33 protein-coding genes and 2 tRNA genes are annotated in these 44,498 nt (G+C 49.3%); 5 read left to right on the top strand and 30 right to left on the bottom strand.

Annotation, left to right across the window (positions count from 1 at the left end; genetic code table 11):
* The 17 genes from SGI97_02475 to SGI97_02395 all read right to left on the bottom strand — a co-directional run.
* Nucleotides 1-3,269: hypothetical protein (locus SGI97_02475; protein MDZ4722760.1), on the bottom strand; the 3,269-nt coding region annotated here is incomplete at its 3' end.
* A gap of 774 nt (nt 3,270-4,043) precedes the next feature.
* Complete coding sequence (locus SGI97_02470) at nt 4,044-6,410, bottom strand: choice-of-anchor B family protein (protein MDZ4722759.1); 2,367 nt, start codon at nt 6,408-6,410, stop codon at nt 4,044-4,046.
* Between the two features lie 324 nt (nt 6,411-6,734).
* The gene (locus SGI97_02465; GenBank protein MDZ4722758.1) at nt 6,735-7,178 is read right to left on the bottom strand and encodes an SRPBCC family protein; all 444 of its coding nucleotides are present in this window, start codon (nt 7,176-7,178) and stop codon (nt 6,735-6,737) included.
* A 76-nt stretch (nt 7,179-7,254) separates the two neighbouring features.
* Nucleotides 7,255-7,339: transfer RNA gene (locus SGI97_02460), tRNA-Ser, on the bottom strand.
* Between the two features lie 653 nt (nt 7,340-7,992).
* Nucleotides 7,993-9,771 (bottom strand): hypothetical protein, encoded by a 1,779-nt coding sequence (locus SGI97_02455; GenBank protein MDZ4722757.1) that lies wholly within the window; start codon nt 9,769-9,771, stop codon nt 7,993-7,995.
* A gap of 129 nt (nt 9,772-9,900) precedes the next feature.
* Nucleotides 9,901-10,794 (bottom strand): DUF4846 domain-containing protein, encoded by an 894-nt coding sequence (locus SGI97_02450; GenBank protein ID MDZ4722756.1) that lies wholly within the window; start codon nt 10,792-10,794, stop codon nt 9,901-9,903.
* Nucleotides 10,791-11,132 (bottom strand): carboxymuconolactone decarboxylase family protein, encoded by a 342-nt coding sequence (locus SGI97_02445; protein ID MDZ4722755.1) that lies wholly within the window; start codon nt 11,130-11,132, stop codon nt 10,791-10,793. Before SGI97_02445 ends, SGI97_02450 begins: the two co-directional genes overlap by 4 nt.
* 835 nt (nt 11,133-11,967) lie before the next feature.
* Nucleotides 11,968-12,639, bottom strand: coding sequence for a CYTH domain-containing protein (locus SGI97_02440; GenBank protein MDZ4722754.1), 672 nt, complete (start codon nt 12,637-12,639; stop codon nt 11,968-11,970).
* Nucleotides 12,640-12,751: 112 nt separating this feature from the next.
* Entirely contained in the window at nt 12,752-14,290 is a 1,539-nt protein-coding gene (locus tag SGI97_02435) for an Rne/Rng family ribonuclease (protein ID MDZ4722753.1), read from the bottom strand.
* The gene (fmt, locus tag SGI97_02430) at nt 14,287-15,264 is read right to left on the bottom strand and encodes a methionyl-tRNA formyltransferase (GenBank protein MDZ4722752.1); all 978 of its coding nucleotides are present in this window, start codon (nt 15,262-15,264) and stop codon (nt 14,287-14,289) included. Before fmt ends, SGI97_02435 begins: the two co-directional genes overlap by 4 nt.
* A gap of 76 nt (nt 15,265-15,340) precedes the next feature.
* The gene (gene def, locus SGI97_02425) at nt 15,341-15,847 is read right to left on the bottom strand and encodes a peptide deformylase (GenBank protein MDZ4722751.1); all 507 of its coding nucleotides are present in this window, start codon (nt 15,845-15,847) and stop codon (nt 15,341-15,343) included.
* A 20-nt stretch (nt 15,848-15,867) separates the two neighbouring features.
* Nucleotides 15,868-16,194 (bottom strand): preprotein translocase subunit YajC, encoded by a 327-nt coding sequence (gene yajC / locus SGI97_02420; protein MDZ4722750.1) that lies wholly within the window; start codon nt 16,192-16,194, stop codon nt 15,868-15,870.
* A gap of 535 nt (nt 16,195-16,729) precedes the next feature.
* Nucleotides 16,730-17,380, bottom strand: a complete 651-nt coding sequence (locus tag SGI97_02415) for a flavodoxin family protein (protein ID MDZ4722749.1) — start codon at nt 17,378-17,380, stop codon at nt 16,730-16,732.
* The gene (locus tag SGI97_02410; protein ID MDZ4722748.1) at nt 17,367-19,268 is read right to left on the bottom strand and encodes an ABC-F family ATP-binding cassette domain-containing protein; all 1,902 of its coding nucleotides are present in this window, start codon (nt 19,266-19,268) and stop codon (nt 17,367-17,369) included. The genes SGI97_02415 and SGI97_02410 overlap by 14 nt, the downstream gene beginning before the upstream one ends.
* A gap of 3 nt (nt 19,269-19,271) precedes the next feature.
* Entirely contained in the window at nt 19,272-21,341 is a 2,070-nt protein-coding gene (locus SGI97_02405; GenBank protein MDZ4722747.1) for a BatA domain-containing protein, read from the bottom strand.
* Between the two features lie 2 nt (nt 21,342-21,343).
* Nucleotides 21,344-23,275: a hypothetical protein gene (locus SGI97_02400; protein MDZ4722746.1), complete on the bottom strand. Its 1,932-nt coding sequence runs from the start codon at nt 23,273-23,275 to the stop codon at nt 21,344-21,346.
* 595 nt (nt 23,276-23,870) lie between these two features.
* Complete coding sequence (locus tag SGI97_02395) at nt 23,871-24,710, bottom strand: hypothetical protein (GenBank protein ID MDZ4722745.1); 840 nt, start codon at nt 24,708-24,710, stop codon at nt 23,871-23,873.
* A gap of 146 nt (nt 24,711-24,856) precedes the next feature.
* Here SGI97_02395 and ispE point away from each other — a divergent pair, with 146 nt between their 5' ends.
* From ispE to SGI97_02370, 5 genes are all read left to right on the top strand, one after another.
* Nucleotides 24,857-25,741 (top strand): 4-(cytidine 5'-diphospho)-2-C-methyl-D-erythritol kinase, encoded by an 885-nt coding sequence (ispE, locus tag SGI97_02390; protein MDZ4722744.1) that lies wholly within the window; start codon nt 24,857-24,859, stop codon nt 25,739-25,741.
* A gap of 28 nt (nt 25,742-25,769) precedes the next feature.
* Nucleotides 25,770-26,039 (top strand): SpoVG family protein, encoded by a 270-nt coding sequence (locus SGI97_02385; GenBank protein ID MDZ4722743.1) that lies wholly within the window; start codon nt 25,770-25,772, stop codon nt 26,037-26,039.
* Nucleotides 26,040-26,059: 20 nt separating this feature from the next.
* A tRNA-Gln gene (locus tag SGI97_02380) sits at nt 26,060-26,131 on the top strand.
* Nucleotides 26,132-26,222: 91 nt separating this feature from the next.
* Nucleotides 26,223-27,191, top strand: a complete 969-nt coding sequence (locus tag SGI97_02375) for a ribose-phosphate pyrophosphokinase (protein MDZ4722742.1) — start codon at nt 26,223-26,225, stop codon at nt 27,189-27,191.
* Between the two features lie 41 nt (nt 27,192-27,232).
* On the top strand, nt 27,233-27,967 hold the full coding sequence (locus tag SGI97_02370; GenBank protein ID MDZ4722741.1) for a 50S ribosomal protein L25/general stress protein Ctc: 735 nt from the start codon (nt 27,233-27,235) through the stop codon (nt 27,965-27,967).
* Between the two features lie 342 nt (nt 27,968-28,309).
* On the opposite strand, the gene glmS is transcribed toward SGI97_02370, so the two are convergent.
* From glmS to SGI97_02305, 13 genes are all read right to left on the bottom strand, one after another.
* Complete coding sequence (glmS, locus tag SGI97_02365) at nt 28,310-30,136, bottom strand: glutamine--fructose-6-phosphate transaminase (isomerizing) (protein MDZ4722740.1); 1,827 nt, start codon at nt 30,134-30,136, stop codon at nt 28,310-28,312.
* Between the two features lie 9 nt (nt 30,137-30,145).
* Nucleotides 30,146-31,510 (bottom strand): phosphoglucosamine mutase, encoded by a 1,365-nt coding sequence (glmM, locus tag SGI97_02360; protein ID MDZ4722739.1) that lies wholly within the window; start codon nt 31,508-31,510, stop codon nt 30,146-30,148.
* A gap of 363 nt (nt 31,511-31,873) precedes the next feature.
* Nucleotides 31,874-33,574 carry a serine/threonine-protein kinase gene (locus SGI97_02355; protein ID MDZ4722738.1) on the bottom strand — a complete coding sequence of 567 codons (1,701 nt, stop codon included), beginning with the start codon at nt 33,572-33,574 and terminating at the stop codon, nt 31,874-31,876.
* Nucleotides 33,575-33,652: 78 nt separating this feature from the next.
* Nucleotides 33,653-34,507: a T9SS type A sorting domain-containing protein gene (locus tag SGI97_02350; protein ID MDZ4722737.1), complete on the bottom strand. Its 855-nt coding sequence runs from the start codon at nt 34,505-34,507 to the stop codon at nt 33,653-33,655.
* A gap of 400 nt (nt 34,508-34,907) precedes the next feature.
* Nucleotides 34,908-36,362 (bottom strand): PDZ domain-containing protein, encoded by a 1,455-nt coding sequence (locus tag SGI97_02345; GenBank protein ID MDZ4722736.1) that lies wholly within the window; start codon nt 36,360-36,362, stop codon nt 34,908-34,910.
* The gene (locus SGI97_02340) at nt 36,352-37,740 is read right to left on the bottom strand and encodes a trypsin-like peptidase domain-containing protein (GenBank protein MDZ4722735.1); all 1,389 of its coding nucleotides are present in this window, start codon (nt 37,738-37,740) and stop codon (nt 36,352-36,354) included. The genes SGI97_02345 and SGI97_02340 overlap by 11 nt, the downstream gene beginning before the upstream one ends.
* A gap of 229 nt (nt 37,741-37,969) precedes the next feature.
* The gene (locus SGI97_02335) at nt 37,970-38,836 is read right to left on the bottom strand and encodes a toast rack family protein (protein ID MDZ4722734.1); all 867 of its coding nucleotides are present in this window, start codon (nt 38,834-38,836) and stop codon (nt 37,970-37,972) included.
* A gap of 63 nt (nt 38,837-38,899) precedes the next feature.
* Nucleotides 38,900-40,144: a polymer-forming cytoskeletal protein gene (locus SGI97_02330; GenBank protein MDZ4722733.1), complete on the bottom strand. Its 1,245-nt coding sequence runs from the start codon at nt 40,142-40,144 to the stop codon at nt 38,900-38,902.
* A gap of 29 nt (nt 40,145-40,173) precedes the next feature.
* Complete coding sequence (locus SGI97_02325) at nt 40,174-41,121, bottom strand: DUF4097 family beta strand repeat-containing protein (protein MDZ4722732.1); 948 nt, start codon at nt 41,119-41,121, stop codon at nt 40,174-40,176.
* A 39-nt stretch (nt 41,122-41,160) separates the two neighbouring features.
* The gene (locus SGI97_02320) at nt 41,161-41,730 is read right to left on the bottom strand and encodes a sigma-70 family RNA polymerase sigma factor (GenBank protein MDZ4722731.1); all 570 of its coding nucleotides are present in this window, start codon (nt 41,728-41,730) and stop codon (nt 41,161-41,163) included.
* A 143-nt stretch (nt 41,731-41,873) separates the two neighbouring features.
* Nucleotides 41,874-42,350, bottom strand: a complete 477-nt coding sequence (locus SGI97_02315) for an SRPBCC domain-containing protein (GenBank protein ID MDZ4722730.1) — start codon at nt 42,348-42,350, stop codon at nt 41,874-41,876.
* Between the two features lie 45 nt (nt 42,351-42,395).
* Nucleotides 42,396-42,869 (bottom strand): SRPBCC domain-containing protein, encoded by a 474-nt coding sequence (locus tag SGI97_02310; protein ID MDZ4722729.1) that lies wholly within the window; start codon nt 42,867-42,869, stop codon nt 42,396-42,398.
* 294 nt (nt 42,870-43,163) lie between these two features.
* Nucleotides 43,164-43,700, bottom strand: coding sequence for a hypothetical protein (locus SGI97_02305; GenBank protein MDZ4722728.1), 537 nt, complete (start codon nt 43,698-43,700; stop codon nt 43,164-43,166).
* Nucleotides 43,701-44,498 lie beyond the last annotated feature (798 nt).

Raw genomic sequence — 44,498 nt, 5'->3', positions numbered from 1 at the left:
GTCAAGTCACCAATGTCGACCACGTCGTCGAGTGAGCCGTCGGCATTACCGGTGGATCCGATACAGCACGAGCACACCGTACAACCCGGACGAAGGTTGCTATTGTACCAATTACAAGCAGCAGTGAAGTTAGCCTTCAGATCGTCCTGAACCCCAGCACGGACCGAAGTCACGGCCGTATACACTGTCAGGGTATCATTGCCTGCCAGGGTGTAGTTATGCTTGTAGGTAGTCATGATATTGACATCAGTCGAATCCTGAGCCGGAGCCAGAGCCGCAGTGCCGCTAATGGCACCGGCTTTAGTCCACAAACGGGCCGGATCAGCAACACCATTGTCTGCCGGGAAAACGACCGAGTCATTTCTGTCGGCATACTGACCATGCTTGCTAACGTCGTTTGCGCAGGGATTAGCGTTGAAAGCCACTTCCGTGTGCATGCCAAGGAAGGTGGAGGCGCCATAACGGGCCTTGCTAAAGCAGCTAAGGACAGTACCTGTATCCGAACCACGAGCAAAGACCGTTGAGCCTTCGATACCAGTTTTATTGGTTGCTCCGGGATTTGAAGGTACATCCCAGTCGATCATATCGCCCAAAAGCAGGTTGTTTTGAGTAATTCCATTATAGGAATAGAACTTCGTGCAAATGATGATAAAGTCGGCATTATCACCACCCGATTTCGGAGCAAAGTACGTCCGCTCGACGGCAATGCTGGTATCTTCCGAGACAAAAGTACCCGTGAAATAACCATCATAGGCCACCGTGTTAAGCTTGGCCGGTATCGCCCGGTTATGAACCGGCTTGAAAGCTACTGCGGTACCGAAATTAGCCTGGAAGATAGAGGCTGTCATCGAATAGACCGTCGGGCTGTCGCGGCGGATAACCACCGGTGAGCCGGAATAGAGATAAACCGTAGCACGGGTCGTATCGCATTCCACAGCTATGCCATTGGCGGCATAATCCAGGTTCACTCTGCCTATGCCTGAGCGGCCACTCTCGCCATGGTTCGAAACGATCAAAGCAATGCGTCCGGTAGCCGAAGCGACATTACCATTGCTGGTCGTGACGGTATCCCATTGGATAGCCGCTACGGTATCTGCTACCACGTAATTAATGACGATGGTATCAGCCGGTGAATTGGCGGCGTTTGAAGTCAGGATGACATAGCCATTAAGAGCCTGAAGTGAGTTGGCCGGAAAGCCGGCGCCACTTATGGTGATATTAAAGGTTCCGGTATTGCTCAGTCCGGCTGGAACTGTAAGGGTGGGCTGGGAAACAGTGAGCCAGTTAAAGCCAGGCTGGGTAAGCTTGACCGGAGTAATGGCGGAGATAACTAAGTTAGCATTTCCGTCATTTCGCACGGTAACGGGAACGACATCAGTCTGGCTGGGTCCGGCAGCCGATGTGACATATTCCGGATAGCCCAATGTGGTCGGTGTAGTAAATATTTGAGCGGCAACAATCGGTTGGACACAGGCAAGACGCATCCATTTCAAGGGATTCTCAGTCAGAGGACCAAAAGCGGGAGTGCGCCATGCCGGAGAAGGGAAATGGTCTTCGGTATAGAGAATATGCAGATACCAATCCCCAGCATAGCTTCCGGAAGGATCGACCTTTTCAGGTCCGGGCCAGCACATGCCGGCAGTATTTTGTCCGTAGCGGCTCATGGTAGCGCGGGTGTCATTCATGCATACTCCGCCGCCAGTAGCTGAATCGCAGTTGGGAGTATAGCTACCTGAGAGATTTCTCGCCGCATCCCAGAGCAGACCGGACAAATCGCCGGAAACAACCATAAGTACTTCGCCGTTTGCGGCGTGAACCCGGCTATCGAAACCACCCGAGGCGCAGTCATCAGTCTGCGAGAGCTGACCGTAGTTGCCAAAGAAATTGAGGTACTGGGTAAAGACGACGTACAATTTGTTGTCGCATTCAGAAATCGAGAAGAAGCCGGTGTATGCCGTACCCGGACTACCAAAACCGCAGACTTGCGTGTTCTGGGCGAGACCCCAATCTGAGTTGTGGAACACGCTGATATTGCCCGTAGCGCTATACCAGTGCATAAGCAAGTTGGAGAAGTCACCCCAAAAGAATGTTGAAGTCGGGGCGTAGACATTTGCGATAGTCGGTTGACTCGCCCAAATAACGTGGAGGTTGTCTCCGGTATCATATAAGCAATGAGTTTCAAAACCTGATGAACCCGAAGCAGTAACACGTGAATAGTTGGTGATATTAGTATTGGGACCCCAGGCAGTGCTGCCAAGAGTTGAGACTCCGACGCGAATCCAGGTGTTATTGTCATAGATTTGTGAGTTGGCCACACCGGTCGTCGAAACCTTTGTCCACGAAACCGCAACTTTGTTTGAGACGCGCGAGGCAGTCATACTGCCGCCAAAGACTCGGGCAAAGTCATCAACACATAGTTTGCCTGTCCAGGCTCCGGCATTGACGCGGCGGAAATAGACGAGCTGACTTTTGACAAGACTTCCAAAGGTATTCACAACACTTTCACCACCGAGAATATGGGTGATAACATCAGGGCCGAGCTGTTGCACTTCGACCACTGGGTGGAAAAGCTTGTCCCCGGCGTCGTAAAAGCAAGTACTGTAATCCGCAGAGGGAATGCTTGAACCGCCCCCAAAGAAACCGCTCTGCCAGGCGCTTTCGTCGTAAATATGGTTGTCTAATGGCTGGCCGACATCGTCCACTCCGGCTAAAACCATCCGGCCATTGACAACATCAAGTTTTGGCCAGCTTCCTTTTTCACCGCTTGCCTGAAGAACCGCTCCACTGCCGTAGCCAAAAAGGCAGTTGAAGTTGCCATTGACTGGCGACGGGTTAAAGGCGTTATAAGCAAAACGAGCATCTGCCGACGGGGAAGGAGCGTCGGTATAGGTGAAAATGATATCGGCCTGATTGCGGAAGTCAATTTGATGGCCTTTAGAATCAGGACGCTGTTGATCATCCATCCATGTAGTTGCGATAGTAAAACCAGCCGAAGCTGCCGCGTTTGACGAGCCCTGACGGCTGCCAAGCGAGACTTTCACCGCTTTGCGTTCCGCAGCCGCTGTTGCTATTTGTTCTTCTGTATCCTCAGTCGGGACTGTTCGAGCGATGAGTTCCCGCTGTGCCTGAGGAAAGCTGTACTGCACAACTTTACTGGTCTGCGCTGTTTCCACCCGCTTGTCGTAGCCCGCCTTGGCAAGAAGTGAACTGCTCATGAACAGTGAACAGACCAACGCGACAAGCAAAGCAGATATAATTCTTTTCTGCATAAATTAATTCCTTTCAATACCCATTAGAATTCTGCTGATCAGTTGATCAGCGCAATCGGATTACTAAATCAGCAACAGACAACCTTCGTTACAATCCTATAATCTGCTGCGCCATTACTCTTTACCCTGTCGTTACCTCCTTTATTCTGTTCGCACTCAGACGAACCGAAAACTGTATCATCCTTTTTCGAGTCTGAGTCACAGACTCTCGTCTCAATTATCGCATCCAATAAAATTCTCAACTATACACACAGGCAGACAATTACCCGGCGGCACTAAAGAAAAAGATACGCTGCCTGCTCAAAAAAGAGCAAACGAATTGAATGAATGTGTTTTATGTTCGGGACAGTTTACGAAGCGAAAGTCGGAGAGGTATTGGCGAAACGTAAACTGGCACCAACCTATCTATCACCAATAACGTAAACCTAAACCTTGTTTTTGTCAATGATAATCTTCTTGAGTGTGGGAGGCAGAACTGTTAGAAAAGTCCTATTGTTCGAAAGTTGGCTCTTTTTCGCCATTCTATTCATGGGAGAGTTGGTGCACGAGGCTTTCCCGGCCATGCCAGATGAAGACGAACTGAGATTGCCGTCCGCCGCAGCCTGCCCGCCCGTGGAAGGTCGCGTCTGGGAAGACGCTCCTCGCAACGACTCATTGTAGTGTCATTCCAGTCCGCCACGGCGGAGAATCCATCTTCTCTTTAATCTTGTACCCGTGGGAGAGGGGGGGCATATTCCCCTGTGGCGTCGGCGGACCGACACTATATTCAGGCCTTTACTGACAGGGCGCTGTCGGAGCCAGACTAATGAACAAATGATCGATAAGGGCCGTCAGATCTGAGATGTCGACAACTGCACCCAGATCACCATCAATATTCCCCTCTTCGGGACAGAACAACGGTGCCAAGGAGATGAAAAGATGGTCAATCAAAGCCGTAATATCTGAAATATCAACCACATCGCCGAGGTCGTTATCCGTATTTCCGGAATTGCCGACACAACATGTCGGCGGCGCAAGATCTACGACCTTGAAGTTATCCACACCCGCTTCAACTATGGAGCCAAGGCAGTCATCGGATGCCACAAACCTGACCAGCACTTTATTTGTCAGCGTCACAAAGTCAAGAACTCTGAATGTTTGACTGACCCAGGTTGCGTTTGAGACGGAGGTGTTTTCAAGCGTCACCCAGCTTAAACCGGAGTCGTTTGAAATTTGAACAACCCAAGCGTCCAGGTTGGGATTGCCGCCACGATTATTGGTATACCACCGGTCGTATGATACCTGTGGGTCACCGCTTGTCGACATATCCATTGATGGTGTGGTGAGTGTTGTCTGGCCGTTATCGACGTCGGTTGAACCAATCGATCCCCCAACTAATGCTTGGGCAGTTATAAAACAGAGCGAGTCAGCCCCGCCTCCGGCGTCATTTTCGGGCTGGACCGGGAATGCTCCGGTTATGGTTCCATTGGGGTTTACCCGTTCCCAGCGTCCAGACGCCGCTGAATCACCAGGTGAGGTTGTTGTCCATCCAAGGTTTAGCTCGAAATTGTCTTCATAACCGGACGTAAGAGTTATCGGAAGGGTGGTAAGCGACCCAACTGGAACAGGGACTGTGTCTATCACGTTCTTCCGTCCCCATTGACCGGCATAAATCACATAATTTGTGCTCGGCATATTGGCGAAGGCATACGCGCCGGCATTGTCAGTCGAAATTATCCCAGGATTGTTCGGAAATACCCGTAGCTCGGGAAGTTTTGAAGAATTTGCATTGAGGTTGGAGACTGTGCCCCCCAGACGTCCGCCACTGCTTCTATTGAGCGCGACGGAATGAGTCGTTACCACTATAGAAGCGGGAGTAAAGACCTGGATGTTATTGGCATAACCCGATCTTGCAACCGTAATATTAATGGAGTTTGACGGTACTCCGAGACGGTATGTTCCATCAGCCGCAGTTGTTGCGGTGTTGTTCGCGCCAGAGGCCGGATCCGTCCAGTTGATTGTCGCATTTGGAACCGGATCGCCGGTCGGGGCGTCGGTTATGGTACCTTCAAGATAGCCAGCCCGGGTATCATTGAATGTTAACACCGCCAAACCATTGGTAATATCCGACGTGACAATGGTTCCCGAAGCAAAATAGGGATAGACATCCCAACAGCCGTTGAATGTATTGCCAGAACCTTGGAGGTAAGTATCGTACTGTCCGACGATTACAGGAGTGAGCGGATCCGAAACGTCGAATATTCTCACGCCGTCTGCATAATAAGAAGCGTAGAGCCATGGGTCAGCAAGGAAAACATTGTGGATTATAGCTCCCGGCTTTGGATATTCAGCTACCTGAACCATGTTTGCCGGATCCGAAACATCCCAAACACGGAGATGGCCATCGTTGGTTTCATCGGTAGTGAACAGATATTGACCGTCGGCCGATGTCCGCATGCTATGCGTGAAAGCGCCGTTATAGAGGGCCTTCCCAAGAATTACCGGGGCTGACCGATTTGTAACATCAACAGACATAAAGCCCGAACTCAGATTGGCAACAAAGGCCAAATTCCCAACAACATACGAATCATGGGCGTCGGCAAAGGCGCCACAAGCCGCAGTGGGATGAGGTGTTCCGCTGAGTTCCACAGGAGCAACCGGATTTGCAAGGTCAAGAATTCGATAGTCGCGCAGTCCGGCTCCGTTCATACCGAGATAAACATACGAGCTGTCTATCCAGATTGCATGCTGGCCGGGAACAGTCGGCGATGAGAATGTCGCGACAGTTTTGGCTGAATCTGGAAGCCATCCCAGTTCTACTATTTGCATTGCTCCGGCTTGGTTAACTACATAAGCGTAATGGAGATATGTTTTTACTTCTTTTAAATCATTGCCGACAGTCGGAACCGTCGCCACCACTACCGGCGATCCGGGGACGGTTACATTGACAATCTTAAGCGAATTACCGGCGCACGCCAAGGCGAATTCTCGGCCCAAACTGTCGGTATAGCCCCAGACCGAGCGAAGTCCCCCCGGGACAGTCGCCAGTTGGGTCATATTAAACCCCTGCGCAGAACTTTGGGCTGGTGTAAAAGAGAGCATCAGGCTTATCCCCAGAGTGGTGAGCGCGCGCGATGCAAGGGAACGTGAGCAGAAATCCATGCGACAACCTCCAAGTGTGTGGTAAAGTCCATCACAAGCACGGGCGGCGGGCTATGACTTGTCACTTCATAGCGACAAATTGAGCATAGCAACAGACCAACAGCAGTAACCTGTGACAAGTAACAAATAGCAGTAGTGGGGGCACAAAAGTAAAGCGTACACCCTGATATCAATCCAGCTAAACATAGCAGAAAAGCCCAATTTGTCAAGGTAAAATAGAGGGGGAGGGTAATATCGTGTATCCGAGTAAATCCATGTGAGATTGCTGGTTTCTTCTTAGCCATGGTGAAGTCAATCTTCGGTAAGGGACTCTTTACTCTGCTCTTATTTCGAGCTTTCGTTTTCCGCAAAGTTTTTAAAAGCGGTCAGGTATTTCATTGATTGTTTTTTGAACGCGCCGGGCATGAGAAATCCCATTGCTTTCATCATGCCGCTGAACTGAAATTCCTGCTCTGAAATGTATTTTGTCTGATTGGCCGATACGGGAACGAATTTAATTGTGACCACATTGAAGACGCCCTTGGCTTCGAACGTGCCGGAAAACTCATCGGGGAGATTCCTCACGGTTATCGTTTCGATCATTTCAATTTCACGATTGCCCATTTGGAATTTGAGACGTGATTTTGCGCCCGGTTTGCCGGGTACGCCACTGAGGTGCTCAAAACTGAGCAGGCCTTCCATCCATTTTTTTAAGTTGTCAGGATTGTCGAAAAGTTCGACGACTCTTTCTCTTGGCAGGTTGATGTCGATATTGACCGAGTATTTCATGGTGTCCTTTCTGGTGGGGGTGGGCACATGTATCAAATATTTATCTACAATGTCAAATCGGTGGACCACATAAAAGCGGAGGAGGTAGGATTCGAACCCACGGTGCCTTGCAGCACAACGGTTTTCAAGACCGCCGCATTAGACCGCTCTGCCACTCCTCCGGCACAAGACGACATTTGCTAATGTGCCATTTTACGAGGATAAAGTCAAGACGGGTGGGGAAGGGTGAGGTACAGGATATTGCAGCCGCAATTTCAACATCGTCATTGCCAGCCGCGGCTTCTTAGACGCGGCGTGGCAATCTCATGTTCTCCGATATCCGTAGGTCAGTCCGCCGCCGCGGCCCGACTTCTTCTCTTCGTTCGTGTGGTCACGAACTCTCTATTGTCACCCCCAGCGCAAGCCGGAATCCATCTACTCCGTATTCCTGTACCCCACTCCCGACATTCGTCGGGACGCCGTGATCTGTTATTCCCCTCTCCCTCTGGGAGAGGGGAGGGTGAGGGAGCGGATGTGAGGAATACAGAATCGCTGAACCGCAGTCAGCAGTGGCGGAATCGCTACACGACTAAGACTGTCAGGCGGGGGCGCCTGTCAGCACGGTGTCTAAAGGTGGTGCAGGCCAAATACGGCCTGCATGTTGATTTACCCTGGATTCCCCCCTTAGCTTTCACTGGAATGACAATGGGTGAAAGGATGGAATTGAGAAGGAGGGCGCTTGACAGCACGTTAAAGAAGAGAGCCTCAGGGATGAGGCTCTTTTGTCTATATCGACCTGAAAAAATCAAACAGTCTGCGATCGTGTTCGGTCAGGTTACTTCGCCTCAAATAGGCTCAGCAGACGTCGAACAGAAGAGGATGCCGCAGGCAATCCGTTGCAGCTTTCTTCGAACTCCCAATGAGAGGTCGTGTTGTCAAGAACGATCACGCCCACGCCATCGTTGTAGATTGCTGTTGCTGTCCAGCTGTCTTCCCATGAGAAATTGCCATCGTTGCTTTCACAACCGATCACAGCGGAGCCTTCCAAAGAAAGCGTGCCCGAAGTAGGACAGATATCATCACCGTTGGGAAGCGGAAATACGAGGTCGGTTACATCATGCGAAGTGACCAGCTGAAAGTCGCAGTTAGCCCCATCATCATTTGCATGGAAATTAATGTCACCGTTTCCAGAACCATTCATAGTTAACGCAAAGATACTGGCGGCGTTATTTAACATGCCAGTTGCTGGAGTTCCCAATGTTCCGGCCGGGAAGACGAATGTCCAGTTATGATCGGCTTCGATTATTCCATCGTCACCGTTACTGTTATTGAAATCAGCGGCGAAAGTCATGCTGCTCTGGACTTCAGTCGTCGAAGTTGACGGCCACTGGACAACGAGAGATCCTTCTTTCAAACGAATATAGTCGGTTACAACAAAGTGGATTGCATCTGTACCATGTTCGGTCGTGTCAACTTCGGTGAAATCAAGGTACACCCTCCATGTTTGGGTGACGTCATCGTACACGGCTGAAACTGAATCGGCGGTCGCCGCAGGGAATGAAAATGTTTTGGGCGAGGACTGCGCCGCGATCGCATCCAGAGAGTGGCCAATCGCGTCGAACATTATCTTATTGATTTCTTCGCCTGCATGGGCTGAATTGGCAAAGGCCTCAAACTCGGCATCTTCCTCAGCGTTGCCATGGTCTCGGTCTTCGCCGCACAGGGTGGTGATGGTCCAATGGGCGCGCCGGTTTTGGAAGGTGGCCGTGTTGCCGGTTGCATTAAAGACAATAACTACACTCCATCTGTCCTCCCATGTGCCGTTGCCGGAGGGGGCATTGCAGTTAATGCTCGCTTCGCCACTGTGGTTTATGGTTCCGCCGGTGGGGCAATCCTCGCCGATTTCATCCTGAAATTCCGTCAGATTGATGAGGATCCCTTCGTACGTGGTCGAGAGTGTAAGTTCGTGGGTGCAATAGCCGTTCTCGCTGGCGCCGGTAGCTTCCAAGCCGCCGTCACCATTAATGACGATATCACCGGCCGTTCCAATTTCGCCAGTAATTACCCAATTGTGATTGGCATCGATCTGACCCTCGCCGTCGGAACTTGCGGCAGTTACAGGCGGATGGGGCGCGGCTGTGTGGTATTTGGCGACAACATGCGCTCCGCTTCTGATTTCGGTGACTGCGATAGTCGGCCATTGCACAATGACGTCGGCTTCGAAAAATTGGATTGAGTCGTTATGCGAAACGGTATCTTCGTGGTCTGTGCAGAAAAGTGTGGTGTGCCACCATTTTGTGACATCGTTATACGTGCTGTTGAAGACACAGACTTCATGCGTGGCTGTCTGTGGAATTCGGAGCCGATTGGAAGGGCTTGGGCTAAGAGCGCTGATCCCTTCGATAGAATTGAAGAGTCCCTCAAAAGCCGCATTTTCTGCCGCATCCACTCCGCTAAAACTTTCGCCCATTGCCTGATATTCGTTATCAGAGGGGTTTCCGACCGGAAGTCCGGTGTCGGGGTCAGTGGGTTTGGCGTCATCACTGCAGCCAAAAAACAGTGCAGCCGTCAGACTGAAACAAAGAAGCAGCACCAACATAAGTAATCTGCGCATCAAAAAACCTCCAAAGGTAGTCTAAGAGTTGTTTGTATTTCGTAATGATGGTACCTATTTTCGGCAATAAATCAACAAATTATGAGCGGAAAAGAGACAAGCAGAGGTGTGAATTGCGAACGGAGCGTCCTATTCAATCTTCAAGCGGTAAAATCCTGATTGGGGCCATTCACCAAGGAGAGCTTTGACCTGCGCAAGCGTCAGCCAGGGGTTGCGGCGGTTATCTCCATTGAGCGGGATATGGAGATCGCATCCGAACTCACAGCCGAGTCCGACAAGATAGAGTTTCCCCTTTTTCTTATTGACGATGACATTGAGAAGAATTACGGTCTTTCCTTTGAGCCCGGTTTCGTTATGCCCAATAAGTAAGTCACCGGGAGCGAGTTCCTTTTCGAGGTTTTTTCCTGAAATCGAATCAGAGTTTTTTGCAAGCGCGGCATAGTTGAAATTGTGGGCGCACAGGTCAATATATCGATTGAATTCTTCTTTGGAGTCAAGTCTCGGCGTCGATTCCGTAAAGTGAACATCACCGCGCGGGCCATAGGTATGCATGCTGGTGAGCCATCTACTATACGAAAGCGTATCGCCTGCGGCTGGAGCAAGGATGAGCGCTTGCGGCCGTTTTTGCCAGAGGAGATACTCGGCGGCAATTTGAATTGGTATGACGTAATCTATCAACTGGCTGGTGCGCCACGGTAGCCTGACCACGCGCGAGATTTTATCCGGCGAGAGGACTTCGCCGCGTTTCAAAGACCCAACTCCTTTGCTGTAGGGCCAGAGCGGCATAAATGAAATCCAATGTTGAAATGGCGTGAGCTTTGATGAGTCTATCCGTTTATATCCCTCGGGCCACTCAAACTCCATTTCCTGATTGAAAACTTTCCCCCAATCGCCCGCATAGGGATATCGCTCCTGATACCATGCAAGCGGTTTGTCGTCTGGTTTTTGGCTTTGAGACAAGACCGATGGAGAACATCCGGTCAGTATGTATAACAGGAGAACTATTGTAACCGATCGGTTCATTCGGCCATCTCCGTCCAAAGCCGATAGGCGCGTCGCAGATGAGGGATGGTAATTGAGCCGCCGACCACTAAACCGATCGACATGACTTCGTCAAATTCTGTGTCTGTCACTTTGATTTCTTTTGCTCTGATAGTATGGTAGCTGATGCAGTCATCGCAGCGAAGGACCAGCAAGGCGACAAGTCCCAAAAGCTCTTTGGTTTTGGCATCAAGGGCACCTTTGCGGTAAACGGCTGAATCCAGCCCGAAAAAACGTTTGATATTGAGATCGTCCCTGCCATGCACGATCTCATTAAGCTTGCTTCGCTCGTCATTGAATTGTTGTACACGTTCAGACATGTTTGAGCTCCATTGTTTTGTTAAATATAGTGGTGTTTCGGAGCCTCGGCAACACAAAATGATCGGAGGATTCTGTATTCAATATGCCCTCACCCTACCCTACACCACATATCCTTCTTCGTGCGGTCCTCCGTGGCCGAGAATCTATCTTCTCTTTATTCCGGTACCCCACCGCTTGCGGTGGGACATATTTTTGTGTGAATAAAGAATCGCTGAACCGTTCGCCTGCGGCGAACCACGGCGGAATCGCTACGAAAGATAAGACTGTTAGGTTAACAAACGGAGAACATCGACAGATAACAATTTGGCCGTCAAATTTTCCTATGAAGGAAGCATGCTGAATTCGTGGTTGGCGTACGTCCCACCACGCCTGCCCGCTGTGGTGGGGCGGACTTGAAAGCCTCGTGCGCCAACTTGCCCTCTCTGTCATTGCGAGTCCCGATTCTTAGAGGGACGTGGCAATCTCATGTTCTCCGAGATTCGTAGGTCAGAGATCCATGTGATCCTGACATCTTTTCTTTGGTGCAGGCCAGAGATTTTCGAATCCGCCAATGGAGGACGGCCTACACGAAGATTCAAAGAGGAATTGCGATGTAAAAAGCTTCGTGCGAGACGCCGAGGCAGACCGTCGCATACTCGTGTGACCGTCAAGGTCACACTCACTTCTCGCTATTCGCTCGAAGTGACCAAGACCCGACGGAATATTTAACGTAGCACTAAAGAGGGTAACCACAGGGGATTGCCTTTACATAATATTTAGAATTGTATTCAAATCGGAGAATATCCACAGAGGACAATTCGGATATCAATTTTCCCGATGGGTCGTCAAATTTTCCTATGAAGGAAGCATGCCGGATTTAGCCAAGGCTCGGACGAGTTTACTTTCCACTTGATGCTCAAAGGGGATGCCATGCGACCTGAAGAGTTTTTCGAGTGTCATGATGATAGGTTTGGATTCTTCAGTCGATTCAATCTCAATTTCCAACTCATAGTCGCAGGAGTGGTCATCGTATTCGGTTTTGTCTATTTCAAGCAGATATTCGTGCCCATCGATCATATACTTCTTCTCAAGCCTTGTGTTTGAAAACTCGACAATTTTGATAAGACTATCGAGCTTAAACATTCTGCTGATAGTCCGAACCGGATCAGCCAATAAAGAGAGAATACTTTTTTCGCCGTTGACTATCGATTTTCCCACGGTATAGTCTATTTCTGACTCTATTTCTTGTCTAACAACCGTCATACTGGCATCGGCAGGCAGGCTTTTGAGTGTGACAAATGAAGTCGTTTGGTGAATTTGGCGGTCCGCGATGGATGACTCGATTCTGACGCGCAACGCCCAGCCATTCAGAGCAAGCGTCCGATTGGGGGTATCAAAGAACGCATTCAACTGCTGTCGCTCCCCATCAAGCGGCCCCAAGGCTCCTAACAGTCTCAAATAGTTCGTAAAGGAGCCAAGCTGGAGCTTGATTTCTATCTCATTTTTCCCAAGTGTGTCTGATGTCATACTATATGATACGCACAAAAGGGCAGTGTGGAGAAGAAAAACGCCTTCATACTACTGGTATTTACGGCATTTCTTGAGGCTTTCAAGCGACAAACGTGGAATGTACGAACCGTCACACCTGGTAAGTCTGGCTGATATCGCTGTTGTCGTCTGCATTGTAGACCTTAAACTCCTGCTGTGGGAGGGTTGTGTCCCGAATCAGGTTTATCGTAAACTTATGGGCCTGCATAATTCTGCTCAAGCGGTCAATACCGTTTTCGGCAAGGGTGCTCGCCAAATCAGGCGACACGACCAAATGAAACTGTCTGAATTTTTTTGCCGCTCTTGCCCGCATGAACCATCGTTCGATTTTTGTCGTCAGATTCTCCTTTGACATCACCCGTCCGACCCCGGCACAGTGAGGACATGGCTCAGAGAGGGTTGTCATGTGCGACGGACGTACCCGTTCTCGGGTCATCTCAATAAGACCAAATTCCGTCACCGGATTTATCGCCCTTTTGGCACGATCATAGCGAAAGGCATTTTTGAATTCTTCGTAGAGTTTGCGGCGGTTATCGCGGTTGTACATGTCTATGAAATCGCAGACAATCAACCCGCCGATATCGCGAAGTCGGATCTGGCGAGCAATCTCTTTGGCCGCCTGCAGGTTGGTCTGGAAAATTGTATATTCCTGATCGCGGCTTCCAACAAACCGGCCGGTGTTGACATCGATTGTGACCATGGCTTCAGTCTGGTCTATAATCAGATAGGCCCCTTTTTTAATCCAGACTTTTCGGGATAACATCTTGTCGATCTCCGGCTCAAGCTCGTGTTGATCGAACATGGGGAGGTTCCCCTTGTAGAGCTGGATGCGGTCTTTGAGTTCCGGCGCGACCTGACGGGCGAAACTGATGACTTTTTTATAGACATCGCGGGTATCGACCTCTATCCGCTGGACGTCTTCGGTAAAGATATCGCGGATCATCGAGAGAATCATTTCGCCTTCTTTGTGGATGAGCGAGGGGGCGGGCGAAGTATCTGCTTTGCGTTTGAGCTTTGCCCAGAGTTTGAGCAGTCTTTTGATGTCGGCCACAATATCGGCCTCGGTTGCGCCTTCGGCTTCGGTTCGGACAATAAATCCAAATCCCTCTGGTCTGTGCGGACTGATAAGCTTTTTGAGGCGCTTCTTTTCGGCCCAGTCGGCGATTCGTTTGGAAATGCGGATATGGTCATCATCTGGAATCATAACAAGATAGCGGCCCGGAAGCGAAATCTCTGAGGCAATACGTGGCCCTTTGGTCGAGATTGGCTCTTTGATGACCTGGACTAAAATCTCTTGATTAGCCTTGAGCACAGTTTCTATACCGGCACGGCGTGTTTTCCGAATAATTTCCGCCGGAGCTTCTTCGTCGTCGAAGTCGTCGGAATCGTAGCGCCCTTTGGATACTTTGCCGATATCAGAGCTGTGGAGATATGCGGCCTTCTCCATGCCGATATCCACAAATGCGGCCTGCATACCCGGGAGCACGGTTTTAATTTTCCCTTTATAGATGTCACCAACCATGCGTTCGCTGTCGGGTCTTTCGACCTGCAATTCGACCAAGAGGTCGTCTTCGAGGATAGCGACTCGTGTCTCGTAATCTGTTGAATTGATTAGTATTTCTTTTTTCACTTATTCTCCTTGGACTCTTTCAGAAGAGTCATGCCCACCGTTGGGGTTCCCCCCAAAATTTCTCCTGTTTCAGGACGCAAGCCGTTAATAAATTGGGCTCCGTCCATCTCTTTTTTTGCCTCGGGTACTAACCGCTTAAGCTCCAACATATTAGAGCCACATTGTACCAGAAGTCTCTTCTTTTCCACTATTAACGTTCCGGGCTCAAGCTTTTGGCTGGCACCCTGCTCGACAATCTCACTGCTGTGGATTTTGAGCTTTTTCCCTCGGAACATTGTGTGCGATCCGGGCTTAGTGGACAAGCCTCGGATGAAATTTCGAACATGGCGAGCTGGCTGGCCGAAATCAATGAGCGCATCAGATGCGGTCAATTTCGGCGCGCGGCTTGCCATCCCCTCCGGCTGAGCAACCGGTTTTGAGTCTGACTCTATCAGATCGAGTGTTTTGAGCAAAAATGGGGCGGACATTTCTGCAAGTCTCTGATAGAGCGAGTCAAAGGTGTCATCTGCGGCAATCTCAACTTTCACCTGCGCAATCATGTCACCAGTGTCCACGGTCTCTTTCAGGAAGAAACTCGTCAATCCGGTCTGACTGTCGCCATTAATGATTGCCCAGTGAATGGGCGCAGCTCCTCGGTATTTGGGCAAAAGCGAGCCATGGATATTAATCGATCCCTGTCTCGGCAGCTCAAATACCTCTTTTGGAAGTACCCGGAAGGCGACTACCACAAAGAGGTCAGCGTTGAATGATTTCAGTTCGGTATGAAATGATGAATCTTTGAGCGATAGCGGCATGAGAACCGGAATCCCCCGATTGTCGGCCTCGCGACGGCACGGAGTCGGCACAAGTGCGCCGCCCCGGCTGGATTTTTTGTCCCGGCCGGTAACAACAGCGAGCACCGTGTGCCTGCTTTGGCATAATGGCACAAGCGTCGCACGCGCGAATTCGGGCGTACCCATAAAGACTACATTCATACTGTTACTGAAGTGACTGAGTGTACCGGCTCACCTGTCAAATACAAGCTCGGTTTACTTTGGGAAGACTGATACGTTACGAAGCCGTGGCCAGACGTTTGAGTTTACTTCTCAACATTGTCATGGCAAAGGGTGAGATGCGGTCAATAAAGAGTGTTCCCTCAAGATGATCATACTCATGCAAAATCGCTCTGGCAATCATTCCCTCGGCGCTCATTTCGAAGACTTTCCCTTCGAGGTTGGTCGCACGAACCCGGACATACGCCGGGCGGGTGATCTTCTGGAAGATGTCCGGAAATGAGAGACAGCCTTCTTCGTATTCGATTTCATCTGTTGTCTCAAGGATTTCCGGGTTGATAAACACTCTGAGAGTTTCCTTTATGTCGACAGCGCCCAAATCGACAATAAAAACCCGCATCGGCACCCCGATCTGGACAGCAGCCAGACCAAGGCCTCGCGCCTTGCGTAACGTGTCCGACATGTCGGACACCAAATCTTGTATGCGCCGGTCTATTGTTCCCACCGGCTTGGAGACTTCCCGCAAAACCGGGTCGCCGTATATGACGATCGGTCGTACAGCCACAGTCACTCCTCACTTCGGTACTACTTATCCACTCGGGCGGCGATGGCCGATCTGACGATCTCCAGTTCGGTATCTTTGTGCACTTTGAGCGTAACGCGGTTGCGCTCTTCGTCGATTGCAAAGATTGTCCCGAAAATCCCGCTTGTGGTTAGTACCTTGTCACCTTTCTTCAGTTCACTTACGAGCCGTTCAAGCTCTTTTTGTTTTTTTCTCTGTGGGCGAATCATCAGCAGATACATGATCAAAAAGATCAAGCCAAACCAGATGATCGTAAATACGGCACTTCCGCCCGAAGCCGGCTCGCCAGTGCCGCCTCCACCCATCAGGATAAACCAAAAGTGGTTCAAACTAACTCCTGTTACTAATGTTTATCGGCAATCTGTTCATTCTCTGAACAGAGACAGAAGCTTTTTACGGCTCCAGCCTTACTACTTTAACACTTAAGTTAACAATATATGCCGTAAAATGTTGCTTGCCAAGCGATTGTTTGATGGGGGAAAGTGGTAGAAAGTACGGTTCTTCGACCTCAGGTTCTTACGATGTAATCCCAGTTTCAACACTTCGGGCGATAGCAACATCCCTTGTTTTGCTGTTATATACAGTATGAAAAACTATTTCGAAAAGTACTATACCGTATCGGGTGTAACATTTGTCTACAAGCCAAGAAAAAAAAGCTTTGAATCAGACCAGGCTTCTAAAACGACGCCTGACTAAGACTCATGGACTCACCGAGGCTCTCAGTTTCAACAAGACACGTGGTCCTAAGAAACCCTCGGTGAGAGACCCTCCGGTCATACCCAAAGAACCGCCCATGAGAGATCCGCCTCCAAAACCGGAGGAGGAGATTCAGGACTTTGTTCGGATATATATGATCGAAGCATCTCAGTGCGTCTGAGTTGCAATTATTTTTTTGGCGAGCAATTGGCCGAGAGTGTGAGTTTGTTCTATTGTGTCAGGAGAGAGTTGCGCCATATTTTTAAGGTGATAATCCTCTGAAGCAAAGCTAATCATACCTTCGTTTGTGACTTCAAGCCATTTGAAAACCCCGGCAACTGTCCGCCGCGCTCCCTCAAACCAGGCATGTTTTCCACCTACAAACACCATTGCACCGGGGCGTTTTCTCGGAAGGCGTTTGAGGAAATCATGCTCGGGATCTTTGTTTTCAAAATCAGCAGGCCGGAAGCAATTACAGCGGTCAATAAAGAGTTTTGCCTGAGATGATACGCCGTCGAAATGTATTGGAGAACCAAAGAGCAGGCAATCGCACTCAGCTAACTGTCTATAAACCGATGTGAGATCATCATCATAAAAACAAAAGTCCGGGTCAGGAGCTATTCCGCAGGCCTGGCATGGAATAATATTAAGCTGGTTCAGCCTGACCGACGAAGTCACGATCTCGAGCTCGGCTTTATTATCGCGGAGTCTCACTCTTAGCTCAGTCTCGATTGAGCGTGCAATTTTATCGAGTAGAAAATCAGTGCTGCTTTCAGTGACCGGCGAGCCGGAGATGGCAAGTATCTTAATCGGCGACATTGTCGTCTTTGGTCTCTTCTGTCAACTGCTCAAGTTTGCCGTAGAGTTCCAAAATCAGATTTTCCACTTTGAGCTTACGTTCGCCTGCGGTGATAAGCTTTTCCCATTGACTGGCGGGAATGTTGTGGTGGAGGTCATAGTCAAGCTGAGAGAGTTCAGCTTCGTATTTGGCAATATCCGCTTTGGTCGTGTCGACCTGCTTTTTATACTTTGCCTTGCGTTTTGATTCTTCTTTGAACGAACGGAACTCCTGTCCGCTACTCGTGCTTTTGGATTTGACCGGAGAGGGTTGAGCCAAAGCCGTCTTCTCTTTGAAATATTCGTAGTTGCCATTGAATACTTTCACGCGCCCTTCGTTGACATAGACGATCTTGTCTGTCACACGATTCAAAAAATAGCGGTCATGGCTTACAATCAGACAACTGCCATCGTATTCTCTCAAGGCGTCCTCGAGAGCTTCACGGGCGAAAATATCCAAATGGTTTGTGGGCTCATCGAGAATAACAAAGTTTGCCGGCTTGTATAAAAGTTTCGCAAGTGACAGTTTAGTTTTTTCCCCGCCCGAGAGGGTCAGAACCATTTTGTGAGCGTCTTCGCCGGTAAATCCGAACCGCCCAAGATACGACCTCATCGGGCCAACTTCGGCGCTTGGATCAACTTCCCAGAAATTGTCCAAAACACTCAGTTCCAGATTCAGATCGGCGAGTTCCTGATCGAAATAGGCGACTTCGACATTATTGCCGAGATTGATTGACCCGCGCGATGGCTCAAGTTCTCCAATTAATGCCCGGAGCAGGGTTGACTTTCCCGAACCGTTGCGTCCAATTAGTCCGACCTTGTCTCCGCGGAATATTTCAAACGAAGCATCTTTGACAACGGTGCGGTCTCCGTAACCGAGCGAGAGGTCATCGACTCTGAGCACCTGTGCGTACGAGCGTCCCGATGATTCGAGTTTGAGCATGGGGCCGCGTCCGTCTTTCGGAGGCGGTGGAAGCCGTTTAATTTTATTGAGTGATTTCAATCGGGACTGCGCCTGTTTGGTTTTTTGGCCAGCCATATTCCTTCGAATAAACTCCTCGGCCCGTTTTATCTCCCCTTGTTGCAGACGGTAGCTGTGGGCGGCCTGGACTCTTCGGTCTATACGCTCCCCCATATATTTCTCAAATGAACCGACGTAGACATCGATTTTGCTATAGCTCAACTCCCAGACTAACTGCGCAACAGCCGACATGAAGGCTCGGTCATGGGAAACAATCAGACAGGCCTTGTTCATCTTTTTGAGGTATTCCTCAAGCCAGGTCGTTGATTCGATATCCAGATGGTTTGTCGGTTCATCAAGAAGGAGCAGATTGCCGCGTCCGGCAAGGACTCGCGCAAGCCCGGCGCGGTTTTTTTCGCCACCGGAAAAGTTTTTGAGTCGGTCGGCGTAACGGTCCTCGGCGAATCCAAGCCCTGTTAAAATTATCTTTATTTCATTTTCAAAATCAAAGCCGCCGTCCTTTTCAAAAATATGCTGGCAGCGTCCGAGTTCATCGAGCTTTTCTTTGTCGTGCGGATGTAATTCCAGGTGATGTTCCAGTGAGCGTAGCCGGTCATGGGCCTCGACCAGATCACGGCGGGCATCGGCAACAAAATCAAGAAGCGTGAAATCCAAATACTCGGTCTTTTCCTGCTCAACATAATCAATCCGGCAGGAACGGGCGCGATTGAGGACGCCGCTATCGGTCTCTTGTTTGCCATCGAGAAGCTCAAGCAGGGTTGTTTTACCGATACCGTTTTTGCCGACAAGGGCAATCCGAGCCCCTTCCTCGATGGTGAATGAGACAGAATCAAGAATGACCTGGTCTTTGAATTTTTTTGAGATTTTCTCGGCGGCAAGAAGGGTCATGGGTTACTCATCGGCACGTGAACCGCGGCTAAGAAACATCTCAGCGGCAAGCAAAACAACAGCTATCCAGAGAAATATCGGCCAGAGCTCACGACCAATCCTAAATCCGGCAAGCACAGGTTCGAGATTCCCATTGGCAGGTAGAGTTTTATATTCAGATACTCCAAGTGACAAGGCGTACTGATCAAAATCAACCGATGTTAAATCAGACTCAGCGGGGTCAATATTGACCGCAAATTTATCGATCTCAACGCCCTGCCAACTTAAGCGATATAATCCCGCCTGCTCAACTGGTTTGGCGCGGACAACCAATGCGCCCTGGGATTCCTCGGGCGGGACGGTATACACTGCGGTATCGGGGGCGAGCATTTCGACTCCGCCCGCCATTGGACGTTTAGAAGTTAACGACCGGACGACATTGTCGCCCACAAAAAGCCGTACATCAAACGAAGACAAATCAGAGGCCAGATATTCGGCAATCCGGGAAATGAAAGGAACAAAAAAACCGTGGCTTATCAAATCCGAATACTCAGGTTCAATGGGGCCGGTGAAGGTAAGAATTTTGCCTGAACCATAGCGCGTCTCGACCAATGCCGGCCTGTCACCGGTGAATGTTACCAACGTGCGGACATCAGGGCGGGCGGTGAGGGTTGGAAGGGCAAAGAATTTTATTTCCGGCGGCTTGTTTTCTTCAAATCCAAAAACAGAAAATATGGGATGATCTGCATCGAGCGATTTCAATGAATAGTATCCGGTTCTGTTAAATTGCGATGGCGCGGCATTGGAATATGTGACTCCGGACATCTGCGACCAGGCCGCGTTAAAGTTGGTAATATCTGTCTGCGGGCCATAGACAAGAAAAAGCGATTTTCCACGGTCGACAAAACTTTGAATTCGAGTCACATATGATGCCTGCAAAGTCGGCGCGCCCGAGAGAATGATGACATCGTAATCGGCAAAATCTATTCCGGTCAGTTCTGACAGCGTCGCCTCTTTTATAGACCAGTACTGATTGGTCATGCCGGCCGGAGCTAGCGCAAGCGAGATATAGCGCGCCCCGGCATTATCACCGATGACCAGCAGGTTTGACTGCTCGGGTATTCGAAAGCTGAAATAGTAGCGGTTGTCGTTCGGGTATTTATCATCAGACAGTTCAATATACCCTGTGTGGAATCCGGCCTGTGTGACTGTGCGGGTAAACCTCACTGAACTCTCAGCTCCGGCCTCGGCGGAAAATTCAGTCTGGGCGACACGTTTGTCATCAAGATAGAGCGAGGCAAGCCGCTCGGTCTCTTTTTCAGCGCCGTAGTTTTTTATCGTGGTCGTGACGGTAAAATCATGGCCGACCTGGATTAGCTGTCCCCCGAAATCAAGCGAGATGACGCCGATATTGTCGACGGCCTCAAGCGGCAAATCGACAAAGAAAACTTTCGCTAAACTTTCAGCAAGGACTTCGGCCTCAGGCAATGACCCGCGCTGACGGTCGGTTATTATATAAATCTCGCGATTCAAGTTTTGGGCGCTCTCCACAAGCGTCATGGTGTGCTCCAGCGCAGATTGCATTTCGGCCCGGCTATCGCTCGGCTGGACCCCCGCCAACCGTTTGGTTGCTATGGCGCGGGTGGTAAAACCGATTTTGGATTGCTCGTCTTTGTCTACGGCCAACGGAATAAGACAAACTTGGTCGGCTTGTCCGAAAGTTTCAAGCAATTCCTGAGTTCGTTTTTTGGCCAGATCGAATAGATTGCCATCGGCCACAAAGCGATTCATCGATGCCGAGTTATCGAAAAGAACTACTGCCGAGATTGTGGCATGCGCGCCAATTGCGCCATCTTGCCTGGTTGGGCGGGCAAAGGCCAATACAACCGCGAGAATAATGAGCATGCGGAGGATAAGAAGCAAGAGCTGGCGGATTTTGAGCCGCCTGACCTGCCGCCTTTGCATAGATTTCAAATAACGCACCGAAGAAAACTCGATGACTTTGACTTTTCGACGGGAGAAGAGATGGATGATGAGCGGGATGAGCGCGGCGGCTGCAGCGAAGAGAACCGCGGTATTGAGAAAACTGAACATGATTACTGACTGTACGGCGTTTCGAGATAGCGCCGCGCTTCCTCCTGATGATAGACCGCAGATGGATTGCTTAACACGGCGCCATAATGCTGGCGGGCAATTTGGCGTTCCTCTTTTAGGTCATTGGCTTTACCCATCCAGAGATTTATCATGCCGATATAGAACGTGCTGCTTTCAAGAAAAAGGGATGTCTCAAGATAAGACAGCGCCGATTCGATTTCTCCCAGCCCAAGGTGGGCAATTCCGCGCCAGAGATAGTTTGTAGGCACCGGTGTCGAGCCGCTACTCATAGATCGCTCCAATGCGGAAACGGCTTCGTTGAAATATTTCGTGGCGGCCCCTTTGTCTGCTTTCACCTTTGACTGCAAAAGCAAATGTCCGAGCAGGGCGCGGGATTCAATCGGCGCGGAGTTGGTAGAAGTATCCGCAACCATTTTCCGGAATATGTCTCTCGCTGATTCCTTGTCTCCTCGAATCATACTATTCACGGCGAGATTGAATTGCACAACGCCATTGCCGCTGTCTTTCGCCTTCGCCCATTTGAGATCGATTAACGCCTCGTCATACTGCCCATCCATCATTTTGTATCCGGCCAATGTCACTCGATTGATAGCGCTTGCGGTGTCTTTCTGGGCCAAAAGCGTCTGATATTCGACCGCCTTGGAATAATCACCTGACAGAAAATACGAACGAGAGAGCTCTGTGTACGCGATAAGGGTATCTCTGCTGGTTGTGGCAAGCGGCAGTAGCTTTTGGCTGTACATTAACATCCGGGGGTAATCAATCATAGCTTCGGCTTCACTGGCAAAAAGAAGATATTTGTCGCTTCGGATGGTAACCGTATCGATATATTTCCGCCACTCGTTTTCAAGCGTCGCGATAGGTTTCCCGTATACTTTTTCAATTGTCGCCTGCAAAGTTATATCGTCGGCTTGGCGATAAAGTGTCAGAAACTGATCGATGTTGTATTCGTTAATAATGAAGCGGACAAAGGTCGCTGCTGTGCGGTCGGCAAGTTTCGGATCGGCGCCAACTAAATATGTATAGGTGTCGAGCAAGTCTATTACGTTTACCTTGGTCCCCTTCTTCAAATAGTCTTTCATATCTACAACTGCCGCAGAGAGGTAACCGGCATACCCCTCGCTCAAAAATGCCGGGGCATACCCATAGTTACGGTAAATTGATGCCAGCATCAGCGCAAACGGGTCGGCGCTGTTGTAGGACTTGTTATGAATCGTGTACGATGTATTTCGAGTAGGATCGACAACCAAGCCGAAACGCTTGTCCCATAAAACCGATGGAACCGGACACGGCGTCAGGTAGACATTGTATTTGCCCGATGCCGTAAATTTGTTTAGTGCGTCGAAACGGTCGTAATAATCTTCGAGCAGCCCTTTAATCGCCGCCCAGTGAAATTGGGCGAGCGAATTTGGGATGTAATACAAATCGGTGTGCGCGGTCGGCTTAAACTCAAAGACATCTTTTGCATTGTGCTTGTAGCCGCAATTTGTGGTGTCGGCATTGAGTTGTTTCAGCGGCACAATGACAAAGCTGTATAAAGCTCCATTTTTCCCTTTGAGAGATTCTATTCGCGCAGGAAGGCCATACTCGACCCGCATCTTTTTGGAATAGTTATGTGTGGGTGGCCCGAAGGTGACTATATGTGTTGTGAAGGCACAAGCCGCGCTGTCTATTTCATTAATTTCTACATCGAGCGAGAGCGCAACCATGAATCCTGTGGCCGGAATGCCTTTAATGATGGCAGAGGTATCGGCGTACAGGAGACGGTTCTCTGTGGTTTTGGTCTCTTTTTGGTAGACGCTAAAGGAAAATTCGACCGCAGGAGCGGCCGAGGACGGACTTCCATTGAGCAGTACCAGAGCAAGCAAGGCGAGAGCAAAGGCTTGGCTGTGCAGGGATTTTAGAAAAATCATCCTCCATTATACTTGAAACAGGGCTAAAGGGTTAGAAGAAAGGTTTTTTAAAAAAAACTGAGGATTCGATGATGAAAGTGAGAGGCTCTTTAGAATATTATTCCAGTCCGTTATAGGTAAAGAGAGGTAACGGAAAGCAGAGCAGACATTCCAAGTACGTCGTTGCGAGGAACGGCTTCCCAGACGCGACCCTCCACGGCGGGTCCGCCGCGGCGGACGGCAATCTCAGTTCTCCGATATTCGTAGGTCAGCGATCCTCGCGATCCTGACATCTTTTCTTAGATGCGCGACTGTCGGCCGCGGCGGACCGCACGAAGAACAAAGAAGTGCTGGTTCGGCGGCAGGGGGGAATTTAACAAAGATTCGCTACAGAGCTTGTCTTATGGTTAATTCTTTAACTCTTGATACTAAGTCACCAAACGCAATTGCGCGGTCGAATCCAGTCCTTTCGCAATTGCGCCTCGAAACCAAACCAAGGATGATTCAACGAAATCTCAAAACGAATCGCGCTCTTGAACCGATCGACATTCAGGCTGTCGAGTCCTTTTTGCCGCGCCGACGAAAAGAGGAATTCAAAACTTTGTCATCTCTTAAACTATTCATAGACCTGAGGCCATTTGATAACAGGGAGAGGTGCACGAACATCGACTGCCACAACGCTGCTGGAAATCATTGTGGTGTCGCATTTCAATCCATTAAGCGCATCAAAAAACTGAACCCAAGTCACGCGCTCTTCTTTTGAAAGAGCCGTAGAATCGTATTGAAGATGTTGTCTCAGACAACCAATTTCCCAGTAGGGACTTCCTTTCTTTGTTTTGTAGAGTTGAGAAGTCGCTGAATCGCCGTGTCCGAGATAGGTAAGGCTCATTGCGTCAAACAAACGCATGGATGCATTATTCGGTCTAATGCGCAATAGAATTGTGAAGAGTTCATGCGCGCGTACAAATTGGTGCTCTGCTCGTTTCTGGATATTTGTTGATAGTTCTGCTATGCCCAAATAATAGTAACTATAGGGAAATTCGGGTAGTATTTTGATTACTCTGTTGAGCTGAGTGATGGCTTTGGGTTCTTCGCCATTTTGGAGTGCACTAATTGCCGAATCGATTAGTCCAGTAATTTCACTCGAGATTGATCCCATCGAACTAGTTCCAAAGAGTAGCCTATAGTCTCCTTCCGGTGACATTTGAGCAATGTCGAACTTAGCGAAAAAGTCCTCAACGTTCATGGCATCAGCTGTCCGGTTCTTATAAAAATCTCTTTCAGTCTCCAGTTGCGCTATATGGCGTCCGTCTTCTGCGATTAGACCGGAGTCGATCTTCCACTGTAACCCCATTCCTGTCACGAAGCAAACGCCAATAGTTGCAAGGGCACTTGTATTTTGCTTTATACTTTTAAGAAAAGACGGTTTCGAGGGATTCTTATTGTCTTCAGTCATCAGTCATCATACCTGATAATATACTGAAAACTGTCAGCCACTTCAAGCTTTGTTTACATTTTGTTCGATCCTACTGTCATTACTCATGCACCCTCCCAACATTCCACCCTTGACTTCCTCTTAGTTCTCATTCACTTTCTCTCACCATGCTTATCGACAAACATTCCGATTCCAAACTCACTATCACCTCTCCGGCCAAGGTGAATCTATTTTTGGAAGTCCTCGGCAAACGAAACGACGGCTATCATGACATTCATTCCCTCTTTCAGGCGGTCTCGCTTTACGACATACTCGAATTTGAAATCACCAGCACGCCGTCGGTTGAAATCTCAATAAAGGGTGCCGACAATATTCCAACGGATACAAGCAATCTCATCAGCAAAGCATATCGAGTCATGCAATCCCGATTCGGATTTTCGGCCGGTCTTACAGTCTCGCTTGACAAAAAAATTCCGTCAGGCGCCGGATTGGGGGGCGGTTCCGGCAATGCCGCCGCGACATTATTAGCATGCAGTATCCTATTCAATTTGGCTCTGTCTCGTGAAGCGCTTGCAAAACTAAGCCTCAAAATCGGCTCGGATATTCCCTTTTTCTTTTCATTGGGACAGGCGGTGATCGGAGGGCGTGGCGAAGTCGTTGATGATATTGCGCTTCCGCTCGATTATTGGTTGGTTTTGGTTACTCCCCAACTCCATCTCTCGACTGCGGAAGCCTATGCGGGACTTAGAATGGGCTTGACAAAAGAAGCTACGCTGATTAGTTTCGGGGGTTGCCGGACAACGGAGGAACTTATTGCCTGCTTGGCTGAGGCTGGCAATGATTTCGAGCCGATCCAGTTTGTGGCGCATCCAATTTTAGGGAGGATTGCGGCCATGCTGGTGGACAGCGGCGCTTCTCTTGTACGCATGAGCGGTTCCGGGTCTACAATTTTCGGCATCTTCTCAACGGCCCCGGAGACGGAGCGTTGGGCAAATGGCAGATTGCATGATTGGGCGGTATTCACGGTTCGTCCCATCAGACTTCCTGCGTAGGGTACTGTGACAGCTTGGGGAGGCCGCCGTGGAGATAACAGAAATCCGCGTCACATTGCGTGACGAGGATAAGTTGAAAGGTTTTGCGAACGTGACATTTGACAATGCGTTTGTGATACGCGGTTTAAAAATCATCCAAGGGACAACCGGGTATTTTGTCTCGATGCCAAGCCGCAAACGACCAGATGGATCGCATCAGGATATTGCCCATCCGGTCAATCAGGAGATGAGAGAATTATTGGAGAAAAGGATACTGGAGGCCTACGAGGCGGAACTGAAAAGTCAGAGTTCGCTGTAAAACGCCTGCGGAACTTTTTTTGGGGCGTCGTCAAGTGGTAAGACAGCAGCCTTTGGAGCTGCCATTCCCAGGTTCGAATCCTGGCGCCCCAGAAAAAATATCATAACTGCACACTATGAAATCTTCCTTCGCATATATCATCGCGCGCCGCGCCATATTTAGTTTCAAACGGAATCACATATCATGATGATGACTCGTACAGATATTAAGATTGTCACTGGTAATTCCAATATCGGACTTGCCAAAATGATTGCCGCTTATGTCGGGGTTGACCTCACCGATTGTTCGGTCGGACGTTTTTCCGACGGCGAAGTTTCGGTACAAATAAATGAGAATATCCGCGGCGCCGACCTGTTTATTGTTCAACCGACGAACGCTCCCGCTGAAAATTTAATGGAACTGCTCATGCTCATCGAAGCCGCGCGGAGAGCCTCGGCTATGCGCATTACCGCGGTGATGCCCTATTACGGGTACGCGCGGCAGGACCGCAAAGACAGACCACGAGTGCCGATCACCGCAAAACTTGTGGCAAATCTTATCACAACAGCGGGCGCCGACAGAATTATTACGCTTGATTTGCATGCCAGCCAGATACAGGGATTTTTTGATCTTCCCCACGACCACTTGTATGCGGCAATTTTATTCAATGATTATTTCCGCAGAATGAGTATCCCTAATTTGGTTATTGTGCCGCCCGATGTCGGATCGCTGAAACTTGCCCGGTCAACCGCCGCGGCATTGAACGCTGAACTTGCAATTGTCGACAAGCGCCGTCCTGCGCCGAACGAATCGCAGGTAATGAATCTCATCGGCGAAGTTGCCGATAGGAATGTGCTTATCCGCGATGATATGGTCGACACCGGCGGCTCAATCTGTCAGGCGGCCGATCACCTCAAAGAAAAAGGGGCGCTTGAAATATACGCCGCCTGTACTCATGGCGTGCTATCCGGAAAAGCCATTGAAAAGATTCAGCGCTCGCCAATCAAGAAAATGATACTCTGTGATTCTGTTGATTTGAGCACAAGAAATCTTCCTGAAAAATTTGAAATTCTCACCTGCGCTGAGCTGATAGGCGAAGCTATCCGGCGCATTTCCGATGAACAGTCTGTTTCGTCTCTCTTTGAAGAACGAACCACAACTGTCCAACAGTAGTTGAACATATTAATTGCATTAGTGGAGGTATAAAAGAGACAATGAAAGAAGTAGCATTAGCCGCGGTTGCGCGGCCCGGAAGCGGCAAAGGTGTCGCCCGCCAGACGCGCATGAGCGGCCAGATCCCGGCCATTGTGTACGGCCCGGAATTAAAAGCTCCAATCTCTGTAGCGATGGGTGAGCGTGATTTTCGCGCGGCAATGAAAACTGCCGGCGGAACGAGCGCAATTTTTAATTTGAGTATCGATGGAAGAGCCAACAAGACGATTTTGCGAGAGATCCAGCGCGATCCTATCACCAGCAAAATCACCCATGTTGATTTCCACGCCATCTCAATGACCAAACCGCTTCACATCAAAGTTCAGATTCACTTTGTGGGAACTTCCAAAGGCGTTAAATCCGAAGGCGGCATCATGCAGACAACACAGCGCGAAGTTGAGATTGCCTGTTTGCCGACTGATATACCGGAGTTTGTCGAGGTTGACGTGTCCAATCTTGGCATCGGTGATTCGCTTCACATTCGGGATTTGAATATCCCCAATGCCACGATGCTCAATGATCCGGATCAGACGCTTGTGGTTATCTCAGCCCCGACTGTTATCAAGGTCGAGACACCGACCGCTGAAGCCGCAGCTGAAGCTGCTGCTGCCGCACCTGCTGCTGGTGGCACACCTGCCGCAGGCGCCAAGCCTGCCGCCGGAGCAAAACCCGCCGCAGGTGCTCCTGTCGCAGACAAGAAGAAACCGGAAAAGAGCGAAAAGCAGAACAAACGATAGTCAGAATCGATTGTTTTTTGAGATTGAGCCGTCAGTGTGTTAAAGCGCTGGCGGCTTTTTTTGGGTGGAAAATGACGGTCACTTGATGCGCGACAGTCCACCGCTACGTCTCGCTCGAATATGAGCACTGGTTACCAGCCTTTCCGCCTCGGCGGACTGACTGCACTTCCTATATCAAGGTGGAATATCTGTGCAGGCCAGAGATTTTCGAATCCGCCAATGGAGGACGGCCTGCACGAAGATGAAGATGGATTCTCAGTCGTTGGCGGGCGGGAATGACATCCTGAGAATTCGTCAGCCAAAAGTGCACTCGCACATCGGCAAATAAAAAGCAATACGCCCTTATTCCACTGTCACCGATTTTGCCAAATTACGAGGTTGGTCGACCGGGCAGTCTCGCATTACCGCAATATGATATGCCAGCAACTGCAACGGTATCACTGACAACAGCGGTGAGAGCAGACGATTTGTGTGTGGGACATAGATCACATGGTTAACGCGTTCAGCGATCTCTGTGTCGCCTTCCGTCGCAATAGCAATCACACGACCGTTACGAGCGCGAACCTCGGAAATATTAGACATAACTTTATCATAAACAGGGTCTTTGAGAGCAATAACCACCACTGGCATATTTTCATCGATCAGCGCAATCGGGCCATGCTTCATCTCTGCCGCAGGATAACCCTCGGCGTGGATATATGATATTTCTTTGAGTTTAAGCGCGCCTTCAAGGGCTACCGGAAAATTAATCCCGCGTCCAAGATAGAGGAAGTTATTACTCTTATAATAGGCCGCAGCAATATCGACGACAGCCTGTTCATTTTTAAGAATCCGCTCTATTTGTTCAGGAATGTGCTGAATCGATTCGATCATTTCATAGCCCTGCTGCGATGACATATTGCGCATCCGGCCAAGCAGATTGGCAATGAGAGAAAGGACCATCACCTGCGAAGTAAAGGCTTTGGTTGAGGCCACCCCAATTTCGGGGCCGGCATGAATGTAGACACCGCCATGGGATTCACGGGCGATAGTCGAGCCGACGACATTGACTACACCGAGCACAGTTGCGCCATGTTTTTTTGCTTCGCGCATTGCCGCCAACGTGTCGGCTGTTTCGCCTGATTGGCTGATTGCAAACAGAAGCGTGGTGTCATCGACAATCGGCGAACGATATCTGAATTCGGAGGCATACTCAACATCCACCGGGACTCGGGCTATTTCTTCGATGAGATACTTTCCAATAAGAGCCGAATGCCATGATGTCCCGCAGGCGGTGATAATGACGCGTCCGACCTTGCGGAGTTCGTCATGCTGAAGGTTCAGTCCATTCAGACGGGAGATTCCTTCTTCGAAATTGAGACGGCCGCGAATGGCGTTGCGAATGGTTGTAGGCTGCTCATGGATTTCTTTGAGCATGAAATGCTCGTAGCCCTCTTTTTCGATCATATCGAGCGTCCATGAGATTTCTTCGATGGTAGGCGTGATTTGGACATTTTGAATAGTCGTAATGTTGTATCCCATCGGGGTGATAGTAGCAATTTCTCCGTCATCGAGATAGACAACTCTATTGGTATGCTCGAGCATCGCAGAAACGTCGGAAGCTACATAATTTTCTCCTTCTCCATGGCCGATAACCAGGGGCGAGCCTTTGCGCGCGGCGACAATCATCTGTGGGTGAAGGGAAGAAATAACCGCGATGCCGTATGTTCCCTCAACTTGAGTTAGAGCGGCGCGAACGGCTTCGGTCAGGTCACCTTTGTAATTTATATGGATGAGATGGACAAGGATTTCGGTGTCGGTCTCAGTCTTAATAATATACCCTTTGCGCATGAGAAATTCTTTAAGGGTGCGGTAATTTTCAATGATGCCATTATGGACCAGCGCAATCTCGCAGTTATTATCGGTGTGGGGATGGGCGTTGACATGGTTTGGCTCTCCATGAGTTGCCCAGCGGGTGTGGGCGATTCCATGGATGCTGTCGATTGTGCGTCCATTGATTGATTCTTCGAGCATCTTGATTTTGCCGACCGATTTGGAAATCATAAGACCCCGCTCGGTCAACATGGCCAGTCCGGCTGAGTCGTAACCGCGGTATTCCAACCGTTTCAAACCATTCAGGAGAATCGGCAATGCCTGTTTATCTCCTACATATCCAACTATTCCACACATATTAATTACCTACATCTGTTTAAAGAACTGCCCTACCCGTTCCACGAGTTCGCCGGTCAGCTTTTGTTGGTTCGTTTCCACAATCACTCTGTATATCGGCTCGGTATTAGATTTTCGCAACTGGACCCACCCGTCCGGAAAGTCAAACCGCAGGCCGTCTCGGCGGTCAATTTCCGCTTTGCCAACCAATTTTTCCGATTCAGTTTCAAAGCGGACAAGCTTCTGATCAAAGTCATCAGGAAGAGTGAACTTAGTTTTTATAGTATAATACCTCGGAAAAGTTTCCACAAGCGCGGAGAGTGTTTTGCCGCTACTTGCAAGTGCCGAAAGGATTAGACCAGCCGCGACCAGACAATCCCGTCCAGAGTGGAATTCAGGGAAAATAACCCCGCCGTTTCCTTCGCCTCCAATCACGCCTCGCTTTTCGCGAAGCATCTGTACTACATTGCTCTCGCCTACCTTTGAATAATAGACTCGTGAACCACAACTTCGCGCGACATCGGCAGTTGTTTTCGATGTGGACAGATTTATCACCGTCGGGCCTCTCCGTTTTTTTAGAACTTCAAGAACCGCGATTGTCAGGGTAAGTTCCTCACTAATTGTCTGGCCGGCTTCGTTTACAAGAACAAGCCGGTCGGCGTCTGGATCACAGGCCATCCCGATATCGGCCTTGTGTTGTTTGACCGCATCGGCCAATCCCTTGAGATTTTTGGGGATAGGCTCGGGCAGATGGACAAAATCGCCGTCACCTTTGCAGTTTATCTTTATGACTTTTGCGCCGAGAGCATGAAGGAATGTCGGCAAGGCGTGTGATCCGGCGCCGTTTATAGCATCGACCACGACTTTGAAACGACGTTTCTTGATCGCAACTTTATTTAGGACGGTTAAGGCAAGGGTTTTGGTGATATGAGAATCTATCCAATGGCTTTGATGGGAAATCCTGCCAATGCGGTTATATGCTTTATAGGCGAAATCTTTGGATGTGTAAATGACCTGAAGCTGGGAATATTCTTCGGCGGTGATAAATTCCCCGCGTTTGTTAAAAAATTTGAGGGCGTTCCATTGAGCCGGATTATGCGAGGCGGTGACACAGATCCCGCCATTTGCTTTGAGCTGTTTCACAGCAATCTCAACGGTGGGAGTCGGAACAACACCGATATCGACCACATCTATACCGACAGAAACCAGCCCTGAAATAACAGCGGCTTTGACCATCTCGCCGCTGGGGCGACTATCGCGGCCCACGACCACAACCCCTTTTTTTAGGAAAGTGCCGAATGCGCACCCGTAAGTCGTTATCATTATAGGTTCTAAGCCGTTTCCGATAACGCCGCGGATGCCCGATGTTGACTGGACTAATTCAGGTTTTGCCATATATCTGTCAATATATCGCTTTTTTAGGACTTAAGTAAAGTAGGAAAGGGGGACCCGGCTTCCCCACGCCACAAGTCGAAGAAAAGATAAGAGGAACTGAGATTGCCGTCCGCCGCGGCGGACCCGCCGTGGAGGGTCATGCCGAAGACGGCACTTCTTGCAACGACATGTTGTGATATTTGTTTTGATTTGGGGGTACCCCGACGCTTGCGGTGGAAGGTGGGTTCTCACTCTTTGTGCAGGCCAGAGACGGCCGGCACGAAGATATTTTCAGTTCTTCTGATATTCGTTGGTTGAAAGCTTCTCAGGTCGCGACATCTTCCTTCTGTTGAATTGCGCTAGAAACTAAGTTGGGAATTGGAATTAAAGCAGCAGATAGACAATCGTCGCGACGGCGCCCACGGCCATACCACCGGCTCCTGCCACAGCCCAGAGCGGCCACGAACCAGACTCGGGTTTTTCTTCAACCACATGGTTCGCAGTGACTTGGCGCACACGACGCTCGGTTCTCTGGCACTGGAACTCATCCCAATGGGATAACAGCTCCTCACATGTTTTATAGCGGTGGACGACTCTGACAGCCAGTAGGTGTTGAAGCATCGCGCTTATGGCCTGAGGGAGAAGCATTTTGACATCGTCGAGTCGAAGGGTATCGGCTGAGTCATATTGCGGTGTGCGACCTGTGATAAGCTGATGAATGATAACGCCCAATGCGTAGATATCTCCTTGGCGGGAGAACTTATGTTCAGGACAGCCATACCAGTTTTTATGTTTGAGGCCATCGTAGTGAACGGGCAACCCGAAATCGGTTATCTTGATGGTGTCATGGTTATCAAAGAGGATATTTGAAGGCCGTATGTTGCCGTGGATGATATTATTTTTATGGGCAAAATCGAGCCCGGCGGCAATCTGAAGCCCGATTGCCATTCCCCGTTCCCAGTCATATTTACGCGCCATTCGGTCGTCCAGCGATCCGCCAGGAGCGTATTCAGAAATAATTACCGTATTCTTTCCTTCTCCGCCAGAGCCGAGAATATTGATGATATTTTTGTGTTTGAGGCTTGCCAACAACTTGGCCTCTTTTCGGCCAGACTCCCCTTTGTTATGCTTTTTGATGACATAGAGTTTTTTGGAGACCCGGTTTTCCACCAGAATTGTCGAGCCGAATTTGGTTTCCTTGATGGTGTCAAGGTGGCGGCATTTTCCAGTAAAGCTGTCGGTCCCACTTATAGAGAAAGAATCAGTCGCCTCCCGTCCGCCACCGGCGATGACTTCAAGAATGGCATTCTTCAGATCAACTGCGGTCTGGTAGCGGTCTTTTGCTTCCTGAGCGAGGCATTTCTGGATGATTTCATCAAAGGCCTTATTGAGACCAGGGACAAGCTCAGAGGGGAATTTGAAATGACCAAGCGGCTTTTTCCCAACCAGTATTTCGTAGATGATTATGCCTACGGCATAGATGTCTGTTGTCTGGTCGACATTGGTCGAGCTGACTTTTTGTTCCGGCGACATATAGGCGAGTGTTCCCATGACGACCTCTGAGGAGGTCAAATCACCTTCAGGCGTCCCGATAATCTGAGCAATCCCGAAATCGGCGACACGGGGGTTTCCTTCGCGGTCGATGAGGATATTCGCTGGTTTGATATCCCGATGGATAACACCATTTTTGTGGGCATAATCGAGGGCTTTGCAGACCTGGGCTATCATCTCAAGTTTTGCATTCACTGGGATTTTGTTTGAGTCAATGACTTCGCGAAGCGAGGTCCCATCGATAAATTCCATAACAAAATAATAGCGGCCACCACTAGTTCCCCGGTCAATGACATGGACGATGTTGGGGTGATTGAGCTTGGCGATAACCATCGATTCCCGCTCGAATCTGCGCACAATATCCGGGTCATCGGTGAGTTTGCTCGACAGGATTTTTATGGCAACATCGCGCCCGAGCGACTCCTGACGCCCTTTGTAGATTTCGGCAATTCCCCCCTGCCCGATCTTGCCGGAGAGGATGTATTCGCCAAACTGTACTGTCTTAGGTTCTTTGACCGTTGTCGCTTCCATCATTTTTACCACGCGTAATATAAAATAAAACAGGGAGAGCGCATGCTCTCCCTGATATAGTCGGCAAAAAGGGCGGAAGGATTATTTCATCAGAAGCATTTTCTTCGTTTTGACATCTGATTCTGTGGCGAGTCTGTAGAAATAAACGCCGCTGGGCTGTTCCAAGGCATCGAAATTGACCGTATGAGCGCCGGCTTCCTGTCTTTTGTCTACGAGGGTAGCCACGCTCTGTCCAAGAATGTTAAAGACTTCGAGCTTAACCTGGCCTGCCTTAGGGAGTGAATAGGCAATCTGTGTAGTCGGATTGAACGGATTGGGATAATTCTGGGCGAGAGCAAATTCCAATGGAATAAGGCCGTTCCCATCGTCGATACCGGTGGCGATTTGAATGGTGACGCTGCCTCGTTCAAACCCCGGAAGATAGGTTATAAGGCCAGCATTATCAGAAAATTCAACCCGGGTCGGAACGGTGATGTTGCCGATCTGGAGGCTGAGATTGAGAGAGTCTACTGGTATAACGGATGGGGGCGCTATTGGCCCAACTGAAAAATGCAAGGTAGCGATAAGGCCCGTCTCTGCTGTAATTGTCGGAACGCGAGTGACATTCAGACTTGGATAAAGAAAAAGTTTAGCAATTTTCAGAGAGTTGTCTCTCATAATATCTTTGCTGAAATCTACGCCAGCGAGGGAGTTGGTATAGGAGACCGAGTCCAAATTCAAATGGACCGAAGGAAACTTTATAGGGATGGACATAGCCGAAATTGAAGCGTTATTTGATTTAAGGCGGATTTCAACGGAAACCTTGTCTCCGGGCTCGGCAATGACATTATCAATAGTGACAACGCCGGTATAGGCGTCTGGATCAGCCGAAACTGAGAGAGCAAATCCTAAAAGAAGGGTTAGCAAAAGACTGAGTTTCTTGAACGTTCGAATCATATTCGCCCTTTCGGTTACCGACAATTTTTATTCTTTCCTCGAAGCAGATAACTTATGGAAGTATCTCTGCACCCGTCAGGGCAAACCATGTGCCGATGACATAGTTTAATAAAAAGCATACTTGCCAAACTAAAAACGACATGATGAACACCCACAAAATGTTATAGTTCAACAACATGGAGGCGCTAATCGGGTGTTGCTGTCTTTTCATTCTTTGTACGTCCAGAAAATTATGGCGAGTATCTGCTGTTTTTGCTTCGAGGTTGTAATGCAACTGGGTGCAATATAACGAAATTTGGCTGAATGTCAAGGCTCAGCTGTTGGGGGTTGAGGTAATGATATTCAAAAAAAGGAGAAGATTTCTCTTCTCCTTAATGGACTTTGTGGACGTTAGAAGAACCTAAGTCGTCTTTACTTTCACAAACATCGTCTTGTTATCCCTCCAGACGAAGAAGATTATTTCATCAGGCTTCTCTTCCTCGATCGCCGTTAAGGCCGCCTCGGCTTCGGCAACTGAGGTAGTCGGGGTAGAACCGATGCGCTGGATAATATCACCCATCTGAAGCCCGCCGATATGAGCCTGGGTGCCGGATTTGATTTTTGAGACGACGACACCTTTGAAAGTGGACTGATCAAGGTTATTAAAGGTAAAGTCTGCAAAGACCATCTCACGAACGGAGAGTTCGAGCGGTTTATGTTCATACTCGGCGGCGTCAAGGGCAGAAATCGGCGCCTTTTCGAGAGTTGTCGGGATTGTAATTTCTGCCGCATCGTCACCGTTTGGTCGAAGGACGCCAAAGGTGACTGTCTTTCCGGAGCCCATTTCGGAAATTCGTTTCTGGAAAACAGAGACACGTTCTTCGCGGTCAACAAGTATTGGGGAATCATCAATTTTGTAGATGACATCGCCGACTTTGAGACCCGCTTTTTCGGCAGGAGAGCCAACGATGACGTCATTGACAATTATCCCGCCCTTGGCATCGAGCTTAAGAAACTCCGCGATATCAGGCGTCAGGGCCTGCAGAGTGATACCCAGCCATGCCCGGTCTACTTTGCCGCGTGTCGGAGGATTGGTAATCACAGTGGATAGCCGCTCGCCAGTGATTACTCCAAGCAGAGGGAAATCAGAGGTTTCGTACGAGTCAAGAAACCCTCCGGCATCGTTGGTTCCATTGCCCGGATCGGTAAGAACCCCGACAACACCAACCGGATTGAGGCGGCTGTCATAGAGCACCGAGCCAATTTCCATTGGACCAAAGCCTACGGTCAGCGGAAATATCTCAGGAGACTCAATTATGCTTGAAAGCATGCCAATGTCTGCCGCCACCGGAGGTGAGACAAATTCGGGAAGCAGCATATAGGTCGCGAGCCATGTTCCAAGAGTGAAGCGAACTTTGGAAGCAAATTTCACCGGAGTAAACTTTTGATCGCCCTTAGATGTGATTTTGACAAATCCAAGTTTTGTGAAGCGATCGACACCGATAAACTCAGCCGACATCTTGTCGCCATCGAGAGTTTTCACCTCGATTTTGGTCGGAGTTGTCCTTATGCTCAGTCCGGATAGAGCTGAAAAGGCATTATCGGTATCAAGGAAACCGCCATCAAAGAGCACGACCCCGTCAGTTGAAACTATCGTACCCAGTACCCGCTGTTTTTGTTCGGAGGTCTGGGATCCGAAGGCAAGCTCGACTCGTATTTCAAGGATAACTGTGTACTCATTCATGGCTTTGCCAAGTCGTTCAAAGTCAAAATTCTGGGCATGGGCGGATGCGGTCACTGCACAGACAAAAAGAAAGGCGAGTACCAGTCGCATGTGTTTCATTTTCGAATAGTTGTATGTTCTGTTATTTGCCATCTGTCAGCCCCAATTCCTCTTTTACTCTTTCCTTTTCAATGTTAAGAACGGCCAGTCTTACGCCGTTCCTGCGTTTGATGGTCAACAGTATTTTTTCGGCTTTGCTCTCGACGAGAACCGTATACTCTTTGATAAAATCGGCAAGGGTGATAATGGGGGTTTTGTTAATCTTCACAATAACATCGCCTCCCCGCACGCCTGCTCCATCGGCAACCCCGACCGGTTTCACTCCGGCAATCATTACCCCAGTCGAGTCCTGAAGCTGGTATTCGATCTGCATCTGGTGTGTGACGCCTTTCACGGTAAAGTCCCATTCACCGGACTCAAAATCCTCTCCTAACAGGTCTCCCAACGAACGGGGGATAACAGTCAATATTTGTTCCTGATCACCGCGAAGTACCCGGAAATTCATAGGTTCACCGGGGGGCTGAGAGGCAATTCGGTTGTAGAAGGGAGGCAATTCCTCAACAAAGCGGGCTGATACAGAGCGGTCATCGACGGCCAGAATAATGTCACCGGCCTGCAGTTGTGCTTCTTCGGCCGGTGAACCGGCATCAACAGAGGCGATAAGCACACCGGTATTGGCTTCTGTGCCAAAATAACTCTCGAGCTCCTGCAATGCCTGGCAATCAACACCTATCCAACTTCGCGATACCTTACCGTCGCGCAGGACAGCCTCGGTGACTTGTTTGACAATATTTACTGGAATAGCAAAGCCGACATTGTTCGCAAGAAATGCCGCTCTCGAGTTAATACCAACTACCTTGCCAGTCATATCAACAAGCGGTCCGCCAGAGTTTCCGGGATTGATTGCGGCATCGGTTTGTATCCACAGGTTATATCGTCCTGTTCGCTCTCCTGATGGAAGCCTGATGTCACTTGAGAAATACCTGTCCTTGGTTGAGATAACTCCGGCGGAAACGCTACGGGCAAGCGACAATGGCGATCCCATGGCGAGTACCTGCTGTCCGACCTGGAGAGAATCGGAATCACCCAATTGGGCTATTGACAGCTTCCCATGATAGTTTGTAAGATCGAGTTTTATAATAGCAAGGTCAGTTGGCGGATCTCCGCCGATATAGGTCGCTGGGACTTGTTCTTTGTCATTTAGGGTACAAATAATTCTCTCGGCTTTTCCAGCAACATGATAGTTGGTGACCACATAGCCATCGGGATGAAATATGACCCCTGAGCCGATAACCGCCTGCTTTTTTAATTCGCCAGTATTGAAATCTTTTATCACCGGCTGAATGTGGACAAGAGCCGGAAGGACATTATCTCGCGCGCGGAAGATCTGGTCCTGAATGCTCTTGGTTGCGGTCTGCCCCGAAGCGATAGTAAGGCACATCAGCCACACGGCTACAACTCTTCGAATCATCAATTCTCCTTAGTATGTAAGACTGAATTCGACCAAGCGTATTGATGATAGGGCTGAATTTGAGCTATGTGCCCCATGCGTTTCCAAGTCAATACGGAATGTCGGCCACTCTGTTTATCTCTTCAACTTTCTGTCTGATTTATACTTCAGGAAGGCGCTGGAACATACAAAAAAACCGCCTTTAGAGGTGGTTTTCTCAAATTTAGACAAAAGCACGGCCTGCGCGACGTTATCTCCAGCGGACATCGACCGAACCCATCCCGACATCGATTCGCATGACAATGCGGTTTTTGGCGGTATCAAAGCCGGGGGATTGATAAGCATCGCGGCCCGCTTTTTCCAAGTCTTCGTTATAAAAATCAACCGATGAGAACCAGTTGTCTCGGTCAGATTCAATCCGCACTGCAACATCAGCCGGAAGGAATATGTCAGCCGAACCCATTCCGACAGAAATATCGATTTCGGACTCGCCGGTATAAGTGCCACGAAGGTCAAGCTCGACAGAGGAAGCGCCGCCCTCGTACCGCATCCTCTGAAAATTCGCATTGCCTATATTGCGAAGGTCAAGAGATGTCGCGCCGGCATTGATAACCAAATCTTCCATCCTTTGGGGATTTGGACGAGAGAAATCAATCACACCAGACACGGCACCAAACTCCATGTCGAGGGCGGTAATCGGGAGTCCGCCGAGGTCGAAATTTGCTTCGCATGCTCCCATCTCCATATTCAATTCCATCGGGTATTTTTCCGAGAGCGTTACATCCCATTCATTCTCCGTTTCATCGGAATCATAATTGCCGTTTCGATTGCGATGGGTCGACTCAAGAAGGAGATAGCCTGTCCCATTTTTATTCTCATACGAATGCTCATAGCGTACCGATTGAGGGGTGTAATAAACATCGGCCGTGACCACTTGAGCCATGTCCTTTGGCTGTATAGTTACCGACCCTGCCGCGAAATCGCAGTCAATAATCAGTTTGGATGCTCCCGAGGCATCAACGGTAAATTGTTCGCGCTTGGGGTCATCGGCGTACAGCACGGCTGTGCTTATTAGACAAATGGTAAATAAGAAAATGAATTTTGATCTTCGTGACATTGTGGACACTCCTCTTCTGCCTGTGTGATTCACTATGCTATACTGAAAATTCCGGCAGAAGTTTCATTCTTCTGGCGAAGAAGACAGCGGGGCGCCGGGAGGGGAGTTCAGGCGGATAGGGGGACGAAGTTCGGTTTTCTGGGGAATAATCGTCGCTGGTGTCGGTATGGGCGGGGGAGCGGGGGCAGGGGCCTCACCATACCCGGTGGCATGATTTTCACTAAAGCTGACATACGGTCGGGATCCAAAGCGCGTCAGCACACTTGCTCCAATGCCTGTCAACAGGGGGAAAGTGGTAATCAGTATCGCAGATACCAGCGATGTCACGCTCACAAACGTGCTGAGCCCGCTATCACTGCTCCCGAATGCCAGCGCGACCAGCCACCAGATAGATAGAAAAAGAGCAATGCCTATCATCGTCAGGGGCAGCGGGGCGAGCGGTTTTTGCATCCATGACGTTGTCGCTCTCTCGCCAAGCCATTGCCCGAAACTGACTACCCCAAGCACGATAGCAAAGTAATAAACGAGCGGGACGAAGGGTATGGCGAGAATGCCGACGATGGTTATTGCCAGAAGTAAAAAGATAATCGGCATGAGAAAGATGAAAAGCAGCCCGATAAGATAGGCTTTGGCGCGATAGTGTGTGACACAGCGGTTGATATTGGCCACTTGTCTTGGCATAAGGGTCACAACGATGAATCCGCTGAAGAGAAAGGCCAGTGTGAATCCGAAAACAACCCATAGGCCATCATAGGTGAATTTTCCTCTGAATATATCGAGTGGCAGTTCGACCGGATCGGTCAACGTCTGATTGCCCTTCACAACGCCGCCCGGTTTCACTTCGATGTCCGGCGCTTTTATATCGCCATCGACCCGTCCTGATTCGGTCACCAGCACCCGTTTGTTGATGGACTGAATGTTTCCCTTGGCCCAGCCTTTGACGGTTATTGTTCCGAGGGTGATAACATCCGCTGTGACATATTCGTCGTAGCCGATAAGCACAGAATTTTGTAGAGGTGCGATAATTTTCTCTTCGGTACAGCGGGTGTCCGCCGGCTCGATACGTCTACGCTCAGAAATTCGTTCAACCGAACGCGTATCGGGAATAAATTTGGCCTGCTCGAAATCGTAGATCCAGCGTTTGCCGGTTGTATCGGCGGCGGTCACGCCATCGGAGTTCAATTTAATCTGTTCAAAGACCTGGCCATCTGCGCCGTTTTGAGCACGCAGAGGCACAGTGCCGAGAATAAATAGCCAAAGAATGGCCAGCGGGGTTACGCGAAATAGTTTTTTGTAAAAAGACCTCACGTACAACATCCTATGTTTAAGCGGAAAAATTAAAACTGGGCGACACTCACATCGCCGCTGCCGGAACGAAGCGCGATTTTAATGCCGCCTTCGCCAAACGTACCAACAATTTCCTGTTTCGACATCGACCGGATTGCGATTGGCATATCAGTCGAAATATCGCCCGTCTTCGAGGTAATCGCGAGGACTCCAGACGACCACTCCGGGATTATGAGACTTATGTTCCCGCTTGCCGTCTCGACAAAACAATCGCGAGAACTCTCAAGACTTGTCTGGAGGTTCACCCGCCCGGTCACGGTTGTTATATCAAGAGCTCCGCGATCCTGGACGATATCTACATCTGCCGACTCGGTCTTGAGCCGGATGTCCCCTTCAACATGCTTGAGCATAATCGCCCCGAGCGCTTGTTTGATAGTCATCGGGCCGATGAGAAATTCTCCTGAGGTGGAACCGGAACCGTTTTCAATCTCGATTTTACCTTCAATACTGTTCAGTTCAATCGTCGATGCCGAGGATCGGATTTGGAAGCCTCCGGATAAACCTGCCGCCGTAATATGACCGCTCGTGTTGGTGATTTCCACATTGCAGCCTTCGGGGACAGAAATATTCCAATCAACATCCCCAAAAGAATCAAAATGTCCCGAGCCGATCATCTTCTGCCAAAAGTTGTCGCTTTTATTGAGCAAGCGAAGGTAGTTCGTTGTAACGGTCACAGAGCCATTCTCTTCTTCAACTTTAATTTCAATATGGGCCGCAACTTCTTCAGCTTCTTCGTTATTTGTTGCATCCACTCTTTTAATGGCGTCAATTGTTATCATTCCTGATTCGTTTACACTAAAATGGGCATCGCCGCCAATATATGTCAGTTTCAGACTTGACGTCTCTTTGACCTCTACAGCTTTCTGGTACGCAAAAACAAACTCTTTTGCATTCAGGCTGGCGCCAGAGAACAGAATCGGAAGGATAATCAGTGTCATATTGCGATTAAAACATTTTATCACGGCAGTCACTCCTCGTTAGATATTTTTTAGCTTCTTTTTCAGAAGCTCCCGGGCGCGGAAAATACGCGCTTTAACGGTTCCGACCGGGATATCTAATAAATCGGCAATTTCTTCGTACGATTTATCCTCTTGATGCCTGTGAATGATGACTTCGCGGTATTTGTGGGGAAGTGAGCCAATTGCTTCCTCGATGGTAAATTTCTGCTGTTTCTTCTCAAGGTCCATCTCCGGATTGTAAGAGTTATCGGGAACCTCAATCTCCACAGAGCCGTCCTCAGTTTCGAATGGCCGATCCAGCGACAAAGCCTGGATTCGGCGTTTTCGAAGGAAGTCTATGGATGAATTGGCCGCGATTTTGTACAGCCATGTCGAAAAGCGGAACTCTGAGCGATAGGAGGCAAGCGAGGCGAATGCTTTCATGAACGTTTCCTGCACCAAATCGTTTGAGGCATCGGAATTTCTCACAATTCGATTTATCACATGAAAGAGCGGTTGGCGATGACGCTCAACCAAATGAGCATACGCCTTCTGGCTACCTGCCAGCGCCTCTGCGATGATAATTGCCTCTTCTTCCTGTTCTGTCACTCGGTCTGCCCTTCATCGTTCATACGAAACCGGGCCCCCTCTGCTGCATAGCCATAGAGGAAAAGAATAACATTTCGGGCCAGCGATTACAAGCTAAAGTCCTTGTATGCTATGGAAGTGGGGGTTGTGAATCGTAGAAAGGATCAGCCGTTTATGTAGCCCTGCAAATAGCATGCTTTGTCGGTATGAGTTCGAAGGTCTATTCTGTGCTCCAAGAAGGCCTTCAAGTTCGTCAGAAAGAACGTCCAGCCCATGACACAACCCAGATGCATTTTCACTCGATCATCAGGGCTGTCTTTCATACCGTACTGATGAAGCTCGCAGAGGCTTCCGCCCGTAATCTTGGAAATACTGACAGAAACTTGCTCTCCATTTGGTCCGAACGGAAAGACAAAGAGCTTGTCTTGCTTTATATCTGTAACTTTGGTCTCATGCACATCGCCGCCTATCCATTTCAAATAAATCCTGCCGCCTTTGACGGGCTCAATAATCGAGACCTCGGTAAACCATTTGACACAAATTTTGTCGTCAATCCATGCGCGAAAGACTTTCTCCGGCGGCGCCGCAATCGCTATTTTATGAGTGAACTGGCTCCAGTCGTGCTTTTTTTTAACTGCCATGGAAATCCCTTTGAATCTGCTTCTCTGCTATGTCTGAGAAAATTATCAGCCGTTGATGTAGCCAGCCTTGTAGCTTTTGAGGAAGTCGTGACAGCGCAGATCAACTTTGTGTTCGAGAAATGCTTTGAGGTTGGTAAGAAAAAATGTCCATCCCTGCCTGCAGCCCAGATGGGTTTCGACAATCTCGGCCGGTGTGGTCTTAATGCCGGTCTGACGGAGCTCGATTCTCGTTCCTGTCTTGATTTTGGTAAATGTAATTTCAACTTCTGTTTTGTTAATAAACCCAATTCTGAGGACTCGGTCTTTTTTGATTTCCCGAATGGTCGTTGTCAGCTTATCGCCATCGAGATTGACAAGCGTGTATTCGCCGCCTTTTTGCGGGTCGACAGTGGAACCATAGGCGAACCACTTATTGATAACCTTTTCGTCTACCCAGGCCGCAAAGGCTTTGTCTGTGGGAACTGTTATTTCGATTTTCAGGGAGAATTGTGTCCAATCGTGGGGTATAGAATCGGCCATGAAATTACCTTGTAAAATTATTTTCGGTCGTGTCTCGCGGGGTTTGTTCTCATATACTCAAGCCGGAAGGGTAAAACACATCCCACTTTTCCGACTTGCTGTTGGAATATTAAACAATTTTTCTCTCAAGGACAACTAAAAAGAACGCATCGCTTGAGTGAATATCAAAACAGTCCGTTACTACAACTGGAAGCGTAGCTAAAAACGCACGTAGATCGGCATTTCTTGTAGTGCAAATTCGACCACGGGGGCAGGGCCGAATTTGCCTTACTGTGAACTGTCGATCTATTGTTTTTATTGGCCAGACGCCGGGGCCGCGGTGCGTTTTAACTGAGAAATCATGACGACCAGCAACGAAATCATCTGGTCTGATGTCCGATCTGGTCCGGTCAATTTGAAAAATACGTTTCCTTCAGGCGCTTCAACGACAACTCCAACCATACGGTAGTTTTCTTTTGGTGTGGTCTTGCCCGACATGGGCCCGCCGACAGAGGCATTGTATGTTCCCGCAACTTCAATTGTGTGAACCGGCAGACCATCTACTGTCATATGCTGCTCCAACGCCAAATCCTGCGGCGTGTAGTCCTCGGAAACTGACATCTGGTTGAGCCAGCGACTCATATTTTCCTGAATTCCTCCTCCGTTTTGCGCCCCAAAGTAGAAAACCGTCACTGTCGCAGAGTCTGACTCTCCCTGCACAGGACCAAAGATGTAGCTCGCGGCACGCATTCCGCTCGGTCCAAGGTCGCTCCATGTCAAGGGAGGACGAAAAGTTACTCCGGCGATATTGACCGGCGTACCATCGAGGACGATCGTTGTATCAAGGGCCATAGAAAATACAGATGTTGCTGGACGAGATGGTTTCTGTGCCTCTTGTTCGCCACTACAGCCAACAGCGGTCACAAATACCAATAGCGCAAATATGCAGTTCCATTTTTGAATTATCATTGCTTCTCCCTCTATCTCCCCGAATCTACGTGTAATATCTTTCTTATAGAGTTCCAATTTACGTCATGAGGGAGAGAATGCAAAGAGGAAAAAGTAACCATTTGTGCTTCAGAGGGTGTGAAAGAATCTTCTGCAGCCCACCTAACCGGGCATATTGATCATCTCGCACGCTGGTAGGGCGGGGTCCGTCTTCGAACCCGCCAATTGTATGACCGTCCGGTCATCCCACGACAGGCGGACTTCGGAAGCCTCAGCACTCACTCCTCGCTGTACGCTCGAAGTGACCAAGACTCGACGGAAAAGAATATGAGATTGCCACGCCTCGCCCCGCAATGACGGGGTTGAAATATCACCCCAGTCCGTCATAGGCGGAGGGTCCATCCTCTCTTTAATCTCGTACCACACTCCGCCGTGGCGGACGGTGTGATCTTTTCTTCGGTGCGCGACAGAGAAGTCCCGCACGAATATCTATCATGGATTCCGGCCTGCGCCGGAATGAAATTATAATCCCCCAGGCTCGGTTAAGCCTGAGGGGTTGTGAATAGAAGCAGAGGTAAAATAAGAAAGGGAAATCGATCAGATTGACCTTGCCCCCAAAAACCGGTCCAGCTGTTATGTTAGTAAATCTGGATTTTGAAGGAGGCCGGTATGAACAAGAAGCGGTTGCGCCCGGAACAGATC

The organism is Candidatus Zixiibacteriota bacterium (assembly GCA_034439475.1).
Lineage (GTDB): Bacteria > Zixibacteria > MSB-5A5 > GN15 > FEB-12 > JAWXAN01.
The sequence above is the reverse complement of the archived record's forward strand: the minus strand, read 5'-3'. Positions and strand labels throughout refer to the sequence as shown.

Coding starts and splice junctions, on each gene's coding strand:
- SGI97_02345 (MDZ4722736.1), bottom strand. CDS start 36,362: ATGGCAAATAACAGAACATACAACTATTCGAAAATGAAACACATGCGA.
- SGI97_02395 (MDZ4722745.1), bottom strand. CDS start 24,710: ATGACTGAAGACAATAAGAATCCCTCGAAACCGTCTTTTCTTAAAAGT.
- SGI97_02455 (MDZ4722757.1), bottom strand. CDS start 9,771: ATGCGCAGATTACTTATGTTGGTGCTGCTTCTTTGTTTCAGTCTGACG.
- SGI97_02405 (MDZ4722747.1), bottom strand. CDS start 21,341: ATGTTCAGTTTTCTCAATACCGCGGTTCTCTTCGCTGCAGCCGCCGCG.
- SGI97_02370 (MDZ4722741.1), top strand. CDS start 27,233: ATGAAAGAAGTAGCATTAGCCGCGGTTGCGCGGCCCGGAAGCGGCAAA.
- SGI97_02340 (MDZ4722735.1), bottom strand. CDS start 37,740: ATGATTCGAAGAGTTGTAGCCGTGTGGCTGATGTGCCTTACTATCGCT.
- SGI97_02410 (MDZ4722748.1), bottom strand. CDS start 19,268: ATGACCCTTCTTGCCGCCGAGAAAATCTCAAAAAAATTCAAAGACCAG.
- ispE (MDZ4722744.1), top strand. CDS start 24,857: ATGCTTATCGACAAACATTCCGATTCCAAACTCACTATCACCTCTCCG.
- SGI97_02325 (MDZ4722732.1), bottom strand. CDS start 41,121: ATGACACTGATTATCCTTCCGATTCTGTTCTCTGGCGCCAGCCTGAAT.
- SGI97_02415 (MDZ4722749.1), bottom strand. CDS start 17,380: ATGTCGCCGATTAAGATACTTGCCATCTCCGGCTCGCCGGTCACTGAA.
- glmM (MDZ4722739.1), bottom strand. CDS start 31,510: ATGGCAAAACCTGAATTAGTCCAGTCAACATCGGGCATCCGCGGCGTT.
- SGI97_02310 (MDZ4722729.1), bottom strand. CDS start 42,869: ATGGCCGATTCTATACCCCACGATTGGACACAATTCTCCCTGAAAATC.
- SGI97_02355 (MDZ4722738.1), bottom strand. CDS start 33,574: ATGATGGAAGCGACAACGGTCAAAGAACCTAAGACAGTACAGTTTGGC.
- SGI97_02450 (MDZ4722756.1), bottom strand. CDS start 10,794: ATGAACCGATCGGTTACAATAGTTCTCCTGTTATACATACTGACCGGA.
- glmS (MDZ4722740.1), bottom strand. CDS start 30,136: ATGTGTGGAATAGTTGGATATGTAGGAGATAAACAGGCATTGCCGATT.
- SGI97_02440 (MDZ4722754.1), bottom strand. CDS start 12,639: ATGACATCAGACACACTTGGGAAAAATGAGATAGAAATCAAGCTCCAG.
- SGI97_02470 (MDZ4722759.1), bottom strand. CDS start 6,410: ATGGATTTCTGCTCACGTTCCCTTGCATCGCGCGCGCTCACCACTCTG.
- SGI97_02305 (MDZ4722728.1), bottom strand. CDS start 43,700: ATGGCCCTTGATACAACGATCGTCCTCGATGGTACGCCGGTCAATATC.
- SGI97_02350 (MDZ4722737.1), bottom strand. CDS start 34,507: ATGATTCGAACGTTCAAGAAACTCAGTCTTTTGCTAACCCTTCTTTTA.
- fmt (MDZ4722752.1), bottom strand. CDS start 15,264: ATGAATGTAGTCTTTATGGGTACGCCCGAATTCGCGCGTGCGACGCTT.
- SGI97_02400 (MDZ4722746.1), bottom strand. CDS start 23,275: ATGATTTTTCTAAAATCCCTGCACAGCCAAGCCTTTGCTCTCGCCTTG.
- SGI97_02465 (MDZ4722758.1), bottom strand. CDS start 7,178: ATGAAATACTCGGTCAATATCGACATCAACCTGCCAAGAGAAAGAGTC.
- SGI97_02335 (MDZ4722734.1), bottom strand. CDS start 38,836: ATGTCACGAAGATCAAAATTCATTTTCTTATTTACCATTTGTCTAATA.
- SGI97_02445 (MDZ4722755.1), bottom strand. CDS start 11,132: ATGTCTGAACGTGTACAACAATTCAATGACGAGCGAAGCAAGCTTAAT.
- SGI97_02375 (MDZ4722742.1), top strand. CDS start 26,223: ATGATGATGACTCGTACAGATATTAAGATTGTCACTGGTAATTCCAAT.
- SGI97_02315 (MDZ4722730.1), bottom strand. CDS start 42,350: ATGGCAGTTAAAAAAAAGCACGACTGGAGCCAGTTCACTCATAAAATA.